The organism is Methylobacterium phyllosphaerae, from assembly GCF_001936175.1.
Lineage (GTDB): Bacteria > Pseudomonadota > Alphaproteobacteria > Rhizobiales > Beijerinckiaceae > Methylobacterium > Methylobacterium fujisawaense.
Window position 1 is genome coordinate 4,322,508 of the sequence record NZ_CP015367.1, and the last position, 56,269, is coordinate 4,378,776.

The following is a 56,269-nucleotide window of genomic DNA, read 5'->3' on the forward strand; positions in this document are numbered from 1 at the left end:
ACATGGTCCCGGCGGAGTAGGGGGAGGGCCATGCGGCAGCCGTCGAACCTGCGGGATCGCCTCCGGACGCTGTCCAAATGCGTCTGCGACGGCGCCCGGCTGATGGTGGGGCAGGGGGACTACGCGGCCTATGCCGAGCATGTCCGCCGCACCCATCCGGACCAGGCGCCGATGACCGAGGTGGAGTTCTTCCGCAACCGGGAGAACGCCCGCTTCGGCGTCGGCAACACCGCGGGCTTCCGCTGCTGCTGAACGCGGACCCGATGCGGCCCGGCCGGCGTTCTTCAGGCCGGAGGGCCGCCCCGCCCTCGCGAGACGCGGAGCACCGATGACCGACGAGAGCGTGCAGGCCCCGATCGAGCCCCGGGCCGTCAACATCGCCCATGCCTGGGAGCGGGCCTACTGGGCGCGCCGGTTCATGGTTCCGGTGGAGCAGGTCGAGGCCGCCGTGGCGGCGGTCGGCGACGATCCGGCCCGCGTGGCGGCCCATCTCGGGCGGGACTGGCCGGGCCACGAGCCCGCCACCTGAGCGCTCGTCCTCCACGATCCCGGGCTTAAGCTCGGCCGCATCTTGACTCGGCGGCCACAATATCCGCCATCTCAGGCCCGACGGGAGGTCGGCATGAGCATTTTCCAGGACGCCATCCTTCGGTTTGGCCGCACGATCATGTCGTATGCGGGCGACGCGGTCTTCCTGCAGGCTGCGGTTTCGTCCGCCGCCAACGTCATCGTGGCGGATGGGGACGTGGGCGAGGAGGAGATCGAGTCGGCCATCACCGGCATTCGCGCCAACCCGATCCTCGAGAAGTCGTACGACACGCTGCGCGTCGAGCAGGAGCTCTATGAGGCGATCGCCCGAGCCAAGACCCGGGCCGGGCGCATTGAGAACCTGCGCCACGTCGGCGCCATCGCGGAGCGGCCGATCGAGCAGCGCCAGGACGTGTTCCTGATCGGCGCCGACGTGGCCGATATCGACGGGATCAGCGCGGTCGAGCACAAGGCGCTCGACGAGATCGCCGCCGCGCTGCAGGTCGACAAGTCCGCGCTGCTGCGGTGATCCAGAGGGCGCAGCGCCCGGCGGACGCGGGGACGCTGCGCCGAGATGTCTCGCCAACCCGCCCCCTTATCCTGAGGGGCCGGAGCGCCGCGGAGGCCTCGAAGCAGACCGCCAGTCGGCGCCGCGATCCCTGGCGCCCGCCTTCGAGTCCCGCGACGCGGGCACCGCAGGATGACGGCGCAGCGGGATGCGGGGCATGAGGGGGGGCGACCGCAACCCTGCGGCGATGCGGTCCGGCCCTTGCTTGACCGGACGTGATCGCGAAACAATCCGGGTCTAGCCGGTGAGCCGGTACACAGCGCGGAATTGCCGGCCCGCCGCCGGCCGGCGGAGACCGCATGGGCCTCGTCCTCTACGCCCTCAAGTTCCGGATCACGACCTACGTGCTCGCCGTGCTGATGATGCTCGGCGGCGTCGGCGCGATCCTCGTCACGCCCAAGGACGTGCTGCCGGTCGTCGACATCCCGGTCGTCGTGGTGGTTTGGACCTATACCGGCCTGTCGGCGCCGGAGATGGAACAGCGCATCACGACCTACGCCGAATACGGGATCTCCAATAACGTCAACAGCATCCGACGGATGGAGTCGACGACGCTCCAGGGCACGGCGGTTCAGCGGATCTACTTCGACCCGTCCGTCAGCCTGGATCTCGCCATCGCCCAGGTGGTCTCCTCCACCAACTCGATCCGCGCCGTGATGCCCACCGGCACGCAGCCGCCGGTGATCGTGCGCTACTCCGCCTCCTCGGTGCCGGTGATCCAGCTCGCCCTGACCTCGGCCAAGCAGAGCCTCAACGAGGTCTACGACTACGCCCAGTACCGGATCCGCCAGACCCTCGCGCAGGTCCCGGGCTCGACCCTGCCGTCGCCGTTCGGCGGTGCGCCCCGGCAGATCATGGTCGATCTCGACCTCAACGCCCTCCAGGCGCTCGGCCTGACGCCGCTCGACGTCACCAACGCCATGACGGCCCAGAACCTGACGGTGCCGTCCGGCCTCGCCAAGATCGGCGAGCAGCAATATCCGGTCCAGCTCAACGGCACCCCGCCCTCGATCGAGACCCTGAACCTCGCGCCGATCAAGGTTGTGGCCGGCCAGCCCGTGCTGATGCGCGACGTCGCCTATGTCCGCGACGGCGGCCCGCCGCAGGTCAACGTGGTCAGCGCCGACGGCCAGCAGGCCGTGCTGATGCAGATCATCAAGAACGGCAACGCCTCGACGCTGAACGTCGTCAACAACGTCAAGGCGGCGATGCCGACGATCCGCGCCGCCGCCCCCGACGGCCTGTCGATCAAGCCGCTGTTCGACCAGTCGGTCTTCGTGTCGAACGCCATCGAGGGCGTGCTGCACGAGGCGCTGACCGCCGCGGCCCTGACGGGGCTGGCGATCCTGCTGTTCCTCGGCTCCTGGCGCTCGACCATCATCGTGCTGATCTCGATCCCGCTCTGCGTGATGACCTCGCTCGCGGTGCTGGCGGCGCTCGGCGAGACCATCAACGTGATGACGCTGGGCGGCCTCGCCCTGGCGGTGGGCATCCTGGTGGACGACGCCACGGTGGCGATCGAGAACACCTACCGGCTGTTCGAGGAGGGCGAGGAGTTCCGCGAGAGCGTGGTCCACGGCGCCGCCGGCATCGCCAAGCCGGCGCTGATCTCGACGCTCGCGATCTGCGCGGCCTTCACGGCGGTGTTCGCGCTGACCGACACGCCGAAATACCTGTTCACCCCGCAGGCGCTCGCGGTCGTGTTCGCGATGCTGACCTCCTACCTGCTCTCGCGCACCCTGGTGCCGCTGCTGATCGACGTGATCGTGGCGCCGGAATACCGGCAGAAGCACGCCAAGGACCGGGCGGAGCACGAGTCCCCCCGCCGGGGCCGGATCGCCCGGGCCGCCGGTCTCGTCGGCGCCCCCGTGATGCGGCTCGCCGGCTGGATCCATGGCCACTTCGAGCGCGGCTTCGCGCGGTTCCACCGGGGCTATGTCGGCCTGCTCCACGCGGTGCTGCGCCACCGGATCGTCACCGTCGGCGTCGTCGGCGGCGTGCTCGGGCTGACCGGCGTGCTGTTCGCCTTCGTGGGCCAGGATTACTTCCCGCAGATCGAGGCGAGCCAGATGACCCTGCATCTGCGCACCCGCACCGGCATGCGCATCGAGACCGCCCGGCAGGTCTTCGCCGAGGTCGAGGGCACCGTCCGCGAGGTGATCCCGGCGGATGAGATCGATCAGATCCTGCAGAATCTCGGCCTGCCGTCGAACAACTACAACTTCGCGTTCTCGGACGGCTCGTTCGTCTCCTACAATGACGGGCAGATGCTCATCAGCCTGAAGGAGGGGCACGGCCCGGTGGCCGGCTACATGAAGCGCCTGCGCGACGTGCTGATGAAGCGCTTCCCCGACGTGACCGTCTATTTCCAGCCCGCCGACATGATCACCCAGATCCTGAATTTCGGCGTCCTCACGCCGATCGACGTGCAGGTCTCAGGCCGGCACAAGGAGAAGGATCTGGAGGTCGCCCAGCGCATCGTCCAGCGGCTGAAGCACACGAAGGGCCTCGTCGACGTCCACCTGCAGCAGATCGTCAACGCGCCGCAATTCTACGTCGACGTCGACCGGCGCCTCGCCTCCGAACTCGGGCTCACCGAGCAGCAGGTGGCGCAGAACATGAACATCTCGCTGTCGGGCAGCTACCAGGTGACGCCGAACTTCTGGCCCGACCCGAAGACCGGCATCCCCTACCAGCTCTGGGTGCAGACGCCCGAATACCGCAACAGCTCACTCACCGATCTGCGCAACACGCCGATATTCGTGCGGGCGGCCGCCACCTCCGGCTCGGGCCCCGGCGTGCTCACCCTGCTCTCGAGCCTCGCCGACATCCGTCGGACGCCGACGCAGACCATGATCAGCCACGTCAACATCCAGCCGACCTTCGACATCTTCGCCTCGGTGCAGGACCGGGATCTCGGCACGGTGGCCCGCGCGATCGACGCCATCGTCCAGGACGAGCAGAAGAACCTGGAGGCGCCCGACAAGATCGTGGTGCGCGGCCAGATCGAGAACATGCGCTCGGCCTTCTTCCGCCTGGAGATCGGCCTCGGCATCGCGCTGATCGCCGTCTACCTCTTGATGGCGGTGAACTATCAGAGCTGGGGCGACCCGTTCGTGGTGATCGCGGCCCTGCCGATGGCGTTCTGCGGCATCACCTTCGCGCTGTTCGTCACCGGCACGACCTTCTCGATCCCGTCGATCTTCGGGGCGATCATGTCGGTGGGCATCGCCTCGGCGAACTCGATCCTGCTCGTCACCTTCGCCAAGGAGCACCGGGAGGCGACGGGCTGCAGCGCCCTGGAGGCGGCGATCACCGCGGGCGAGACCCGGCTCCGGCCGGTGCTGATGACCGCCTCGGCGATGTTTTTGGGATTGATCCCGATGGCGCTGGGCACCGGCGAGGGCGGCGAGCAGAACGCGGCGCTGGCCCGCGCCGTCATGGGCGGCATCGCCTTCGCGACGCCCGCGACCCTGCTGCTGGTGCCGTTCCTCTACGTGCTGATGCGCGGCGGTCCGGCCCGGCCGGTGCAGGATTACCTGGAGCCGGAGGGGCGACCGGCGGCGGCCTGAGCGCCGGACGCGCGGCTCTCGCCTCCCCCGCGTGGGGAGGCCTTGGAGGTGGGGGTGCAGGCGGCGCCGGGACGCTCGATCCTGCACCTTTCCGAGCCCCACCCCGTAAGGAGGAGGGGAAACGGCTCACCTCTCCTTGAACCCGCATTCCGGCGTGTCGTCGGCGTTGCCGTGATACGTCTACGGCAGGAACAGCCTCGGGCCGGCGTGGTGGCGTCGTGCGGTGCCTATCCGATCAGTAGCGCCGCTCCATCCGTCGCTCGTGCCGGTCCATCCTCCGGTCCTGCCGGTTGACCTGCCGGTCCATGCGCCGCTCGTGTCGATCCATCCTGCGATCGTGCCGACGCTCCATGCCGAGGGTCTGCGCCTTGAGGATCAACCCGTCTGCGACGCCGGCCGCCTCGACCGCAGGCCGAGATGTGCCGAAGGGCGCTGCCATCGCGCCGCTTCCCAGGCCGAGCGCGAGGGCTGCGGCGACGGAAAACCCCGCCAACTTCAGATGCGACATCGCCCTCTCCCTCGCTTGGTCGTTGCCGTCAGGACCGACCCTCGCAGTCTTGCGGATTTTTCGTGCGCTGCTTGATCGACGGAGACAATCCGAACGGAATGCGGCGCACGCCATGGCGCGACAGCGCAGCCGGGATCGTCGCGGATCGGAGGCGTCCGGCGGATTGACGGGATCGATCGGGTTCAGGCCCTGACGGACGCCGCGCGCGCCCTGCGGCCTCCGGGGCGACGAGATCCACGCCATCGCTTGCCGGAGCCGCGCTCCTCCCCCTTGCGGGGTGGAGTTGGAGGTGGGGGCGCAGGATGAGGCGGTGCGGTGCCTTCTGCACCGCCCCACCCGTGACCCCTCCCGGCAGGGGGAGGGGATGCGCGCTGCCCTGTCGGAACGGGGTGTCAGACCGAGCGGTGTGGATCCTGAGGCCCGCAGGGGGAGAGGAGCGGCGGGCGTCGGTTCGGAACCGCCACGCCCGGACACCGCTGCGCCGTGCGGACCGCACGAATATCCTCAGCCCTCCTTGAAGCCGTATTCCGGCGTGTCGTCGTCGTTGCCGTAATACTTGTACGGCAGGAACTTGCCCGACATGGTGAGCTTCACCCGGTCGCCCTTGTTGTTGGCCTCGCGGGCCATGTCCATGTTGAAGTCGATCGCCGACATGATGCCGTCGCCGAACTCCTCCTGGATCAGCTCCTTGAAGGTCGTGCCGTAGACCATCACCAGCTCGTAGAACCGGTAGATCAGCGGGTCGGTGGGCGGCAGCGACGGGATCGAGCCGCGGTAGGGCGGCTCGTTGAGCATCCGCTCCTCCGCCTCGGTGAGGCCGAAGAGTTCGGCCGCCCGCTTGGCCTGGGCCTTCGGTAGCTTCATCTGGCCGAGGCACGCGGCGGTGATCAGGAACGGCGACAGGCCGCCGATCGCCTCGTGGATGTGCTTCCAGGTCCAGCCCTTCTCGCGCTTGATGTCGAGAAGCTTCTCGGTGAGGTCCTCGCGCTTCATGGTCGGCTCCTGGGTTTCAATCTGCGATGGGTTCGGTGAGGCCGCGTCGTCCGCGGCCCCACCCACCCCGATGCGGGGTGCGCGTCCGGATCGCGACCGGTGAGGGGATACGGTCGCGACCGGACGCGGACATCCGCCGATCATCGGCCTGGCGTGCTATCGGGAGCGGCGCCGGCCGACGGGCGGACCCCCTCCACGGCGCAAGCGGTATGCCAGCCGCGGAAATTCCGGAATCGCCAGCGCCGGCAGGAGGTTGGCCGGTCTAGGTGAGAATCACGACATCTCGTTGGAAACGAGATATCGTCAGACCATGACGACATATCGTGACACCGGCGAGATGGGCGCGTTCGGAGCAGTCTTCGAGGCGAGCCCGGATCCCATGCTGGTGCTCCTGCCCGAGGAGGACCGGATCGCCGACGCCAACGCGGCGGCGGCGCGTCTCCTCGGTCACGGGCGTCCGGCGCTGCGGCGGGCCCGGGCCAGCGCGCTGTTTCCGGGCCAGCTCGCGGCCCTCACGGCGTTCACCCAGGCCGTCCTGGCAAAAGGGCATTGGTGGACGCGGACCCTGGCGCCCCGCGACGCGGAGGGCCGCGACCTGCGGGTCGAGACCGTGGCCTTCCCGCTTCCGGGCGAACAGATGCGCCTCGTCGTGGCGCTCGCGGATCCGGACGCCCTCCACCGCCGTCAGGTCGACGGCGAGGCCGAGGCCCATATGCGCGCGGGCCTCTCCGAGTGGCAGCGGATGGAGCGGATCTTCCGCGACATCGAGCGGGGCAACCAGCTGATCCTGCGCGCGGCCGGGGAGGGGATCTACGGCGTCAACGCGGAGGGCGTGACCACCTTCGTCAATCCGGCCGCCGCGCGCATGCTCGGCTGCGAGGCCGCCGACCTCGTCGGCCGGGACATGCATGCCGCCGTGCACCACACCCGCGCCGACGGCAGCCACTACCCCCATCGCGACTGCCCGATCTACGCGGCGTTCCGCGACGGGATCGTGCATCAGGTCGATCACGAGGTCTTCTGGCGCGCCGACGGGACGTCCTTCCCGGTCGAGTACACCTCGACGCCGATCCGCGACCGGGGGCGCCTGCTCGGCGCCGTCATCGTGTTCCGCGACATCAGCCAGCGCCGGGAGGCCGAGGCCCGGCTGACGAGCGCGCTCGCCGAGGTCGACTCCCTTCGGGAGCGCCTCGAGCTGGAGAACGCCTACCTCAAGGAGGAAATCCGGGCCGAGCGCCAGCACCAGGGCATCATCGGCCGCTCCCCCGCCATCGCGGCCACGCTGCGCCAAGTCGACCTCGTGGCCGGAACCGACGCCACGGTGCTGATCACCGGCGAATCCGGCACCGGCAAGGAACTCATCGCCCGGGCGATCCACGAGGCGAGCCGCCGCAGCGCCCGCCCGATGATCCGGGTGAACTGCGCGGCGATCCCCCGCGAGCTCTTCGAGAGCGAGTTCTTCGGCCATGTCAGGGGTAGCTTCACCGGGGCGCTGCGCGACCGGATCGGGCGGTTCGAACTCGCCGATGGCGGCACGCTGTTCCTCGACGAGGTCGGCGAGATCCCCCTCGACCTCCAGGGCAAGCTGCTGCGCGTCCTGCAGGAGCGCTCCTTCGAGCGGGTCGGCGAGGCCCGCACCCGCGCGGTGGACGTGCGCGTGGTCGCGGCCACCAATCGGGACCTGCGCGCCGAGGTCCGGGCGGGCCGCTTCCGGGAGGATCTCTACTTCCGCCTCAACGTCTTCCCGATCCAGGCGCGGCCCCTGCGCGAGCGGCCCGAGGACATCCCGCCGATCGCCCTGCACCTGCTCCGGGTCGCCGCGCGCCGCCTCACCGTCCCGGAGCCGCGGCTCTCGGAGGGCGATGTCCGCCGCCTCTGCCGCTATCCCTGGCCCGGCAACGTCCGCGAGCTGGAGAACGTGATCGAGCGGGCGGTGATCCTCTCCGCCGGGGGCCGGCTCCGCCTCGATCTGCCCGACGGCGAGGCGACCGGGCCCACGGACCCGGCCGCACCGGCCGCGGCGCCCGGCGGGCGGCCGGCCACGGAGGCCGAGCGCCGGGCCCGGGATCGCGCCGAGATCGTCGCCGCCCTGTCCCTGGCGGGCGGCCGGGTCTCCGGGCCGGGCGGCGCGGCCGAGCTGCTCGGCCTGCGCCCGACGACGCTCGCCTCGCGGATCAAGGCCCACGGGATCCCGCGCGGCTGATCCGGCAGGTCCTTGATCCGATCTTAAGATCGCTGTGCCAGGGGTCGCTCCGGCCTTCCCCGTCGACGTCGCAGCGCCCCGGCCGATGCAGGATCTCTCCGAGCCCGTCACCCTCCCGGCCGGCGCCGTCCTGTTCGAGGAGGGGGCGATCGGGCACTGTGCCTACCTGATCCTGAGCGGGCGCATCGCGATCTTCCGGCGGCGCGACGGTGGCGAGACGGTGCTCGGCCGGCGGGGCGCCGGCGAGCTCTTCGGCGAGATGGCCATCCTCGACGCCCTCCCGCGCTCCGCCGGCGTCCGCGCCGAGGAGGACTGCGTGCTCGTGCCCGTGGGGGCGGCGCAGATCCGCCAGCGGCTCGCCGGCGCCGATCCGATCCTGCGCCTCTGCCTCGAGGGGCTCATCGCCCGGTTCCGGGAGACCCTGCCGCGCCTCGGACCGGCGGTGGCGGGGAGCCGGCCGGCGGCGCTGTCGCTGGCCGCCCGAGCCGATTTCGACGCGACGGTCGCCGCCCTCGCGCAGGAGCGCGCCTTGCGGCGGGCCCTGGCCCAGGACGAGTTCGCGCTGTTCCTGCAGCCGATCGTGCGGCTCGCCACCGGGCGGCTCGCCGGCTTCGAGGCCCTGATCCGCTGGCACGATCCCGAGCGCGGGCTCGTGCCGCCCGCGGCCTTCATCCCGGCCGCCGAGGCGAGCGGCCTGATCGTCGCCATCACTGCCTGGGTGATCGGCGAGATCGGCCGGATCGTGCCCCCGATCCTGCAGGCCGGTCTGCAGGCCCCCGCCTCCGTCGAAGCCTCCCTGTTCGTCAGCTTCAACGTCACCGCCCAGGACCTCGCCCGGTCGGACATTCCGGGCCTGATCGACGCGATGCTGCGCCGGACCGGTATCGCCCCCGGGGCCCTCAAGCTCGAGATCACCGAGAGCACGCTGATGCAGGATCCGGCCGGCGCCGCCGCCGCCCTCGCGCGCTGCCGCGCGGCCGGCCTCGGCATCGCGGTGGACGATTTCGGCACGGGCTATTCCTCGCTCAGTCATCTCAGCGCCCTGCCGATCACCACGCTGAAGGTCGACCGGGCCTTCGTCCGGGCGATGCTGGCGGAGCCGCGCGATCGCCGGATCGTCCAGACCATCCTGCGGCTCGCCGAGGAGATCGGGGTCGCGGCGGTCGCGGAGGGCATCGAGGGCCGCGCCGAGGCGGAGGCCCTGGCGGCGATGGGCTGCGCCCTGGGCCAGGGCTACCATTTCGGCCGCCCGATGCCGCAGGCCGATGCCCTTGCGGCGGCGGCTGCCTGGGATGCCCTGCGCTGGCGGTGCGGGCCGGCCGAATTGGCCGATTCCGGGCGGCAGGGGTCCCACGGCGCCCAGATCTGAGGGAGTCCGGGCCTCGGCGGCGACGTTTGCCGCCTCCGCGAGCGTGGTTTCGATGCACCGGGCCGGCGGGAAGCGCGCGGCTCCGGGCGGAAACGCTTGCATCCGGTGCGTGTTTTCGGACCATGCGTCTTCGGGTCTCGGAGGCGGGCTTTGGGCGGAGACGAGCGGGACGGGCAGATGGCCGATGGGGCGGCAGGCGCATCCGCGCGGCCGGTGCCCTGGGAATTCGTGCTGCCGGACGAGACGGCCACGGAGGATCTCGGCCTGTTCCTCTCCGAGTTTCTGCTCCCCGGCGACGTCGTCGCCCTGTCGGGTGGCCTCGGCGGCGGCAAGACCACGCTCGCCCGCGCGGTGATCCGCGAACTCGCCGGCGACGCGCAGCTGGAGGTTCCGAGCCCGACCTTCACGCTGATCCAGCCCTATGCGGCCCGGGATGGTCGGCCGATCATCCATGCCGACCTCTACCGGCTGCGTGACCCGGACGAATTGGTAGAACTCGGCTTCGACGAGATGGCCGAGGGCGCGATCACCCTGGTCGAGTGGCCGGACCGGATGCCGCCCCGCGACGGTCCGGTGCTGACCGTCGACCTGTCCCTGCGGGCGGAGTTCGGCCCCGAGGCGCGGCTCGCCCGGATCGACGGCACCGGCGGCATGCGCGCCCGCCTCGATCGGGCCCGGGCGGTGCGCCGCCTCCTCGACCGCAGCGGGTGGGACATCGCCGAGCGGACGCTGATGCAGGGAGACGCCTCCTCCCGCGCCTACGAGCGCCTGACCAAGCCCGACGGCACCAGCGCCGTGCTGATGATCGCGCCGCCTCGGCCGGACGGGCCCCCGGTGCGGGACGGCAAGCCCTACAGCGCGATCGTGCACCTCGCCGAGAGCGTCCACGCCTTCGTGGCCCTGGACCGCGGCCTGCGGGCGCTCGGCCTCTCGGCGCCCAAAATCTACGGCGAGGACCTCGCCGAGGGCCTGCTGATCCTCGAGGATCTCGGCAGCGAGCCGGTGATCGAGGGGGGCGCCCCGCGGCCCGAGCGCTACGCCGAGGCCGTGCGCGTGCTCGCCAAGCTCCACGCCAACCCGCTCCCCTCGGCCCTGCCGGTGGAGGACGGGATCGAGCACGTGCTGCCGCCCTATGACATGGAGGCGCTGCTGTTCGAGGCGGAACTGATGCCCGAATGGTACGCGCCGGCGATCCGGAACGTCAGCCTGACGGCGGAGGCGCGGGCGGCGTTCGTCGACCTGTGGCGGGAGGCGCTTCAGGGCGCGATCCCGGACCGGCCGACCTGGACCCTGCGCGACTACCACTCCCCGAACCTGATCTGGCTGCCCGAGCGCGACGGGCTGGAGCGGGTCGGGCTGATCGACTTCCAGGACGCCGTGATGGGCCACCCGGCCTACGACGTCGCGTCGCTGCTGCAGGATGCCCGGGTCGATTCCAGCGCCGAGTTCGAGCTGCGGCTGCTCGGCCTCTACGCCCGCGAGCGCCGCGGCCGGGACCCGGCCTTCGATGTCGGGGCCTTCGCCACCGCCTACGCGCTGCTTGCGGCCCAGCGGGCCACGAAGATCCTCGGCATCTTCGCGCGCCTGGACCGGCGCGACGGCAAGCCCGGTTATCTCGCCCATCTGCCGCGGATCGAGGGTTATCTCGCCCGCAACCTCGCCCATCCGGCGCTCGCCGGACTGCGGGCGTGGCACGCGGATCATTTGCCGGGCCTCGTCGCTCCGGCTCCCGAACCCTGACCATCGGATTCCCGACCGCATGAGCGAGCCCGCCCCCGCCGTCAGCCGCGCCTTCGTCCTGGCCGCGGGCCTGGGCAAGCGCATGCGGCCGGTGACCGCCACGGTGCCGAAGCCCCTGGTGGAGGTCGCCGGCAAGGCTCTGCTCGATCACGCCCTGGACCGGGTCGCCGAGGCCGGAATCGGGACCGCGGTCGTCAACGTCCACTATCTCGCCGACCTGATCGAGGGGCATCTTGCGGGCCGGACCGAGGGGCCGGCCACGCTCGTGTCCGACGAGCGTGGAGCGTTGCTGGAGACGGGCGGTGGCATCCGCAAGGCCTTGCCGCTGCTGGGCGCGGGGCCGTTCGTGGTGCTGAACTCGGATTCGTTCTGGCTCGAGGGGCCGGCCTCCAACCTGCGCCGGTTGATCGAGAGCTGGGATGGGGACCGCATGGATGGCCTGTTGCTGGTGGCCCCCACCGCCACCAGCCTCGGCTACGAAGGGGCCGGTGACTTCGTGATGGACCCGGACGGGCGCCTGGAGCGGCGCGGCGAGCGTGAGGTGGCGCCCTTCATCTACGCGGGCGTGGCGATCCTCACGCCGAGCCTGTTCGCGGACACGCCGACGGGCGCCTTCTCCCTCAACCTGCTGTTCGACCGGGCGATCGCGGCGGGGCGGCTTTTCGGGATGCGGCTCGACGGCCAGTGGCTGCATGTCGGAACGCCCGAGGCGATCCGGGCCGCCGAGGAGCGCGTGCGGGCGAGCGCGCGGACTCCGTAGGTCCGGGGGAGCGAAGCGCGACGCATGGGCCGAGCAAGTCGTTGTCCAAAGTGTCTTGCCAAGCCGGATCCGAGCCTCTAGAAGCCCCTTCACACCGGCGGGCCAAGACCCCGCCGCCGTGTCAGGCGCCCGTAGCTCAGCTGGATAGAGCACCAGACTACGAATCTGGGGGTCAGAGGTTCGAATCCTTTCGGGCGCGCCATCACCTAGCTAGATTTCAAGACATTCCCGAACGCACCGGGGTAACGCTGTGGGTAACAGTGGAACCACGCGGTAACGGCGGACGCCTGCACCGGATGCGCGATCAGCGTTCGTGACGTCGGGACATGATCCGGCAAAGCTCGCTTGCTACTGCCGAGCTTGTCGGTGGCCTAAGCCCCCACTGACCTTCCACGCTCGCCTCGCCACACCTCCGACCGTAGCGGGCGGGCGTGGATGCCAGGGAGATCGCGCAATGCGACTCCTCCTTTGGCCGCTGGCTTGCCCTCGTTCTGAAGCGAGAGTCCGTCGATCAGGGGACGGACGATGAAGACCAGCCGGTTCAGCGAAGCGCAGAGCATCGGATCCTGAAGGAGCAGCAGGCCGGATTGCCGGTTGTTGAGATCTGCCGCCGTCGCGGCATCGGCGACGCGACGTTCTACACGTGGTGCTCGCGCTGGGGCGGCACGGAGGTCTCGGATGCGCGCCGGCTGAAGGCGCTCGACGAGGAGAGCCGTAAGCGCAAGACGCTCTTGGTCGAGGCGAGGCTCGACGTGGCCACGCTGCGCGAGGCTCTGGAGAAAACCTTCTGACGTCCAGTGCACGCAGCAGAGCGGCTTCGTCGAGGCCCTCAACGGCCGCTTGCGCGACGAGTGGTTGAGCGAGCAGCTGTTCCGGAGCCTGCCGGCGGCTCGGAGCATGGCCGAGGTGTGGCGGGCAGACTGCAACACCTGCCGCCCTCACACGAGCTTCGGCGGGCTCAACCCCGAACGCATCTGCAACCCGGTCCGAGCACGACCAGAACCGGAACGGGCTCCGGTTACGAACGAGGGCAAACAGGGGGCAAGGTCCCCCATCAGGAAGCGATCAAACTCCGCAGCCCTCGAACGTCGGTGAGGTTTTCAAGGTCGTTGAGACGCGCGATCAGCGCGTCGGCGCGCGGCACACCGAGCACCGGCGTGATGAGGTCGCGCACCTTCGCGTTCACCCGCTCCGTATTCAGGGGGTTCTCCTTGGTCCCGGGCGGAAACTTCGTGAAATGTTCCAGCCTCCTCCCGTCGGTGAGGGTCACCTCGACCCGCGCGCTGCGCGGGGCCTCCCGCGTCATCAGGCCGGGATCGCCCACCACCTCAACCTTCTCGCGTGCGGACCGAATCGAAGGATTCTGCATCAGGCTCGCATCATGGCTGTCCGTGAAGGAGACGGCTCCTCTCACAAGCGCCAGGGCGACGAGATGCTGGCAGTTCACATCCGGCATGGCGCTGTGCCCGACGATGCCAACCGCGTCGGTCGGCAGGTGCACGACGATCCGCTGCACATCTGCGGCGCGCAGGCCGTGGCGCTCGCGCAAGGTCAAGATTGCATCGAGGGGCGACTGGATCGGATACCCGACCGAGAAGGTCTTGATCGCGGTTTCCGTGATGAAATACCGGCTTCCGAGCCCATCCAGCATCGCTTCGGGCTTGGGGTCGGTCGAGAGCGCGATGAACAGATTGTGCGTGCCGTCGAGGACGTCGGCGACGCCAGTCAGGCCGGCCTGGACCATCGTGACCGCGGTGACGCCGTTGCGGGCGCCCATCCCGGCGAAGTCGAAGGCCTTCTCGATATGGTCCTCGTCCTTGACCCAGCTCCAGAGCCCAGAGACCTGCTGGGCCGCATAGGAGAGCGCGAAGCGCGTGCGCCGCTCGTCGAGGCGGGCGAGCGCGGCCGCTGCGCCCAGGGCCCCGAAGGTGGAACTCGTTCCCTCGGCGCTCCGGTGGGAGCCCCGGACGAGATCCGGCCCGAGCGCCAGGAGGAGACGGCAGCACAGATCGTAGCCGAGAACGACGGCGCGGATCATGTCCTGACCCGAGCGGCCCTCCTTCTCAGCCATCGCGAGAGCCGCCGGCACGGTGGCCGAGCCGGGATGCGCTTTGGTGACAGGCTCGAAATCGTCCGTCTCGTCGGCATGGGCGCACATGGCGTTGGCGAGGGCCGCGTTGATCGCGGTGGTGCGCAGATCCGAGGCCACGACGGTGGCCTGATCGAAGCTGCCGAGGCTGCGGACATAGGCCGTCGCCATCTCGCCTGGCCGCATGTGAGCGCCGGAGATCATGGCGCCGAACGTGTCGAGGATGCGGTGCTTGCAGGCCAGCACGACATCCGGCGGAAGCGGCCTGTCGCGTGCCTCGACCATGTAGCGGGCGAGCCGTCCGGTGATCTCCGCCCCGGCCGGGGCCGCCCGGGCCGGCACGGCGGCGGTGGCGAGGAGGCCGCCCGCCGCCTGCAGAATCCTTCTCCGGCTCGTTCCGCGTGCCGCGGTGTCCTGGGCCATGCCGTGCTGCTCCCTGAGCCCTGCCGTGGGCAGCGTGGCCCTCATGCGTCGGTTCGAGCGAGATGGTGCGTCACGGCGTGACCGTCTGCCCGGCCGGGCGCAACGGGGCGCGGGTCCCGGGCGCCCGGGTCACCGTGCAGATCCGCGCCGGCGGTCTCCGGGAGAAGAAGGGTCGCGCAGAAGGCGACGCCGTAGGCGCACAGGGCGCAGGCGCCCATCGCGGTGCCGAGCGGCAGGCTGGCCGCCAGGATGCCGACCGTGGCGGGCACCACCGAGCCGAACCCGCGTCCGCCACCGAGGCAAAAGCCCTGGCCGCTCGCCCGGATCGACGTGGGGAACAGCTCCGCGAAGGTCGGCAGCATGCCGGCGGCCAGGGCGCCCTGGAACGCGCCCAGGAAGAAGCTCAGCACGATCGTGGTGCCGAGGCCGATCGGCGCGAGCAGGAGGATCGCGACGTTGCCCGATTGCAGGACGAGGAACGTCATGAAGGCGGGACGGCGGCCGATCCGGTCCGACAGCCAGCCGTAGAGCAGCGGGCCGACGAGGGAGCCCAGGATGTTCATCGCGAGATAGCCGGTGCTCGACTTGATCGAGAGGCCGAGGGCCGTCCGCAGATAGGTCGGCAGCCACGTGATCATCACGTAGGCGCCCCCGAAGATGCCGGTGGACATCACCGCTGCCGCGAAGGTGCGGCGCAGATGCCGGCCCGTGAAGATCGTCCAGACCGGCGGCGACACCGCGCCGTCGGATTGCGCGGCCTTTGCCTGCGTGTAGATGCCGGATTCCGGCACGAGCCGGCGGATGAAGAAGACGAGGCCGGCCGGCACGATGCCGAGGGCGAAGAACACCCTCCAGCCCATCTCCTCCGAGAAGAGCGCGGCGATGACCGGCAGAAGGCTGACCGAGATCGCGTAGCCGACCGCGTAGCTGCTCTGGACAGAGGCCGCGACCCGGCCCCGAAGGCCCGGCCTGATGACCTCACTGATCAGCACCCCGCCAACGGCCGCCTCGCCGCCATAGCCGACGCCCTGCAGGAACCGGACGGCGGCGAGCGACCAGAAATCGCTCATGAACGCGGCGAGGCAGGTGAAGCCGGCCACCATCAGGATGGTGAGCTGGAGAATCCGGACCCGGCCGATTCGGTCGGCCAGGATGCCGGCGGCCCAGCCGCCGACCGCGGCGCCCGCGAGGGAGGCAGTGGCGAGGTAGCCGGCCTCGGCCTGCGTGAGGCCGAGCGTTGCGATGAGGGCCGGAATGACGAGCGCGTAGATCGTCGTGTCCATGGCATCGAGGCCGAAGCCCGCGAAGCAGGCCCAGTAGGTTCGCCGCTCCGTATCGTCGAGGTCGTGGTACCAGCCGAGCTTCATCATGGTGCGTTTCCTCCTGGCACGACGGATCGTGCCCTGCGCCGCCTCTTTCGGGCGGTCTGCCGGGCGCCCGGGTACGGGGGGCGTCAGTCCTGCGGATCGTCGACGTATTCCAGGCCGGCGGCCGCGAGGGTCTCGCGCATCCGGTAGAGGTCGAGGCCGAGTTCGCCCGCGGCGAGGCGGGCGCGCTTCGCCTCCTCGTTGGCGGTCCGGGCGTCGGCCTTCTCCGCCACCGCGGCCGCGTCGGCGCAAGGCACGACCACGACGCCGTCGTCGTCCGCCACGATCGCATCGCCCGGCCGGACCAGGGCGCCGGCGCAGACCACCGGGACGTTCACGCTGCCGAGGGTCGCCTTCACGGTGCCCCTGGCCGAGATCGCGCGCGACCAGACCGGGAAGCCCATCTGCTTGAGGGTCCGCACGTCGCGGCAGCCCGCGTCGATGACGAGGCCGATCCCGCCGCGGGCCTTCAGCGAGGTGGCGAGGAGATCGCCGAACATGCCGTCGGTGTTGTCGGTGGTGCAGGCGACGACGAGGACATCCCCCGGCCGGCACTGCTCGATGGCGACGTGCAGCATCCAGTTGTCGCCGGGCTGGGCGAGCACCGTGACGGCCCTGCCGGCGATGGCAGCACCTTCCCAGATCGGACGCATGTACGGCTTCAGCAGGCCCGTGCGTCCCTGGGCCTCGTGCACGGTGGAGACGCCATGCCCGGCGAGCCGCTGCGCAACCTCGGGCGCGAGGCGCGGAATGTTGCGGACGACGACGTTCCTCATGACAGCACCTCCGCCGCCATCGGGAAGAGCCGCTGGTAGGCCTCGCCGTACGTCATCGCCGTGCCGGAGTTCCGGCCGCCCTGGACGCCGCGGTTGAGGGCGACGCGCTCGTAATAATCCCAGAGGTGGCGCTGGGCGGCGAGCACCCGGAAGGCCCGCTGCTTCGTCGCCCAGACGGAATCGATGTTGAGGATCACCTGGGGCTTGAAGTTGCACTGCTCGGGCTGGTGCGGCTCGAACAGGAAGACCGGCGGCGCGCTGTAGCGGCGCTCGTGGTCCGGCTTATGGCCGGCGGCCTGTGCGATGACCCGCGCTTCCTGGGCGAGATGGGCGGCGACCGGATGGTCGAAGTTGTAGGGATCCTCCAGCGCGTGCGTCAGCACGAAGGCCGGATTCAACTCGCGGTAGACATCAACCAAGCGGTCGAGCTCGGCCTCGCCCACGCGCAGGGGATAATCGCCGACGTCGAAGAACTCGATTTCGGCGCCGAGGATCGCGGCGGCCTCCTCCGCCTCGGCACGCCGCTGCGCCTTCACATCCTCCAGGCGCACGCCGGCCGACTTCCAGGCCCACTGGCTCTCGCCGCGCTCACCGTAAGAGAGGCAAACGATCTTGAGGCGGTAGCCCTTCGCTGCGTGGAGCGCGATGGCCCCGCCTGCCCGCCAGACGAAATCGCCGGGGTGGGCGGTCACCACGAGACCTGACTTGGGAACTGAAGTCATGGCCGTCGGTGTCCTCCCTCATTCCAGCGGCGAGGCAGGACCTGCGCGCTGTCTTCAGGATCGATGACTAGTAAACGCCCATGTATGAGACAAATGAAATGATTGCAGTTTTTATTGCATAAAATCGATAGATGGGTGCGATCCCACGGCCCGCCGTCCCCGCTCAGACCGTCTGAAAATACTCGCGGAAGATCCGCGCCAGACGTTCGGCCGGCGACGACAGCGTGTGGCCGCGGCGAGTGACGATGCCGATCGTGCGCGAGATGCTGGGCCCTCGCAGCGGCACGGCGACGAGGTCGCTGCCGGGTGCCGTCTGGAAGGCAAGGCGCGGGACCACGGTGATGCCGAGGCCGCCGAGCACGAGGCCGATCGCCGTGGCGACGCGGTGAACCTCGTATGTCCAGCCCATCTCGGCATAGCGCCCGCCGAGCCCGGCCGCGATGAGCAGGTTGTTGCCGGTCTGCTCGCCGATCTTGACCAAGCGCTCGTCGCGCAGATCGCTCCATGTAACCGCTTTTTCCCCCGCGAACCGATGACCGGCACGACAGACGAGCACGAAGGGCTCCTGATGGATCGGAGCGATGTCGAGGTCGTAGTGCTGGGCGGACATGATGGTAACGCCGAACTCCGCCTCGCCCGCCCGCACGCGCTCCACGATGGCAGTCGCCGAATGGTCCAGAATGCGTACGAGCACCCCTGGGTCGCGCTGGCCGAAGCGCTGCAGGATGAGGGGCAGGTGAGAACTCGCGATGGTTGGCAGGCACCCGATGCGGACGAGGTCCTGGCTCTCGCGCCCCTGCGCGCGCAGCTTTCCGAAGATCTGGGACAACTCCTCGACGATGCGCTGAGCGCTCGGCAGCAGGTCGACACCGGCGGGGGTCAAGGTGACCTGGCGCGTCGTGCGGGCGACGAGCTTCACCCCGAGTTCGTCCTCCAGCTTCTTGAGGCGATGGCTCAAGGCGGCCTGGGACAGGTTGAGACTGGCCGCCGCTCGGTTGAAGCTTCCCCAGTTGGCGATGCTGAGAAAGGCCTGGAGCCCCAGGAAGTCCACGCGCTCCATCGTGCCCTACGTCCCACGCGCGACCGCGCTGTCCATCGTGCGGAGTGACATGCTTGCGGCTCGGCGAGAAGCTGCCCCTGTCCGCACGCTCGGGACCGGATCATGCGGCCAAGCCCATCGCACGGGTACGATGCCGCGTTTGCGCATCGGCGGAGACACTGGCCCATTCGCTGCACCGGCGATCGGTGGGTAAGGCCCTGCGGATGACAGCTGTGCCGGCGTTCAAGCCGGTCTGATTTCCGCGTCAGACCTTTGCTTCGCATCAGAGCTTTGCGACGCAGGCATTGGCGCTGGAGCGCTTCCGCTCCGGTCGGCCGTGCGCCGCCTCGTCGGGGCTGACATCGCTGCAGGACTGCAGGGGCGGCCGGGCGACCGCGGCCTGCGCCGCCTGTCCGACCTGGCCGTGCCCGCGGGCATCGTACTCGCCCACTACGTGCCGCCGGACAGAGCGGGCGATTGACCGATCTTCCACTGGAACGGGGGCTCGGTGCCGTTCACGGCGAAATCCCCGACGATGCGGTCCTTGTAGATCCGCGGATTGTGGGACGCGATCGTCCGGGCGTTGCGCCAGTGTCGGTCCAGCGCGAGACCGGACCGGGTGGCCGACGCGCCCAGGGCGTCGAACAGGATCGTTCCTGCGTCCAGGACGAGTCCGGTGAGAACGCTCTGGGCCTGCGCCAACTCGATCTCCGCCCTCACGTTGATCGCATGGGCTTCCTCCTCCCGCACAGCACCGATGCGGGCGTCGTAGGCGCGCTGGACGGCCTCCGCAGCCCGCAGGGTGATGGCGCCGGCGGCATAGGCGAGGCCGTGGACCCGCCCGACCACCTGGAGCACCTGCGGATCGGAACTCGGCCGGGCCCCCGCCGCATGGGAATAGGTCCGGTTGCGGTCGCGGACGGCGCTCGTCACCTCCGTGGCCGCGGCCCGGGCGATGCCGGTGAGGGTGGCGAGATGGACGGCCTGAAAGAAGGCCGGCCCGTAGGAGAACCGCGAGGCGGTCGGAAGCGGATCCCCTAGAACGTCGGCATCGTCGAAGACGGTCGAACCGCTGGCCGTGAGCCGCTGGCCGAAGCCGTCCCAATCGTCGACGATCTCGAGGCCCGGTCCTTTCGCCGCGACGATGGCGGAGGTCTCTTCGCCATCAGGACCAGTGCCGACCACGTCGATCCAGTCCGCGAAGAGAGAGCCGGTCGTGTAGAATTTCCGACCCGTCACGCCCCACCCCGCACCGCTGCGATGGATGCGGGTTTCGAACACGCCGACTTTGGCCGGGCCGGTCTCGGACCACGCTCCCCCGAACAGGTCGCCCGCCGTCAGACGCTGGATCCACCGCGCGCGGCGCTCGTCTTTCGGGCTGCCGACGGTGTCCTCCGCGAAGCCGAAATGATTTCGCAACGCCTGAGGCAGGTTGGAATCGGCCTCGGCCAACTCGGCGAGGAGCGCGAACAGGTCCGGCAGGCTCGCCCCGAACCCCCCCTCGGCCTCGGGGACCCGAAGGGCACCGAATTTCGCGTCCCGCAACGCGGCGAAGGCCGGATAGGGAAGGTCTCGGTTCCGTTCCCGTTCGATGGCGCCCTCGCGGATTTGGGCAAAGAGCGGCCGAAATCGCCCCGCGAGGGCCTCGTAGCGCGGGCTCGGCGCGACCCCCCAATGGGCAGATCCCTGTCGTTCCGAAGCAGTCATGGCGGTCTCGTGTCCTCCGGATGCGATGGAAGCCGGGCGCGGGTCAGTGGCGTGTCGGCGTGGCGCCCGGCTCACCGAGGTAGAGAGCGTCGAGCCGGCCGCTGGCCGAGAGGTCGCGGCCATTCCCGGTCGCGACGACGCGCCCGTTCTCGAGCACGACCGCGCGGTGGGCGTGCTCCAGGACGAGGTGAGCGCTCTGCTCGGCGATGAGGAGGCTCAGCCCCTCTTCGCGGTTCAGGCGAGCGAGGCTCTCGAAGATCTCGGCGACGACGCGGGGGGCGAGGCCCATGGAGGGCTCGTCCAGCAGGAGCAGCTTCGGACGCGTCATCAGGGCGCGGCCGATGGCCACCATCTGCTGCTCGCCTCCCGAGGTCAGTCCCGCCCGCGTATGCCGGCGCTCCCTGAGCCGTGGGAACCACGCGTAGATCCGCTCCAGATCGCGGGCGAGTTGCGCTCGGCTCGGTCGGCGGAGATAGCCGCCGATCTCCAGGTTCGTCTCGACCGTGAGCTGGCCGAAGACGTGCCGGCCTTCGAGCACCTGCACCAAGCCCCTTCGGACGAGGCTGGCCGGATCGAGCCGCGCGGTCGCTTCCCCCTGCCAGCGGACGTGGCCGCGGCGAAGTGAGCCGCGCTGCGCATCGAGCAGGTTCGAGATCGCCCTGAGCGTCGTGGTCTTCCCGGCGCCGTTCGCGCCGAGCAACGCCACGATCTCTCCCGCACCGAGGGAAAGGGAGACGTCCCTCAGCGCCAGGATGGCGTTCCCGTAGACGGCCTCGATGCCGTCCACCTCGAGAAACGCAGCCGGCGCCGTCATTTCGCAATCGCCTCGGCGGTTTCCTCGCTGCGGGGCGTGATGCCCTTCTCCCGGGCATAGGCCGCGGCGCGCTCGTAGATGCGCGGAAGGAGCAGGTCCCGGTCGGACTTCACCCAGCCGTGGCTGACCGCCGCCCATTGCGTGCCGTCCCACTGCAGCACCTTGCCGGCGCCGCCTCCCTCATGGTCCTTCACCGAGAGACGGAGGGGCTGCACCAGCCCTTCCGCGCCCAGCGCCTTCAGGCGGGGCTCGTCGAGGACGAGGTGCTCCAGGCCCCATTGCCCTTGTGCGCCGTCGATCGGCTTGCGGCCAAAGCGCCCCTGCGCCGTCCGGATGGCCTCGACGGCGATGATCGCTTCGATCACGCCGGAATTGTAGTAGACCGATCCGAAGCTCTTCGGGTCCTTCAGGTCGCTCAGGCCCTTGTCGACGATGGCGGCCTTGATCTTCTTGAGGATCTCGAAGTCCTGCCCCGCCGGGAACGGTGTGATGGCGCGATATCCCTTCCCGACGCTGCCGGCCGGGCGCACGTCTTCCTCGGAGCCCGACCAGATCCCGCCGATGATGTGATCGACGGGGAAACCCGTCTTGGCGGCGGTCTTGATCGCCACCGGCGTCATCACGCCCCATCCCCGCAGGAACACCCAATCCGGCTTGATCTGCCGGATCCGCGCCCATTGCGCGGACTGGTCGTTGCCGGGATGCGGCACCGCGATCTGGATATTCTCGAAGCCGTAGGTCTTGGCCAGAAGGTCGAGGGGGATCTGCGTCTCCTTCCCATACGGGCTGTCGTGGTAGACGGTGGCGATCTTCAGGCCCTTGAGCTTGTCCTTCCCGCCCACTTGCTCGGCGATATAGTTGATTGCCGAGGAGGCCTCGCTCCAGAAGCTGAACAGAACCGTGAAGCTGTAGGGAAACACGCGGCCGTCGATGGCCTCCGTTCGGCCGTAGCCGGTGGTCACGAGGGGGATCTTGTCGGCCACCGACTTCTCGGTGAGCGCCTTCGAGACCGGATCGCCGTGGGGCAGGAAGAGGGGCACGGGCGAGCCGTCACGGCCGCCTTTCACCCGCTCGTAGCACTCCACGCCCTTCTCGACCGCCCATTCGGTCTCGCACTCGTCCCAGAACAGCTTGACGCCGTTGATGCCGCCTTCGACCTCGTTGATGTAGCGAAGATAATCGATGGTCCCGGCCCAGACGGGAATGCCAGACGAGGCGTAGGCGCCCACGCGGAATGTTGGGAGCGGGAAGTATTGCCGGGCCGCGTCTCCGGCCGGGGCCGTGGTGACCGTGCCGGTTCCGAGAAGGGCGGCCAGCGCAACGATGCGCATGGTCCGTGCGAGGCGGGTCATCTGTCTTCTCCGAGAGGGTCAGGTCGGTGGGCCAGACGGCGCAGGCGGTCTACGAGGCTCCCGAGGAGCGCGGCGAGGCCGTTCGGCTCCTTGATCAGGAAGCCGATGATGAGGGCGCCGAAGACGACGCGCTGGAGATTGGCGATCTGCCCGCCGTCGAGGCCCGTTCCCAGGATCGTGCCGGACAGGTGCGAGAGCAGGATCGGCGTGAGCACGATGAACGCTGCGCCGAGGAAGCTTCCCGACAGGCTGCCCAGACCGCCGACGATGATGATGAACATCGCCTGGAACGAGCGATCGAGATCGAAGCTTCGGGCATCGACCGTGCCGAGATAGGCGAAGGCCCAGAGTGCGCCGGCCACGCCGCTCACGGCAGCCCCGACGAAGAAGGCCGACAGCTTCGCTCGGGATACCGGGACGCCGATGATCGCGGCAGCCGTCTCGCCGTCGCGTACGGCGCGCCAGTCGCGGCCGGTCCGACTCCGCACCAGCCGCCACGCCACGGCCGTGACGACGACGACGCTCGCGAGCGTCAAGGCGTAACGCCCGGCCGGGCTCGACAGATCGCGGCCGAGCAAGGCCAGATGGGGGGCCGAGATCGCGCTCGACGTGGCGTAGTTCGAGAACCAGCCGACCTGATTGAATGTCCACGCGATCAGGAACTGCGCCGCCAAAGTCGGCGCCACGAGGTAGAACCCCCTGATCCGCAGGCTCGGCAGGCCGACGACGAGGCCGACGAGGCCGGCGATCAGCCCTCCACCGAGCAGGCTGAAGGGCAGCGGGAGCACCGGCACCCTGAGCAGGAGGTTGTAGGTTGCGTACGCGCCGACCGCCATGAAGGCGCCCGTGCCGAGGGACGCTTGGCCCGCGAAGCCCATGGTCAGGTTCAGGCCGAGGCCCGCCAGCGCCATGATCAGGAACGGAATCAGGATCGCGTTGTACCAGTAGTCGTCCGCGACGACCGGCACCGCCACGGCGGCGATGGCAAGGGCGGCGAGAATGCCCGCTGCCCGGATCGGTGAACCGGCCGGCGTGGACGTCGCGGCGAGGGCGCGGCCGTCGAGGGCCGCGGCGGCGGGAGGCATCGCGTCAGACCCTTTCGATCGGCCGCTCGCCGAACAATCCGGCCGGCCGTACCAGCAGGAAGGCGACCGCAAGCCCGTAGGCGAACCACGTGGAGACGGATCCGCCGAGGAGCGGCCCGAGATAGATCTCGGCCAGGGCGTCGCCCGCCCCGACGATGAGGCCGCCGACGATGGCGCCGGTGATCGAGGTGAATCCGCCGATGATGAGCACCGGCAGCGCCTTCAGCACCACGAAGGTCAGAGAGAACTGGACGCCCTGCCGTGCGCCCCAGAGCAGTCCCGCCACCAGCGCGACGAACCCGGCCACGGCCCAGACGGCCGCCCAGAGTGCCGGAAGCCGGATTCCCACGGACAGCGCGGCCTGTGGATCGTCCGCGACGGCGCGCAGGGATTTGCCGACCCGGGTGCGTTCGAAGAACAGGGCGAGACCCAGGACCAGCGCGCCGGCACTGGCGGCGGCCACCAGATCGAACGAGCTGACCTGGATCGGTCCGAGCGCGACCGGAAGGTCGGCGATCCCGAGGTCGAGTTCGTGGACGCGCGCGTCCATGAGAAACTGCGAGCCGCCCTCGATGATGTAGGACAGGCCGAGCGTCGCCATGAACAGGGTGACCTGCGAGCGGTTGACCAGCGGGCGCAGCGCCACCCGCTCGACCGCCACGGCGAGCGTCACCATGATCGCCAAGGCGACGAGACCGGCGAGCCAGAACGGAAGTCCCTTCTCCGTCAGGGTCACGAAGGTCAGCGCAGCGCAGAGCACCATCGAGCCCTGCGCGAAGTTGAACACGCCGGACGCCTTGTAGATCAGCACGAAGCCGATCGCGACGAGGGCATACATCACGCCCGCGAGCACTCCGCCCACGAGCGTCTCCAGGAAGAAGCTCATCGCGCGGTCCTCACTGCGGCTTGCCGAGATAGGCGGCGATGACGGCCGGATCGCTGCGGACCTGGGACGGTGGGCCGTCCCCGACCTTGCGCCCGTAATCGAGGACGACGACGTGGTCGGAGAGACCTAGGACCACGCCGATATCGTGCTCGATCAGGACGATCGTCGTCCCGAGGGTGTCGCGCGCGGACCTGATGAAACGCGCCATGGCCCGCTTCTCCTCGCCGTTCATCCCGGCCATGGGCTCGTCGAGAAGCAGGAGCTTGGGTTTCGCGATCAGCGCCCGCCCGAGATCGACGCGCTTCTGAAGGCCGTAGGGAAGGGTCGAGACGAGGCGGTCGCGGTGGGCGGCGAGATCGAGGAAACCGAGGATCTCGTCGGCTGCAGCGAGAAATCCGCGCCTCTCCGCGCGCGCGCGCGGCAGGCCCAGGGCATCGTCGAGGAGCGTCGTCCGGCTCTTGCGCGACAGGCCGGCGAGAACGTTGTCGCGCACGCTCAGGCCGCCGAACAGGGCCGCGTGCTGGAAGGTCCGCCCGATGCCCCGCCGCGCGGCCGTGACCGGACGGATCTGTCCCAGGCGGCCGCCGTCGAACACGATCGCCCCGCCATCGGCGCGATAGACGCCGTTGAGGATGTTGAGGACCGAACTCTTTCCCGCGCCGTTCGGACCGATCAGGGCGCAGATCTCGCCGCGCGTCACCGAGAAGCTCAACGCGTCGAGCGCCTTCAGGCCTCTGAAGGAGAGTGAGACGTCCAAGACGTCGAGAAGAGGTTCGGGCATCGCCGCCCTCACTCGGCCGCCGCAAGGCCCGCGGCCTCGCGCGCCTTCACGGCTTCGATGTCCCGGTAGCCGTGAGCCGGATGGGACTCGGGCAAGTAGGCGCCGCGTCCGAACAGTTTCTCGCGCAGGGTCCCGGGCCTGTACGCCTTCGGATAGACACCGCGACGCTGCAGTTCCGGCACCAGCAGGTTGACCGTATCCTCGAAGGTCTCGGGCGTGACCGCATAGGCGAGGTTGAAGCCGTCGACCCCGGTCTCCTCGACCCATTCCTGCAGGATGTCGGCGACGGTCGTCGGCGAGCCGACGAAGACCGGCCCGATTCCGCCGATGCCGCCCCACCGGGCCAACTCGGCGATCGACCAGGGTTTCTCGTCCGCCGTGAAGGTCTCGACCATCGAGACGATGGCGTTGGTCTCGACCTTCTTCACGAGATCGGTCGGTGCGTATTGCCCGAAGTCGATCCCGCTCCAGCCCGACATGAAGACGAGCGCGCCGTCGTAGGATGCGTAGTTTTGATAGTCCTCGAACGTCCTCTGCGCGGCTTCGTCGGTCTCGGCGACGATCACGGTCGTGAGGTTGTAGATCAGGATGTCCTCGGCCGACCGCCCCGCGGCGACGGCCTTGGCGCGGACATCGGAGACATAGGCCCTGAGCATCGCCTTGAGGGGCGCGGCCACGAAGACGCATTCGGCATGCGTTGCCGCGAAGGCCTTGCCGGGGCCCGACGCGCCGGCTTGGTAGAGCACGGGTGTGCGCTGCGGTGAGGGCTCGCTGAGATGATAGCCGGGGACCGTGAAGTGCCGCCCGCGGTGGCCGATCTCATGGACCTTCGACGGGTCCGTGAAGATCCGCCTATCCCGGTCCCGCAGGACCGCCCCATCCTCCCAACTCCCCTCGAAGAGCTTGTAGAGAACTTCGACGTATTCCGACGCGACCTCGTAGCGGTTGTCATGGCGCTGCAGGCCGCTCTGGCCGACATTCCTGGCTCCGCTCTCCAGGTAGGACGTGACGATGTTCCATCCGATCCTGCCCTTGGTGTGGTGATCCGCCGTCGAGAGGCGCCTTGCAAAGGTGTAGGGGTGCTCGAAGGACGTGGATGCAGTGATGCCGATCCCGAGATGGTCCGTGGCGAGGGCGATCGGCGCGGCCAGCTGCAGCGGATCGTTCACGGGGATCTGGGCCGCCTGCTCGAGGGCGTGCCAGTTGGAGCCCTTGTAGACATCGTAGTATCCGACGACATCCGCGATGAAGACACCGTCGAAGATGCCACGCTCCAAAGTCCGAGCGAGATCCTGCCAGTATTCCAAGTCCTTGTATCGCCACGAACGGTCTCGCGGGTGGGCCCAGAGGCCGGGCGATTGATGGCCGACGCAATTCATGGCGAAGGCGTTGAAGCGAATGGTCTGGCCGGGCATGGCAGCGCGTCGCAGTCGGTGTGGTGAGGGCGGGAAGGTCGGGCGGTTCAGCCCGGAGCGAGGCCGAAGATCGCCGCCAGCGGGACGATCCGCGTGGCGCCAACGTCAACGCCGTCTTTCGAGCGATTGGCCGCGTACGGATTCCAGTACGGATCACCGTTCACGACGTACTGGACCACCGGCTCGAAGAAGATACCGTTCCCGACGGCAAGATGAGCGTGGACCTCGAAGACGAGCTTGTCGCGAGAACAGGCGCTGCCGGTGCCTCCTGAGATCAGGTTGGCCTGACAACCCCGCCGCAGCCAGCGAGGCCGTGTCGGGCGCCCGCGGCCCATGCCATTTGACGCCGCCATGGGGAGCGCCGCCGATCGCGCCGGCATCCGTCTGCGGGCCCGCCTCGCCCGTGACGGTCTCGACGGCGCTCGGCGACAGGGCCTCGGCGGAGAGAGGGGCAAGGAGTGCGAGACAGCCTCGCCGAACCCCGAGCCGGGATGGGACTCTGCGAGAGATGGCGGAAGGTGCAAACTGCATCGGCGAGTCGTCTCGGTATAGCAAGGACATCCGAAGTGATGCCCCAGTAAATAATCATATTGTTTATATTTTTTCGGGGAAAGATCGCTTGTGTCCCCTGAGGCAAAGAACTTATGCGCAAACGATATCGTCGTTCAAGAAAATAGAATGCCATTTTACTTGAGGTGACGAGGCTAAGATTCCGCTTCGTCGAGGGCGGGTGGAAGGACTCTTCGATTGGCCTGCAGCGCCTCGGATCTGCGCACCGGACGCACTGGGGGCGAGGTTCGGCCGGTTGGAATGTTGTTCGTGTGACTTGCTTCGTCGGCGAGCGGCGTTGCGTCGGGGGCGCAGATCCTCGCTTGAGCCGCCACTTTTCGATCGCGGCGCGTTCAGCGCGCTACCGGTCCGGCCGGTGAAGCGCACGACCCTCGACCTGGAACGATGTCCATGTTTCCTGATTTCGAGATCCCTAAATATTCGCCCGTCTCAAGTGCAGTTCTGTTCGGCTGGTTCAGAAGCACCTTGAGGCTGCTGCCGAAGAGCCGGCACTTGGATTTTGGCCCTGGCAGCAAGCGTGACCAGTCTCGACCTTGGCCCCGACGGAACGGACCGTGCATGCCATCGTCGTGTGACCGCGCGGCACAAAGCCATTCTGCTCGATCTTCGACGCTGCCGTCCTGTCCTTGGGCGACAGGCGTCACCATGGGACAGGTTCGCGTTGCGCAGAGGTGCCCGCCCGCAACGATCCGTGGGGCATATTGGCTGGTCTCGGTTGGCTGCCGTTGTCATGCGCGCAAGCCGGCGCACGCCGTCATGTCGCGTGCCGCTTTCGGGCACTGCCTTGGGGGACTTGGACGACCCAAATGGGCGCGCATCCGTCGACCGACACGATCCGGGCGAACGGGCGAACTTACGGATTCGGCCGCCGAAAGCCGATGGGCAGGAAAGCACCCAACCCAGTCATTCTGAAGCGCCCACGATCCGGCGGTCATGGCCGGAAGCAGAATTCCCGCTTTGTGAACCTTATACTTGGGACGCGGACCTTTCATCGTTCCGCGATGGATTGCTTCCATGCCTGACCGGCGCGTGCCCATGGCGGAACCGTCAAGGGGGGGCTCGCAACGGTCGAGATCGCGAGGCCCCGCAGGAGTAGCGCTAGGTCGCGGGCGACATCGCCGCCGCGGGCGCGGACTTGCGGTCCATCGCCGAGACCACGAACGCCGTGAGGAATGCCAATGGCATCGTCACGATCGTGGGCGGATCGATCGGGAAGATCGGTGCGGCGTTTCCGAGCACCTTCACCCAGACCGGCGGGCCGAGAACCGTCAGGACGGTCGCGCCGACGAGCCCGGTCACCCCTCCCGCGATGGCGCCCCGGGTCGTCAGGCCGCTCCAGTACAGCGCCAGGATCAGCAGCGGCAGGGTCGAACTGCAGCTGACCGCGTAGGCGAGGCTGATCATGTAGGCGACGTTCTGGGTCTGGAAGGCGATGCCGAGCAGTACCGAGATGATGCCGAGGCCGACCGTGGCGAGCCGCGAGGCGCGGATTTCGCTGCGCTCCGTTGCCCGGCCCCGGCCGATGATGCGGGCGTAGAGATCGTGCGAAACCGCCGAGGCTCCCGTCAGCGTCAGTCCTGCGACCACCGCCAGGATCGTGGCGAACGCCACGGCGGAGACGAGGCCCATGAGCGTGTCGCCACCCAAGGCGTGCGACAGATGGACGGTGGCCATGTTGCCGCCGCCGCGGATGGCGCCCTTGGCGTCGAGATAGGCCGGGTCCCCGCCTATGATGGCCAGCGCTCCGAAGCCGATGACGAAGATGAGGGCGAAGAAGCCGCTCTGGCACATCACCGCCCAGAACACCGACACGCGGGCGGCACGGGTATCCGGGACGGTGAAGAAGCGCATCAGGACATGCGGCAGGCCTGCCGCCCCGAGCATCAGGGTCATGCCAAGGGAGATCGACTGCCACACGCTGCCCGAATAGACCTGGGGCATCATCATGGCCGCGTGCTTCGGATGCACCGCAATGGCCTGGGCGATGAGGCTATCGTAGTCGAATCCGAAGCGCGCCAGGATGAGCAGCGAGATCGCGACGCCGGCGGCGAGCAGCAGCGTCGCCTTGACGATCTGCACCCAAGTCGTCGCCACCATGCCGCCGAACATCACGTAGCAGATCATCAGCGCGCCCACGAGGATCTGCGCGTAGAGATAGTCCAGCCCGAAAAGCAGCCGGATCAACTGTCCCGCCCCGACCATCTGGGCGATGAGGTAAAACATCACGATGACGAGGGTGGCGATGGCAGTAAAGATGCGGATCGGCGTTTCCGACAGGCGCGTCGCGAGGACGTCGGCCACCGTGTAGCGGCCGAGCTTCCTCAATCTCTCGGCCACCAGGAAGACGACGAAGGGCAGGCCGGTCGCGTAGCCGACGGCGAAGATCAGGCCGTCGAAGCCGGAGGAGCAGATCAACCCGGCGAGGCCGAGGAGCGCGCCGGCCGATATCATGTCACCGGCCAGCGCGATGCCATTCTGGAAGCCGGAGATCTGGCCCCCGGCGGCATAGAACTGATCGGCGGATTGAGCGCGCCGGGCCGCCCAGTAGGTGATGCCCAGCGTCACGATGACGATGCCGACGAACATTCCGATCGCCGCGGCGTTCAGGCCGCCGCCGGGATCGCCCGCGAGCGCCGGGGCGGTCGCGCCCAGGAGCAGCAGGGTGGCCAATAGGGATCTTCGCATGGGGTCGCCTCCTCAGCGCGCGGTGAGACGGTTGGCGAGCAGGACGTAGAGTCCCGTCAGGATCATGGTGGACAGGATGGCGAGGAGGCCGCCGACGGTGGCGACCGTCACGGCCATCCCGGGCGCGATCGGCCGCGTCATGGTGGCGGGCGAAACGATGAAGGTGCCGACGAAGCTGCCGTAGATCACCGTCTGAATGCACGCCATGATCCATCCGAGTCGGGCCTGCGGCAGATCGTTCTTCGGGGCTTCGAGATGTGTTTCCTCTGCTGACACCGTTCGACCTCCGGCTTCGACGCGTTGATGTTGGATCGGGCGTTTATTCGGCAGCCTTCGATGCGGCATCGGCGACCACATGGCCGAATCCGTTGTTGACGCGGCTGCGTTGATACTTGTTGAGCCAAGTTTTGAACTGGACGGGCAGCATGTCGTAGGGGCGCGCCTCGCCCAGAACCATCGCCGCGTAGACCGGCCAGTGGGGGTTCGCGAGCATCGGCCTGCCGAGCATGACGATGTCGACTTGGCCCTCCCTGACGATCGACTCCGCGAAGACGGGATCAGCCAGGTTCCAGTTCGCGGCGGTCAGGACCCCCGCCTCCTTGCGGATTCGCTGCGCCGCCGGGACCATGAAGCCCTCCTCGTCCCACGGCGTTTGGGCGCGGCCCGAGTTGCCGCCGAAGGAGACGTCCACGAGGTCGAGTCCCCGGGGCGCGAGGAGGCGAGCCAGTTCGACCGACTCGTCGATGGTCTGGCCGCCGGGTGCGAATTCCGTCACGCCGAACCGCATGGAGAGCGGCAGCCGCTCGGGCCATTCCGAGCGGACGGCCTCGAAGACCTCGACAAGCAGCCGGCTGCGCCCGGCGAAATCGCCGCCGTATTCATCGGTGCGCCGGTTGGCCAGGGGCGAAAAGAAGCTCGACAGGAGGAAGCCGTGCGCGCAGTGGATCTCCAGCCACTGAAAGCCGGCGTCCCGCGCCCGGCGTGCGGCCTCGGCGTACTGGCGCGTGACGGTCGCGATATCGTCGTGCGTCATGGCCCGCGGGATGCGCGGCATGACCCCGCCGAACGCATCCGCGGAGGGGCCGATCATCTCCCACGCGTCGGGGTGGTCTTCCGGCAGGTGGCCGCCGCCTTTCCACGGAGGTTCGACGCAGCCCCGCCGGCCCGTGTGGCCGAGCTGGATGCCGGGCACGGCCCCGACGGTCGAGACGAAGCGGGCGATCCGGGCCAGGGCTTCACCCTGCTCGTCGTTCCAGATGCCCGCGCATTGCGTGGACATGCGGCCTTCCGGCGACACGGCCGCCTGCTCGACCACCACGAGCGCGGCGCCGCCCGCCGCCTTCGAGCCCAGATGGACCAAGTGCCAATCGTTCACGAGGCCGTCCGGCGACGAGAACTGGGTCATCGGCGAGACCGCGATGCGGTTGCGCAACGTGACATCGCGGACCCGGAGTTCGCTGAACAATGAGGACATCGTGCCCGCTCTCCACGCACGCTCCGTCCAGCCGAACATCCTGCCGGAGAAGCGAGCTATCTGCTCGAAATTGAGCCAATACAGTTGCGGAACGAGCAGTCGAATGCCGAGCTGTCCGCCAGTGATGACTTGTTCAAGCCCTAGACTGCCCTTAGCTTTGGACGGCACTCTTCCAAATTCGGGCCGGGCTCGAACAGATTCCGGACAGCGTGCAGCGCGGAGGCTGGCGGGACGTGCCGACAGGGTCGGGGACATGACGAGCGCGACGATGCAGACGCGTGACATCGGCTCCTGGCCGAAGAATATCGCGCTGGCCCGCAGCACGGGGCGGGGCTGGCGGGACATTCACGCGCAGCACGTCGCCGTCGAGCCGTGGACGGGGACGCTCGATCCGGTCGGCAATCCCTGCCTCGGCTACTGCGTCGCGCGTCCGGCGCAGATCCGTCGACGCATCGGGCGCGGCGGCGCGACCGAGGCGAGCACGTTGCGTCCCCGGCAGTTCCACCTGATCCCCGCCCACGACAAGAGCGAGTGGCAAAGACGCGGACGCTCCGAGATGCTTGCGATGCATCTCCGCCAGGGATTGATCGACGAGACCGCGCGCCAGATGTGGAGTGCGACGGCGCCACGGGTCGAGCTCGACATTCCGCTTGGAACGTCTGATCCGCTCCTCGAGCAGCTGGCCCTGGCCATCCTGGAGATCCTGCGGGAGGAGCCCGATGCCTCATCGGCGCTCTATGTCGACGAGCTGGTCCACGCGATGGTCGTGCGCCTTGTCCGGGCCTATACGGCGAACGGTCGCTCATCACGGACGGCGTTGGAGAACGATGCGCTGGATCGCGGCGAGATGCGGCGCATCCGCGACCTGATCGAAGAGCGGCTCGCCGAGGACCTCTCCCTCGAGGCGCTTGCCGCCGAGATCGGCGTATCCCCCCGCACCCTATCCCGCGTGTGCCTCAAGCAATGGGGAACGACGGTTCACCAGTATGTCCTCTCACGCCGTGTCGAGCGGGCCAAGACCATGCTCCTCTCGACCAACCTTGCCATCACGGCGATTGCCTTCGATACGGGCTTCTCCAGTCAAAGCCATCTGGCAATGGCCTTTCGGCGGTTGACCGGGCTCACGCCGAAACATTACAGGCTCATTGGTCGATCATAAATTGTGAGTTGTTCTGACAGGAATTGTAATGGAAGCATTTACGCCACGTTGCAAGCCGCCGGTCGGACCTGATTTCAGTATTCTTTGAGCCCGTATTCCGGCCTGTCGTCGTTGTTGCCGTAAGATTTGTGCGGCGGGAACTTGCCCGACATGGTGAGCTTCGCCCGGTCGCCCTTGTTGCTGGCCTCGCGGGCCATGTCCATGTTGAAGTCGATCGCCGACACGATGCCGCGCCGAACCCCTCCTGGATCAGCTCCTCGAAGGTCGTGCCGTAGACCATCACCCGTTGGTAGAACCGGTAGATCAGCGGCTCGTTGAGCATCCGCTCCTCCGCCTCGGTGAGGCCGAGGAGTTCGGCAAGTCACCCCTCGCGTTCGCGCACCGGGGGAGGGCGACGGGCGAAGCGGTTTACCGTCGGGACTGCCGATGCCTTCCGCGCGATCCGGCGGCCATCCCGACGCGTGGGCGATGGCCGCGGATCAGGCCCGGCGGGCTGGAGGCTCGGCGGCGCCGGCTGCTGCGTCCGCCTCGCTCAGGGAAGGCCGCACGACCGGCGGATGGCGCGGGTCGTACCCGTCCGGCATCGCGTCCCGCAGCGTCGTGGAGCGGGTCACCAGGAAGTCGATCAGGTGGTTGCGCAGGGCGTAATACCCGGGCGCATGGTGGAGCTGCGTGCGATCACGGTCCTTCGGCAGCGGATTCTCGACGATCTCCGCGACCCTCGCTCGGGGTCCGTTGGTCATCAGCACGATCCGGTCGGCGAGATAGATCGCCTCGTCGACGTCGTGTGTGATCATGAACACCGTCTGGCCGGTCTCGACGCAGATGCGGCGGACCTCGTCCTGCAGGGTTCCCCGGGTCAGCGCGTCCAGCGCCGAGAAGGGCTCATCCATCAGCAAGATCTTCGGCTCGATCGAGAGCGCCCGGGCGATGCCGACGCGCTGCTTCATGCCGCCCGACAGTTCGGACGGGCGCTTGTGCTCGGAGCCCGCCAGTCCCACCGTGGCGATGGCCTTCCTCGCGCGCGCCTCGACCTTGGCCCTGGGCGCCGTCCGCCAGCGCGCGGAGACCGCGTAGGCGACGTTGCCGAGCACGCTGCGCCAGGGCAGCAGGGCGTGGCCCTGGAAGATCACCGCCCGATCGAGGCTGGTTCCTTCGATCGCCTGCCCATCCACGATGACGACGCCCTCGGACGGGGCCTCGAGCCCCGCCAGGATGTTGAGCACCGTGGTCTTGCCGCAGCCCGAGTGCCCGATCATGCACACGAACTCTCCGCGGCGCATGGGCAGCCACAGGTCCTCGAAGATCGTGGTCGTCTTGCCCCCTGGCCCCGGATAGCGCCGCGCGATCCCCTCGATGGAGATGAACTTCTCTGCGTTCGACATGCGGCTGGTCCCGGCCTGAACGGGAGCGGGGGCGGCACGGCTGGAGCGCCGCACGAAGGGAAGCAGCTTGCTCATCGGGTGCCTCATTCGGGGAAGGTGACGAGGCGCTGCGCGCGCGCCAGCAGCTGGTCGAGGGCCATGCCGACGACGCCGATCACCAAGATCGAGGTGATCACGTTGGTGATCGAGAGGTTGTTCCACTCGTTCCAGACGAAGTAGCCGATGCCGGTGCCGCCCACGAGCATCTCGGCCGCGACGATCACGAGCCAGGCGATGCCGATGGAGATGCGCATTCCGGTGAGGATGGTCGGCGCGGCGGCCGGCAGGATCACCGTGAACGCCCGGCGCACCGGCCCGACCTCCAGGGTCCGGGCGACGTTGAGCCACTCCTTCCGCGTGCTCGACACGCCGAACACGGTGTTCATCAGCATCGGCCAGAGCGAGCAGATGAAGATCACGAAGATCGCCGACAGGGCCGAGTCCTTGATGGTGTAGAGGGCGAGCGGCATCCAGGCGAGCGGCGAGACCGGCTTCAGGATCTGGATGAACGGGTCGAGCGCCCGGCTCATCAGCGGCGACATGCCGATGAGGAAGCCGACCGGGATCGCCACCAGCACCGCCAAGCCGTAGCCGAGCGCCACGCGCCCGATCGAGTAGGCGAGCTGGATACCGATGCCCTTGTCGTTCGGGCCGCGGTCGTAGAACGGGTCACTCAGGTGCCCCCAGATGGTCGCCCCGACATCCAGGGGGCCGGGCATGGCCGACTTGCCGGTGGTGGCCGCCTGACCCATCAGGGCCGCGTATTCCGGATCCATCGCCTCGGTCTTGGCGGTGCCGCTCACCGCGACCTGCCAGCCGAGTAGGATCACCGCGAGGAGCGCCAGGGAGAGGATGCCGGCGCGCAAGGTCAGGGTGCGTTGCATGACTCAGCTCGCGCGCTTGATCTTGAAGGAATCCAGGTATTCCTGGGGCTTGGCCGGATCGAAGGGCTTGCCCATCACCACGAACGTCTTCGTGGTGGCTTCCGGCGGGGCGAGGCCGTCCTGCTTCATCAGCTTGGCGGCATCGGTGGCGCGGTAGACCTGCCTCGCTACGGCGGCGTAGTCGACATCGCCCTTGATCTGGCCCCAGCGCTTCATCTGGGTCAGCGTCCAGATCGCGAAGCTCTCGTACGGGAACGGGTCGAAGGCGACCCGCCGCGGATCCTTCCTGACGCTGCCGAGACCGTCCGCGTAGGTGCCGGTCAGAACCTGCTCCACGACGGTGAGCGGCTGGTTCAGGTAGTTCGCGGGCGCGATTGCGGCGGCGATCTCCTTGCGGTTCTCCAGCCGCGAGGCGTAGGCGGTCGCCTGGAGGATGGCGCGCAGGAGCGCGGCCGTGGCGTTCGGCATCTCGCGGATCGTGTCCTGCGCGACCGAGAACGAGCAGCAGGGATGCCCGTCCCAGATCTCCTTCGACAGCACGTGGATGAAGCCGACGCCGTCGTAGACCGCGCGCTGGACGATGTTGTCCGGCGCCAGGAAGCCGTCGATGTTGTCGGCGCGCAGGTTCGCGACCATCTCGGGCGGCGGCACCGAGCGGAGCTGCACGTCGGTGTCGGGATCGATGCCGTGCTCGGCCAAGTAATAGCGCAGCAGGTAGTTGTGGTTCGAGTAGTCGAACGGGATGGCGAGTTTAAAGCCCTTCCAGTTCTTCGGGTCGCGATTGTCCTTGTGCTTGTTGGCGAGGCAGATCGCCTGGCCGTTGACGTTCTCGATCGCCGGCACCGCGAAGGGAACGGGATTCGAGCCGAGGCCGAGCGTGATCGCGATCGGCATCGGCGCGAGCATGTGGGCGGCGTCGTATTCCTTGTTCAGGGTCTTGTCGCGCACCACCGCCCACCCGGCGGTCTTGACGACGTCGACGTTCAGGCCCTGCTTCTCGTAGAAGCCCATGGGCTTGGCCATGATGATCGGCGTGGCGCAGGTGATCGGGATGAAGCCGACCTTGAGATCCGCCCTTTCCGGCCTGCCGGCCTCGGCGAACGCCTCGGCCACGAACTGCGTGGGCAGGAACTGGGCGACCGCCGCTGCGGCGGTCGCGGCGCCGACGCTCTTCAGGAAGGCGCGGCGTCCGGCATCGTGCGGGAACAGCGCCCGCAGCATCGCCGCCTCGACGACGCGCACGACCGCGGCGTCGCCCGACGGGAGAGAGGCCTCATGGGCGGCTTGGTCCGCATGCGCACCGCAGGAGCAGCCGCCGAGCCTGCGCCGGGCATCAAAAGGATTGTCGGAACGGGCCATCGAGAACTCCGGCGTTGAAGTCTTGAAATTCGCAGCAACTGTCGCGCCAAGCGCGCCGCATCATGAAATCTTCGCTCGGATCAGCATCCCCCAGCCTGCCTGGCGAAGGTCGAGACGGTGGGCCGGTGACGGTCTCTCGGCAGCGTCGAGCCGTGCCGGATCACCGGAGCAGCATCGCGAGGCCGGCACCTCCGATGAGCCTTCCCGGCACCGTGTCGAGCGGGCTCTTGCGGGTTGCACGGGCGGAGGGCCGGGGAAGCCCAGAGCGGCCGCTGCCGGCGCCTTCCGCGACAGCCGGGACCAGGGCCCAGTCGACGCGGGAGCCGCCCGCGATCGCGAACGCTCCCGTCCCGACCGTCACGGAAGCCGTCACCCTCGTCGAACAACCGGTCGAACGCGGCGCCTGGGCGGGCGACCTCAGTCCCCGCGTTGAACAGCGTGCCGCACGCGTCCTGCACCTGGAGGATGCCGCGCCCGATCCCGAGCCGGCCGCCGAGACCCTCCCGGAGGTGCGGCGCGGCCGAGAGGGGGTCGGCGTGGCCGGAGGTCTCCAGGATCCACGCGACGGTCAGGCCTTGTTCGCCGACATGGGCGAGCACGCTGTCGATCACTGCCGCGGCGCGGCTCCGGGGATCGTACATGGCGAAGGTTGCGGTGTGGGTCGGCTCGTCGATGAGGCCGTGCACGGCGGGGCGCGGGGTCGTGGCCGAGAGGCTGGCCTCGACCTGCCCGTGCGCCTGCGCCAAGGCGGGATCGGTTGCGTGGAAATCGTTCGTCATCGTCAGCGCCTCAGGCGGCCAGCCAGGCGGTGACCTCGCCGTCGCGCCGCTGTTCCATCGCGAGCCGGCTCTCGGTGTGCTCGACGATGTGCCAGGGCTCCCCGGGGAGCGGCGCGCCGTGCAGCGCGATCGGTGTCGAACGCGTCTTCAGACGGATGACGGGCGCGGCGTGCGCGTAGCCCGGATGCTCCCGGCCCAGGATCGCGTGGGCGATGGCCTCGGCCTGGCGGGCGACCGGCTCGATGAAGCGGCAGGGTCGCCCCGCGATGCTGATGCAGTCGCCGAGCGCGAAGATGTCGGGTCCGCTCGTGCGCAGGGTCGCCGGATCGACGACGATCCCGCGGTCGAAGGCGAGCCCGGCACCGCGCACGAGCCGCGAGGGCGTGGCGAGCCCGGTCGCGGCGATCACCGTCGTGGCGACCAGAATCGTCCCGTCCGCGAACGTGAGCGCGACCTCGCCGCCCGGCCGGCGGCCGAGGCCGCGCACGACGGCGTTGGCCTGGTAGCGCACGCCCAGCCCTTCGAGTCCGGCCAGGAGCCGGCGGCCCGCCACGTCCGGCAGGAGCTCGGGCAGCGGCAGCGCCCCGATCCCGACGAGCGTCACGGCGTGTCCGGCCCGGGCGAGGTCCTCCGCGAGTTCGCAGCCGACCATGCCGGCGCCGATCACCGCGACGGCACGGGGGCCCTGTGCGAGTTCGGCGTGCAGGGAGGCCCAGGCCGCGAGGTCGTTCACGCGCCAGCACAGGGTCGGGTCGAGGCAGGCCGGCAGCGCCGGACGCGCGCCGTGGGCCAGGACGAGGGCGGTGTACCCCAGGGTGCCGCGCGTGGTGCGCAGGCTGTGCCGCTCCGGGGAAAGGCCCACGGCCACCGTGTCGGCCATCAGGCGCAGGCCCAGGCGGGCAGCCGCCGCGGCGCCCGTCTCCCGACGCAGCCTGTCCGGCGACAGGCCGCGTCCCAGCGCAACCGAGAGTTCCGGTTTGTGGTAGACGTCGCCGCCGCAGGCCGTCACCAGTGTGATCGGAACCTGGGTGTCCTCGGCCCGGATCGCCTCCGCGGCCGCCCATCCCCCGGCACCGGCGCCGACGATCACCACGCCCGGCCGGCGCTGCGCGGCCGCGGCCGCCGGCACCGGCGCGACCGGGGCCCGCCGCCGGTACGGTTCGAAGTCGGACTTGGTCACCCCGCAGATCGGGCAGGCCCACTCGTCCGGGATGTCGGCGAACCGGGTTCCGGGCGCCAGGCCGCTGTCGGGATCGCCCTCGCCCTCGTCGTAGATCAGCCCGCAGGCCCGGCAGAGGAACTGCTTCCAGGGGCCGAGGCCGTCGGTGGGTTCCAGGACGGTCATGCCTGACCTCCCACGCCGGTGCCGCTCGGCAGCACCTCCCGGGACAGGCGCGCCATCTCCCAGCGCAGGTGCTTGATCGCCGGCGTGACGATGGCGACGAAGTGCGCCTCGCGGACGCGGCGCTGCGGGGCCGCCGACATCAGGTAGCCGCGCGCGCCCTGATGCAGGAGCGCCGACTGCGACGCGCGCAGGGCCAGCTCGGCGGTCTGGGCCCGGGCGTCGAGAACGTCGATCAGGTAGTCGGTCGAGCCATCGTAGGGCGTCTCGGCGAGCCGCATCACCCGGGCGCGGAGCTCCGCGAGCTCGGCCGCGACCGTGTCGGGGCGGTCATCGAGGAACTGGTTGACGTGCCCAAGGGTCTCCTCAACCGCCAGCATGGCGTCGAGGCTTCCCTCGGCCACGCCGAGCCCCATGCCGCATTGGAGCAGGATGAAGGCGCCCCGGATCCCTCCGATAAAGGGCCGGGCCGGATCGGCGATCAGGTCGTCCTGCCCGACGAAGTACTCGTCGAGCCGCACGCCCCAGGTGCTGGTGCCCTCCATGCCGGAGAAGTGCGGGCAGGGCCGCAGCTCCGCGCGGTCGCAGCGCAGCAGGAACATGATCTCGTGGCTGATGGCGTCGCCGGCGCCGAGGACGCCCGCGATGGCCCCGCAGTACTGGCCGGCGCCGATGTGGCTGACCCAGGGCAGCATGCCGCTGACCCGGTAGCCTCCGGGCACGCGACGGGCGCGCAGGAGGATCGGCTCGATCCCGGCGAACGCCTTCATCGGGTTGGAGAGCGCCGTGCCGCCGAAGGTGCGGCCCGCGACGTGGTCGTCGAGGAATGCGCCGGAGAGCGCCGGGTTGCCCGAGCGCTCCAGGTAGAGGCCGCAGACATCGTGGCACCACATCAGGAAGCCGGTGGCGCCGCAGGCCCGGCTCGCCGCCTGCATGGCGGCGATGGCCAGGCCGACGCGCGCGCCGTGCCGGTCGAGGTGGACGCCGAGCGCGCCTGCGTCTCCGAGCCTGCCCATGATGTCGAGCGGGTACGCGCCGTGGTCGATCTTGCTCGCCGCCGCGCCCAGGGGGCCGTCGGCAATGGCCGTCGTCTCGGCGAGGACGGTCTCGTCCGTCCACGTGCGGCCGGCCGGGCTCGCGAACGGCGCCTCCGTCACGGAGGGCCCGGCCGGTGGAAGGGCGAGGGCGCTCGACATCGTGCAATCTCCTCAGGAAGGGGAAAGGGGGCGGGCCCGCCGGGTCCCGCCGACGCGCTCAATCGGCCAGGCCGAACTTGAAGGGGACCGGGTTGCGCAGGGTGTTGGCCACCGGCGAGAAGTGGTTCGCGTGGCGCACGATCTCGTCGAGCGCCTCGCGGGTCGCGTCGCCCTCGATGGTCACGGCGACCCGGATCTCCTGAAAGCCCATATCCTCCGGCTTCTTCTCCGCCCCGCCGGCGCCCCAGGCGGCCGGGTTGCCGATGTCGCCCTCGAGGTGGAGCTCCAGGCGGGAGAGGCGCACCTGCTTCCAGGTCGCCACCGCGGTGATTCCGACCGCGAGGCAGCCGCCGAGGGCGGAGAGCACGATCTCGCCGGGCGCCGGCGCGGTGTTCTCGCCGAACAGATGCAGCGGCTCGTCGACCACGACGGGCGCATGGTCGCCGACGTAGCTGAGGGTGCGGTACTGGCCGTCGACGACCGTGTGCACCTTGTTGGTGCCGCGCGAGCCGGGATTGCAGCGGCCCTTCTCGGCGAACTGCATCAGGCCGTCGCGGTCGATCGGACGCAGGTAGGTGGTGACGGTCTTCGGGGCGGCGCTCGCGCTCATCTGGTGTTCCTCTTCCGGCTCAGCCCCGCAATTGTCGGGGGGGGCTCGGAAGGACTTGCGCAAGGCAGATGCCAGGATGGCCGAACCGGGAACTATCTTTGAAAATCCAGGTTTTCCAAATTTTTAGGTGAGGGCCGCGGTGATTTGATCGCCCGGTTGCGACAGTGAATGTCGACATTGTGTCGACATTGTCGGACTTGGGCGAGGCTGGTTAGGCCCTCGGCTGGAGCTTCCGCCAGCGGTAGGAGAACTGGCGCTCGGTGAGGCCAAGCCTCTGCGCGGCGCGGGTCTTGTTGCCACCCGCTTGCGTGAGGGCCAGGCGCAACTGCGCGCCATCGTGCGAGTCGGCGGGCAGATAGGGCCGAAGGCCGCCCATCGCATGGACCGGGTCTCCCCCTGTCGGCACGATGAGCCGTGCCGGCCCCGGCGCAACCGCCCCCGAGACAGTCACGCCCCCAAGCATCGGCTGCAGGTCGTGGACGTCGAGAACGCCCTCGCTGGCCAGCAAGACGAGCCGCTCGATGAAGTTGGCGAGTTGGCGGATGTTGCCCGGCCAGGGCTGGCGGGCGAGATGTGCGACGGCCGACCGGGTCAGGTTGACGTTGCGCTGGTTGGCCTGGTTCGCCTGCGTCAGGAAATGCAGCACGAGGTCCGGAATGTCGTCTCGCCGTTCGGCCAGGGGCGGCAGGGTGATCGGGATGACGTTGAGTCTGTAGAAAAGGTCCTCCCTGAAGCGGCCGTGGGCGACCTCGGCCGCGAGGTCCCGGTTGGTCGCGGCGACCAGGCGCATGTCGACGCGGATCTCCCGTTTGCCGCCGAGGCGAACGACCGTCCCCTCCTGCAGGGTCCGCAGCAGCTTGGTTTGGAGGATCGCCGGCATCTCGCCGATCTCGTCGAGGAAGATGGTGCCGCCGCTCGCCTGCTCGAACCAGCCGGCGCGTGCCGCGACCGCCCCGGTGAACGCGCCGCGCTCGTGGCCGAACAGTTCGGATTCGAAGAGGCTCTCTGGAATGGCCGCACAGTTCACCTTGACGAACGGCCGGTCCCGCCGGGGGCTTGCGAGGTGGAGCGCGCGGGCGAACAGTTCCTTGCCGGTGCCGGACTCGCCGAGCAGCAGGACGCTCGCGGTCGCGTCCGCGACCTTCTCGACCTGTACGAGCGCGCGCAGCAGCGCGGGCGAGGTGCCGATGATGCCGTAGCGGGCCCGCTTGATGCGCAACTCGCGAGCCAGCATATCGTTGTGCTCCTCGAGCGCGCGTGTCTTCCGCTCGACCCGCTCGTTCAGGGTCAGCAACTGGCTGACCATCGTGGCGATGATGCGAAGGAGGGTGAGGTCGTCGGAGAGCGGTCGCTCCCGGTGGCGGATCCTGTGGCAGGCGATGGCGCCGACAGTTCTCTGCTCGACCCGGATCGGGAGCGCCAGGAACGACACCGCGCCACGGGGCAGTCGCGCGCGCTCGACCGCACGCCCTAGGAAGACCGGGTCATTGTCGATGTCCTGGACGATGACGAGGTGGCCGTCCTGGATGACACGCCCGGTGATGCCCTCGCCCGGCGCATACCGGCCGCGGGCGACCTCCTCGCGGGTCAGGCCGTAGGAATGGGCGATGCGATAGCCGGCGCCGTCAGGGTCCTTCAGGACGATGCGTCCACGGTTGAGCCCGACGATCTCCGAGAGCAGGTGCAGCATCTCGCGGGCGACCTGGTCGAGGTGCAGGCCCTTACCGACGAGGTTCATGACCTCTTGGATGAGGAACATCTCCTGCGTGCGCCAGTAAGTGCTCGACGTTGCGTTGCCTGCCCGCTCCTCCATGGCTGATCGCACCTCAGTTGCCCGACTGCCGTCGGCAACCTGCAAGCCCTGTGCAAGGAGAGGTGTGAGACACGCCAGCACCGCGTCCCCGAAGACGCGCTGGATGAGCGGCAACCGATGCAAAGGCTGAAAGCGGCCCGCTCCCGTCCTCCCCGGAGGCGGCGGAAGCCGACATTCCCGCGGACCCCGCCATGTCGGCGATGCTGCGGGCAGACCCCTGAGATCGGGTGCTGGATCCCTTGGGATGCGCGCTGGGCCGAAGGCGCCACGGCAGCGCCCGCACGACGGAGGCGCTCCGTCGCGCAAGACAGCGCCGTCAAGACGGTGTGAGGGCCGCCGCCGGACGCTGCGGCGTCAGCCCGACGACGCCAGACGTGGCGAGCTCGGCAGACGGCGGCCGATGCGGCGAAGGGCCGAAAAGGCGATCAGCGCAAGACGACGCGCTTTGCCGATGATGTCATCGGTTATGTCCGCATCGATCTCGCAGAGGTCTGGACGGGAGATGGCACCCTCTACCTGTTCGTTGCCATCGATCGAACGTCAGAGCTGGCTTTCGCCAAGGTGGACGCTGACGCGAACCGCATCCTCACCATGTCGCGCCGGACGATCTCGATCGTCCAAGCCCAGAGCAGGTGCCCGAACACCTCCGAGAACACCTCATGGGCGGAAATGTCCCAGACCTGGGGCGCCCAGCCGCCCAGCGGCAGCAGGATGGCGTGGAACAGGAGGGTTATGATCAGTCCGAAGGCCAGTCCTTGCCCCAGCGTCACGAGCGGGCATGCCGTTGCGAGCAGGCAATAGAGCAGGCCGAAGACGATCGAGAAGCCCTGGTGCACCAGGGCGACGCCGTAATTGATGACGTGACCGGTGAAAACGTAGGTCATGTCCTCGGCGTTCAGGCCAAGCGCCTTGAGGATGGCGAAGGGTGGCGAGATGCGGCCGGCCTCCCGGGGCGGGAAAGGGATCTCGGATCCCCACTTGACGAAGCTCGAAAGATTTCCGCCTAGGAATCCCGCCCACGCCGCGTATCCGTAATCGACAATATCGTCGTTTTTCGAATTTGTCCCCAATTTGTCCTCCATATGTAATTCTATGTCGTCCGTACAATCTCCCTAGGAATTCCAATATTCTTAGGTTTGCGGACATAGATCCAAAAAACGGATCGATCAACTGCCTGTATCACAGTTTTAAACCAAAAATTTGCAAAATCGCAATATGATTTAACCTAGAGATTTTGGTCAATTGCGGAGGTTGTTGTGAAAATATCGACTTTGATCGTCGCTGTGTCGGGATGTGTCGGTGCGCTGTGCGTGACTGTTACTGCAAAGATGGAAATCGACGAGTACAAATCATACAGTGATAGCGTCAATGCGCTGACGGGTGCTTCCGCGTCATTGAAGATCCTGGGCGCTTCGACCCGCATCGCGCAGGAACGGGGGCCCACCAACAGCAGTCTCGGCAGTGAGAGACCGGTGCCACGCGCTGTCGAGCAGGCGCTCAGCGAGGCTCGCACCGACACCGATGCGGCCCTACGAGAGGCCAGCCTCGCCGTGTCCACATTGCCGGAGCGATGGGGAGCCAAGGCCGCCGAGGCCGTCTCCGAGACCGTTCGGCGCCTCGCCACCGTGCGGCAGCAGGCCGATGCCGTGACGGCTCATGTTCAGGCACAGCGATCCCAGGACGCGGTGGCGGGGATCGTGAAGGCCTTGATCGCCGTCCCGCCAGTGCTCGACCAGGCGTTGAATGCTGTGGACGATGCCACGATGTCGGCCGATCCGAGCCTGGGCTCCTGGCTGACGATGGCCCGGACCGCGACGGAGCTGCGTGACTTCGCGGGTCAGATCGGATCCGTGTTCACCCCTGCTCTCGTGACCAGGCGGCGTATGACGGACGAGGAGATCGGGCAATACAATCGATTGAGCGGCTATGTCGACGCACAGATGCGGCAGATCCTGCTCGCCCGTGGGAAAATCGGCGACGATGCGGGTGTCGGTGAGCTCATCAGGACCATGCGGGCGCAATACATCGAAGGCGGCCAGAAATTGGCCGCCGATCTCGTGGCCCAAAGCTTATCCGGTCAGGCCGCGACCCTGACGGTGCAGGACTTTGCCGCCCGTTATGTCCCGGCCATGAGCGCGATCGTCGAACTTCGCGATCGATTGTTCGTCCGGGCTTTCGACCTGATCAAGGCGCGCATCGCCGCGGCCCGGACGCGCTTCGTCCTCTTCCTGCTGGGCGGTGGCGCGGTGCTCGTGATGTGCGGCGGCGTGATCGTGGTCTGCGTCCGGAGGATCTCGATGCCGATCCGCCGCATGGCACAGGTCATGAGCCGGATTTCCGACGGTGACACCAGCCTCGTCGTTCCCGACACGGCCACGAAGAACGAGATCGGCGCGATGGCGGCGGCCGTGCAGGTCTTCAAGGATAATCTGATCCGGAGCCGGCACCTGGAGCTGGAGGCTGCTCAAGCGCGGGCCGCCGGCGAGGCGCAGCGCAAGCGCACCATGCTGGAGCTGGCCGACGAGTTCGAGCGGGCGGTCGGCAGCATCGTCGGCCAAGTCTCATCCTCGGCCACGGACCTGCAGGCCACCGCCCAGGCCATGACAGCCACCGCCACCCAGACGGCCGGCCAGTCCACGACCGTGGCGTCCGCCGCCGAACAGGCCGCGAGCAACGTCAACACCGTGGCGGTCGCCGCCGAGGAGCTGGGCACGTCCGTGCAGGAGATCAGCCGGCAGGTGGACGGCTCTTCCAAGCTCGCGCAAGCGGCGGTGGACGAGTCGGATCAGACGGCGGCTTTGGTGCAGGAGCTGAGCGGGACGGTCGCGCGGATCGGCGACGTGGTCGGGCTGATCTCCTCGATCGCCGGGCAGACCAACCTGCTGGCGCTGAACGCCACGATCGAGGCAGCCCGCGCCGGCGATGCCGGGCGCGGCTTCGCGGTGGTCGCTGCCGAGGTCAAGGAACTCGCCGGGCAGACCGCCCGGGCCACCGAGGAGATCTCAGGCCAGATCACGCGTGTTCAGGGCGTGACGGCCGAGGCGGTCGGTGCCATCGGGGCGATCACGGCGCGGATCCGGGAGATCAACGGCGTGGCGGCCTCGATCGCCGCGGCGGTCGAGGAGCAGGGCGCCGCCACGCAGGAGATCGTGCGCAACGTCGCTCAGGCGGCCACCGGCACGGCCGAGGTGACGAGCAACATCACCGGCGTGGCCGAGGCTTCCGAGGAGACGGGCGCGGCCGCGGCCCAGGTGCTCAGCGCGGCGGACGAGCTGTCGCGCCAGTCCGAGCATCTCGGGGCGGAGGTGGCGCATTTCCTCGCCACCGTCCGAGCCGCCTGAGACTGGCGCGGGCTCCGAGCCCCCTCCCGCTCGCCCGACTGCGTGCAGGCGGCTGGATCGGGTGCGATACGGGGCTCGGCCATCCGAGCGTCATCGCCGACGCCGGTCAGCCTGAGGAATGTGTCACGGCCTAAGCTGCTTCACCTTGAGGCAGAACCAAGCCGCCATGACCGGAACGAACATCCCGCTGGGCTCCAAGGAGGATGAGACCGCCGTCGGATCACGGACGGACGCGCTCGCCGCCGATCTGGTCGTGGCGCGGATCGAGACGCTCCTGCAGGTGTTGCGTCGGAGACGGACCGAGCTGAAGGCCCAGATTGCCAATCTGCAGAGCGTGCAACCGAGTGCCGAGACCCGGCTGACCGAGCTCACCGCAGCGTTGGTCGGCCAGATGAGCGACAGCGTGGCGCATCTGAACCTGCTCGTCGATCAGGCCGAGCTGTTCGTCCAAGAGCTGACACGCGACGCCCCCTCGGCTTGAGCCCGTGTGAGATCAGCCGATCGCGATCGCCCGAGCCGCGTCGAAGGCGGGATTGGCGAAGCGGGGACCGGCCGGGTTGCACAGGATCCGGGTTCCGCCGGGCCGAACCAGGTCGAGGCTGTGGTGGACATGGCCGTGCATCTACAGAGCCGCGCGGCCGGTATCGGTCAGGGCGGACAGGTCCAAGGTTAAGCTCCCTGCGTTCCAGGTGCCGCGCCAAGCGGGAGCGATGCAGTCCGGATGCGGGGCGTGGTGGGTGACCCCGATGAGCGGCAGCGCCCCATCACCCTCGTCCATGAGCGCGGCCAGCTCGGCGCGGGCGTGACGGTGCAGGGCCGCGGCGTCCCCGACCGTGAGCAGGTGATGGCCGCCGTCATGGGCGACATCGATCGGCTCGCCGGTCGGCGTGTCGGGATCGAGCTGTCCGGCCAACCGACAATCGCTCCGCAGGGTGGTGCTGACGAACCGGCATCCGGCCAGGATCTGAGCGCGGGCGAGAGCCTCGGGCACGATGTCGTGCCAGTGCTCGTGGTTGCCCAGCACGAACACGACGGGCTCGTCGTTGGCGAGGCGGTGCAGGACCCTGAACGTCTGCCGGGGGTCGGCCTTCCACATATCGCCGGCCGCGACCAGCATGTCGAAGGCGGGCGGCTCGGACCGGAACTGATCCGGATACAGCACCGCCTTGAGGTGCCGGTCGGACAGGATCCAGAGCTTGGCCAAGGATCGCCCGCGCTCTCAGGGGCGCACGATGCGCACGGCGTCGAAGCCTTCATCGGGACTGGGCGGCTCGAAGCGTTCGGCCACGGCACGCAGCGCAGCCCAGGCTCGGATCGTCAACGGATGAGGGCCCTTACCGGGCCACCTCAAGAGCAGCCTGCCGGAACTCGCTCGGCGTCATGCCGTGATGCGCTTTGAAGCGGCGGGAGAAGTGGGCCTGGCTGGAGAAGCCACAGCTATACGCGACTGCGCCGATCTGCAGATGGCCATGCTCGATCTTGCTCAGCTGATGCCCGGCCCTCAGAAGACGGCGCTCCCAGATGTAGTCGGACACGTGCCTGCCACGCTCATGAAACATCTCCTGTAGCCGGCGCAGCGAGACGCCGACAGCCGCGGCGAGTTCCGGAGGTCCGAAGTCGGGGTCACCCAGATTGGCCTCGACATAGGTCTTGGCGCGCTGAACCGTGACTGTTTCATGCAAGGGGCGAGACACCTCCTGTGCCAAGCGCTCGGCGATGCTGGCCGCGATCAGGTCGATGCCGATGGCCGACATGCGGTCTGCCACGGCCGGCGTGAGGCTATCACTGACACGCATCAGCTCAGTGAGGAAGCCTGTCGCCAAGGCGGTGCTGCCGAGGTCTGCACCGATGGTCAGCCCGCTGTAGAGCCGAGCTGGACCGAGGACAGACTCGAGCCGCTCACGGGGTATGTGGAGGGTGAGCATCTGGCTGCCCGAGCTGTATTCCTGCGCCGCCGGACGACAGTCGAGCACCATGAGATCGCCGGGCCGTTGCACCGAGGTCCTGTCGGATTGACCGGTCTTTGCAATTCCTGCCTGCCGGAAGAATATTCCGACAGCATTCTCCTGGCCATGATTCCTGACCAGGTCGGGCGTCGCCTCAGCGCGTAAAGCGCCATGGGAGGTGCGTATCGCTTCGATCGAGCCGACGGTAGCAACTTCTATCTTGGCATCGAATGGATCGTCGGTCAGGCGCTTCTGCTCGGCCGGCACGCGCATGTCGGACATGGCATCGCGCCAGCTTCTAAATCTGTCGCGGGGATGAAATTTCTCCGTTGAAAATAGTGTCCGCATGTATTTTTGTCTATATTCAAATATACCATCACTAGTAATGCATGAATTCTCGACGAACTCTGATGCAATGTGGCTTATGATATGGAAACGGCGTAATGTCAAAATCTAACAAATCTCAGCCAAAAACAAATCTAAGAGTGAGTTATCGGCAAATATACCTTCTCTATGATCGCTGAGGTTGTGAGGCGGTCAGTCAGTATTTGTAGAAACTAAAAACTGTTATTAAGCGCTAAAATTGATTTCCATTAGGTGTGAAATGTCAGAAAATACAATCTATTGTGCGATAGACGCTGAGCTGACCAGTATTATTGACCGGGCTGATTGAGAGGCTGCTGCAGGGCCGGGGCCATGGGAAGCCGGAAGGCCAGATCCGGGACGGTGACAGGCGCAGGTGGTCGGTAGCCCGAGGACGAATGCGGCCGGACGCGGTTGTCGGTATCCCGCCACCGCCTGCCGGAGTCGTTCGCAATCCGCACTCTTCATAGAATGTACTGTTAGCCGCAATAATTTATGCACAGTCGCAAAATCAAATTCTAACCACCTCAATGCGCAACAAGTTTTGGAAATTTTTTACTTGGTCAATGCGGGTTGTCGGAAGGATTGCCGTGAAACCCGCGCCTGACCCAATTTATGACGGGCGCCAGAAATTCATCGGTTTGCGTTATGGGTATCAAAAACAAAGGGGACAGCAGAACAGCGGTTACCCAGGCCGGGGCGGACTGGTTCACGACATACACCAGCAGTACTGAAGCGGCAGCAGCGGACACGACGAGCCAAATTCTTATAAAACCTTTGATCATACGCATTGAACAGGCTCCTTGGCGCGCGCAGGATTTTCGATTGTCCTGCTGAAGATAGAGGGTCACAAAAATATCTGGTCGAACGGGCGTAGGGCGGAGGGCTCGTATGGATTCCAAAAACTTACATCCCACCGCATTCCCGCCATCCACTAGCGGTTATGGCATCAACTCATAAATTGATTTGGGCCGACTCGAAGTGACAGATCATACGCTCAGGCTATGCTTAATTTTTATCTATTTCATTCGATAAACAATAGCTCTTTTAGAGATTCGACGGCGAGATGGGGTGTCTTGTACTTTCAGTATTGGACGCACATCCATGAAATATATCTGCTCCTAATTGGCGCGCCGAGCATGATATTTATAGATACGTCTGATCACATCCTGCATCGCCAGGATGATAAAATAGATTGAGATCCCCAATGAGCCTTAAATCGTTCGTCCCGTCGCAAGGCCGCATCGAACAATCGCGGTCATTCCGGGATCGACCTGCCTTGAAGGAGCGCTGGCGCTGCGGGGCGCCTGCGCGGGCCGTTTCGCGCTTGAAGGACCCGGACATTCTGTAGACCGACCCACCGCGTCGTCTCATATCGGCGCCGGACCGTGTCCATAAAACGAGGGCTCCTCCGACGCGTGCCAGAGAGGCAGGCTGGATCACCTCAATCCGGCCCCCATGCTGTCGGGGGATCGTGTCGGCTCGTCAGACCTCGGAAGAGCGGTCTCGCTTACGATCGATCGGGCAGGGGCATGTCCAATCCAGCGCGATGCGCTCCTGGTGCCGAGCGCACGACTGTCGACCCCTGCTGCCACAGCTCGAATGTGTGCGTCCTCTACCGTCCGCGCGGTAGCAGACCGCCACGAGACCACTCCTTTTAGACAGTCGCACGGCCAGGCGGATCGCGCTCACACGCACGGGCGCCGACGGCAGCCCTGGTGCCGGACGCCCCCTGCGCGCAGAGCGAAGCAAGCCCACAGCACCACGCCCGAAGCCGCCTGCGACGCCGGCCTGCTTCGTTCCGCGCGCAAGAACCGGAATGCTGCAACGGATCCCGTTCCGCCGGCTTGGTGAGGGGAGGGGCACGCCCGGCCCGACCCGAGAGACGCGCCGCATGGACGACACCGCCTTCAAGCCCTCCCGGCGCCACGCCGAGCTCGGGCCCGCCTTCTTCGATCCGGTCACCCCGGCCCGTTTCCCGCAGACGATCCTGCGCTACCGCAATCAGGCCTGGGCGGAGCGGGTGGGCCTCGGCGGCCTTTCGGAGGCGGCGTGGATCGCCCATTTCGGCCGGTTCGAGCCGCTGCCCGGCAGCTTCGAGACGCCCCTGGCCCTGCGCTACCACGGCCATCAGTTCCGCTCCTACAATCCGGAGCTCGGCGACGGCCGCGGCTTCCTGTTCGCGCAGCTGCACGACCTCGAGGACGGGCGGCTGCTCGACCTCGGCACCAAGGGCAGCGGCACCACGCCCTGGTCCCGCGGCGCCGATGGACGGCTCACCCTCAAGGGCGGCGTGCGCGAGGTGCTGGCCACCGCGCTCCTGGAGGCACAGGGCGTCTACACCTCGAAGAGCTTCAGCCTGATCGAGACCGGCGAGGACCTCATGCGCGGCGACGAGCCCTCGCCGGCCCGCTCCTCCGTGCTGGTGCGCCTCTCGCACGGGCATATCCGGATCGGCAGCTTCCAGCGCGTCCTGGCGCTCGGCGAACCGGACAACGTCGCCCGGCTCCTCGACCACACGATCGAGACCCACAGGCCGGACCTCTGGCGGGCCGGCCTGGAGGATCGCGGCGTCGCCTTCCTGGAGGATGTGGTGGTCAAAGTCGCCCGGATGGGCGTGCAATGGGCGGCGGCCGGCTTCGTCCATGGCGTGCTCAACAGCGACAACATCAACGTCACCGGCGAAAGTTTCGATTACGGGCCCTGGCGCTTCCTGCCGCATTTCGACCGGGACTTCACCGCGGCCTATTTCGACGAGACCGGGCTCTACAGCTTCGGCCGTCAGCCCGAGGCCCTGTTCTGGAATCTCGCCCGGCTCGCCGACTGCCTGCTGACGCTGGCCCCCCAGGCGCGCCTCGAAGCCGCCCTTTCCGGCTTCGGCCCGGCCCTGCAGGCGGCCTTCGCCGAAGCCCTGTTCCGCCGCCTCGGCCTCGCCGCGGCGCCGCAGCCGGAGACCGACCGGCTGGTCTCGGCAGTCTGGCGGTTCCTCGCCGCGACGCGGGCGCCCTTCGAGCGGTTCTTCTTCGACTGGTACGGGGGGCTCGCGAGCGCCGGGCGGGCGGAGGCGGGACCGGCCGCCGCGCAGTACCGGTCCGAGGCCTTCACGGCCGTGCGGGCCGCGCTGGAACCGCTGGCGCCCGCACCGGGCGCGCGGCTCGACCATCCCTATTTCGCGGAGGCGCCCTGCACGCTCCTGATCGACGAGGTGGAGGCGTTGTGGGCGCCGATCGCCGCGGCGGATGACTGGTCCCTGTTCGCGGCGAAGCTCGCCGGGGTGGCCCGGATGGCCGAGGCCTGCGGAACGGCGCCCGCCTCGGCCTGAGCGGCCTCTTCCTCGGCGAGCCGCCGGCGCTCCTCGGCGTAGCCCCCCGCGATGGCGAGATCGACCAGGCGCCGGGTCAGCCGGAAGGCCAGCCAGAACAGAGCGAGGCAGAGAAGCGTCGCGGCGGCGGCCTTGAGCGGATCCACGGGTTTCTCCGGTGATGTCTCCTCGGTCGGAGCGGCCCTCTTAGAGCCGCGCCCGGCCACGGGGCAACTGGACTTCGGGCCAAGATCGACCTCGCGCGGCCCGTCGATGCGCGCGGAACTCCCCGGCAGCGCCGCGATCGAGCGCGGGGCGCGTCTCTGGGTCGCTGCGCGGCGCACGCGGCGACGGTGTTGATGGGCCGATGCGGGCGATCCGAGCCGAAACCGGACCGGAACATGTTATGGCGCCCGCCGGCCGGATTCCAACATCCGGTCTTCATGCCCCTCGATGAAACGGATCCCCGTGCGCGAGACCTTCCACATCGAAGTCCTCGGACCGGAACCGGACGAGATCCAGACGCGGATCTCCGTGCGGGTCGGCAGTCTGGAGAGCGCGCAGGAGCGGGCTCTGCGCCTGTTCGCCCGCGCCCGGGTGCCGCAGCGGTCGGGGGAGCCGGCCGAGGCCGTCCGGGTGATCGACGGTGCCGGCCGCGAGGTGTTCTATCGCACGCGCTTCGACGCGGGGGATTGAGGCGCGAGGAATCCGTCGATGCGCACAGCCCTGATCCTGCCGCTCCTGCTCCTCGCCGCCTGCGCGCTGTTCCTGCGCAGCTACACCCTGCCGCCGGCCCCCGACCGCCGGGGCGGCACCACGCTCCTGCTGACCTGGCCGAACCGCCCGGCCTTCGGCAGCCCCCGGGCCGATTGCCTCGCCGGGCCCGCGGACGGGCCGGTCCTGCCCTGCCTGATCGCCTCCGTCGCCCGGGCGCGCGACGATGGGTACACGCTGCTGCAGCTGCCGTTCTGCGCGGCCTGCTACGACCTGTCCGGGCGGATCGCCGTCATGGGCGGCGACGCGGCGGCGACGCGGGCACGGCTGGTGCAGATCGCCCGCTTCGGATGGTGACACGCGCCCGGGCGACGCGCTCCCGGGCGCGCTCCAGGGTCCGGGCGACCGGGAACAGGGGATCGCGCCCCCCCTCGACCAGGAGATGGGCGATCGGCCGGCGCTCCGTCCAGAAGGTGGTGCCGAGGGCGAAGCCCGGCGGCGCGCAGGAATCGATCCGGTCGATCGGCCAGTCGCCCGCGGCCAGGGCCTCGGTCAGCCGGTGGACGAGCTGGACGCCCGGCGCGGTCTCCGGTCGGGTCTCGTCGTTGGCGATTTTCAGCACCCAGGCCTCCCGGCCGGTGACCGGCAGGATCAGGGAGGCCAGAAGTTGCTCCCCCCGGCGCAGGCGGGCGATGCGCACGCCATCCGCCGCGCCGAGATCGGCCAGGGCGGCGCGCAGGAAGGCGATCTCCGCCGGCCGCTGCGCCAGGCTCGTCCCGGCCTGCCCCTTCCAGCCGGCGGTCTCGAGGGCGACGTGGGCGTCCAGGGCCGGGCCGAGGGCTTCGGGCGCGGCGAGGATCTCGAAGGTCACGGGCCCCGCCGCCTCCAGGCGCGCGCGGGCGCGGCGCAGCTTGCGGCGGCGCTGACCGGAGAGGTGCCCGAGATAGCCGCTCCGCGCCTCCGGCCCGAACCCGCTCAGATCCAGCAGGCCGCGGTCATGCGGCCAGTAGGCGGCCCGGCGTCCGCCCTGCGCGGTGAGGAGGTCCGGCAGGGGGCCGTCGGCGGGGGCGTTCGGCAGGAGGAGCCGCGGCGGCAGGCCGAGCACACCCGGCGCGGCGAGCAGCCCCGCGAGGGCGGCCTGTGGATCGGCACCGTCGAGGAGCGGCGCGCCGAACGGGGCGTAGCCGTGAGTCCAGCCCATGAGCAGCGGCAGCGGCAGACCCCAGCGCCGCCGCGACAGCCGGAACGGCCAGACGGCGACGAGCCGGGCCCCCGGCGCCTCCGGCGGCCGGTCGGCGACGAGGAGGAGCCGGACGCCCGCCCCGAAGGCGTCGCGGGCAGCCAGGGCGTAGCCGGCCTCGTAGAACGGGTTTCGGATGAGCGACGCCGCGCCCAGCGCCCGCCAGGCCGGGATCCAGGGGGCTCGGGGATCGAGGGGCCGGACCGCCGCCACGAACCCCCCCGGTAGCGCGGCGATGTCTGCCATGGCGGGACCGTCAGGCCGCGAGCCGGTGGCGGATCGCGCCGGCGAAGCCGAGCACGTCGTAGCGCCATGCCGTCATGCCGGCGGCGACGGCGAGCAGGACCAGGCGCAGGGCCTGCCCCGGCGGCATCAGCCCGCCCGGGACCAGGGCGATGCCGGCATTCACCGCGCCGCAGGCGAGCGCGATCCCGGCGATCCCCGCCATGTCGGCGAGGGGCAGCGGCATCGTCGTGCCGGCCCGGCGGGCGCCGAGCACCAGCACGAGGCAGGCCGCGCTCTGGCCGCCCGCGAAGGCGAGGGCCGCCCCGGCGGCACCGAACCGCGGGATCAGCAGGAGCGACAGGGCGGCGACCGCGGCGAGGGTCGCGAAGGCGGCGGCGGCCTCCAGGCCGCTGGAGCGGGTGAAGTAGATCACCTGCCCGAAATAATAGGCGCGGAACATCATCAGGATGGAGGCCAGGATCAGGACCGGCGCGAGCTCCCGCGCCTCCGCCCGGTAGGCGGGCCCGAGCAGCACCGCCACGACCAGATCGTCGAAGCACAGGAAGAACACCGCCCCGAAGGCGGCGACCAGCGTCATGGCCCGGGCGGCGTCGCGCAGCACCCCGGAGGCCGCCGCCATCCCGCCCGCCCGCGCCTCGCGCTTGGCGATGGAGATCAGCGACAGGGCGATCGCCTCGCCGAACACGATGAAGCTCTGCTTCAGGAAGTCGGCCAGCGCCCCGTAGGCGCCGAGCCCCGCTGGCCCCACCGTCTTGGCGATGATCAGCCGGTCGAGGCTCTGGGCGAGCGCCGCCGTCCCGAAGGACAGGACCAGCGGCCAGCCATAGGCGAAGAGCCGCAGGGCCTCGGCCCGGCTGCCGCGGCCGGGCATCATCGGCGCGATCGTGGCGGCGGCGGGGAGCGAGGCCAGGACGTTGGCGGCCGCCACCGCGAAGGCGAGATGCAGCGGATCCTGCGAGAGATGCAGCGCGAGGCTGCCGAGGGCGAGGATCAGGACGGCCCGGCTCATCACCGAGGCTGCCACCGCCCCGGCCCGGAGGCGCGTCCGGGCGATCTCGGTGGAGCCCTCGAACAGGGTGCTCCCGAAGGCGAGCGCCAGGATCGCGGCCGCCATCCGCGCCGACATCAGCCCGAGGCCGGCGGCCAGCGCGCTCCCGAGCCCCGCGAGCAGCAGCGTGCCGCCCAGGATCCGCACCACGGTGCCGACCTGCGCGGGCTCGCGCGCCTCGTCGTAGAGGGCGAAGAACGCGAATTTCGGCCACTGGCAGGTCGCCCCGTAGAGCACCAGCGACCAGGACAGGACGTAGAGGTAGGTGCCGTAGCTCTCCACCGGCGCGAGCCGCGTGAACACCGCCACGGAGGCCATGTTCAGGGCTGCCGCGAAGCCCCGGGAGCCGACATAGATCAGGCTGTGTCGGGCGATCATGTCCTAGAACCGGTCACACGCACCACGACCTCGCACCACGCTGGGACAGACCGGCTTCGTGGCGGGACGTAACGCAGGGACGGCGGGCATGACAGCCCGGGCCGTGCAGGCGGCGTGCCGCCGGCCCCGGCCCTCAGCCCGCGCCCCGCTTCCGGATCAGCGACGCGCCGGTCATCTCGGCCGGCTGGTCGAGCCCCATCAGGTCGAGGAGGGTGGGCGCCACATCCGCCAGGCGGCCGTCGGCCAGGGACACGCCGTCGACGCCGATGAGCAGGGCCGGGACCGGGTTGAGGGTGTGGGCGGTGTGGGGCTCCCCGGTCTCGGGATCGCGCATCATCTCGCAATTGCCATGGTCGGCGGTCACCAGCAGCGCCCCGCCCTGCGCCGTCACCGCCTCGACTACGCGGCCGAGGCAGGTGTCGACGGTCTCTACCGCCTTCACGGCGGCCGCGAGACTGCCGGTATGGCCGACCATGTCGGGATTGGCGAAGTTCAGGATGATGAGGTCGTAGCGCCCGGAGCCGATCGCCTCCACGGCGCGATCGGTGAGTTCCGGCGCCGACATCTCCGGCTGCAGGTCGTAGGTTGCGACCTTGGGCGAGGGCACGAGGACCGCGTCCTGCCCCGCGAACGGGTCCTCGCGGCCGCCGTTCATGAAGTAGGTGACGTGCGGGTACTTCTCGGTCTCGGCCATGCGCAACTGCGTGCGGCCGGCCCGGGCTACGGTCTCGCCGAGGCCGTTGGGCAGGTCGAGGGGGCCGAACAGGGTCTCGGCGAAGGCGTCGATCTCGACGCTGTACTGGACGATCCCCAGGGCGGCGGCGAACCGGACCGTCCGCGTGCGGTCGAATCCCGCGAAGGCCGGGTCGAGGAGCGCCTCCAGGATCTGCCGGGTCCGGTCGGCGCGGAAGTTGAAGCACAGCAGGCCGTCGCCGTCCCGCATGCCGGCATAGTCGCCGATGATCGCGGGCCGCATGAACTCATCCGACACGTCCTGCGCGTAGGACGCGGCGACCGCCTGCCCGGCCCGCTCGAACCGGGTCCCGCGCGCCTCCGTGAGGGCGTCGTAGGCCGTCTGGACCCGCTCCCAGCGCCGGTCGCGGTCCATCCCGAAATAGCGGCCGCACAGGGTGGCGATGCGCGCGCCCTTGGGCAGGGTGGCCGCCACATCGGCGATGCAGGTGGCCGCGGAGCGGGGCGGCATGTCGCGCCCGTCGGTGAAGCCATGGAGACGGACCGGGATCCCCGCCGCGACCAGCAACCGCGCCAGCGCCACGGCGTGGTCCTGATGGGCGTGGACGCCGCCGGGCGAGAGCAGGCCGACGAGGTGGCAGGTGCCCCCCGATGCGCGGAGGGTCTCGATGAACCGGATCAGCGCCGGATTCCGGGCGAGCGAACCGTCGGCGACGGCGGAGTCGATCCGCGGCAGGTCCTGCAGGACCACGCGGCCCGCCCCGATATTGAGATGCCCAACCTCGGAATTGCCCATCTGCCCCGCGGGGAGGCCGACATCGGCGCCGAAGGTTTTCAGCTGCGCCCGGGGATGCGCCTGCATCAGCGCGTCGAAGACCGGGGTCTTGGCTTGGTGGACGGCGTTGTCGGCCACCGCGTCCCGCAGACCCCAGCCGTCGAGGATCACGAGCATCACGGGACGCGGCGTACTGTCGGGCACGGTCACAACTCTCCTGCGCTGCCGCACG

General features: G+C 68.8%; 50 protein-coding genes, 1 tRNA gene and 6 pseudogenes (1 of these 57 running past the window's edge). 19 read left to right on the top strand and 38 right to left on the bottom strand.

Annotated elements, in window-relative coordinates:
* From MCBMB27_RS19640 to MCBMB27_RS19660, 5 genes are all read left to right on the top strand, one after another.
* Nucleotides 1–20: the 3' portion of a carbon starvation CstA family protein gene (locus MCBMB27_RS19640; RefSeq protein WP_043379307.1), read on the top strand. It extends 2,041 nt beyond the left edge of the window; only the last 20 of its 2,061 coding nucleotides appear in the window; the start codon falls outside the window, past its left edge; its stop codon occupies nt 18–20.
* A gap of 10 nt (nt 21–30) precedes the next feature.
* Entirely contained in the window at nt 31–252 is a 222-nt protein-coding gene (locus MCBMB27_RS19645; RefSeq protein WP_043354884.1) for a YbdD/YjiX family protein, read from the top strand.
* A 76-nt stretch (nt 253–328) separates the two neighbouring features.
* Entirely contained in the window at nt 329–529 is a 201-nt protein-coding gene (locus MCBMB27_RS19650) for a DUF3606 domain-containing protein (protein WP_043354886.1), read from the top strand.
* A gap of 93 nt (nt 530–622) precedes the next feature.
* Complete coding sequence (locus MCBMB27_RS19655) at nt 623–1,057, top strand: tellurite resistance TerB family protein (RefSeq protein WP_043354888.1); 435 nt, start codon at nt 623–625, stop codon at nt 1,055–1,057.
* Nucleotides 1,058–1,395: 338 nt separating this feature from the next.
* A complete protein-coding gene (locus tag MCBMB27_RS19660) occupies nt 1,396–4,668 on the top strand; it encodes an efflux RND transporter permease subunit (protein WP_075381096.1) in 3,273 nt (1,090 codons plus the stop codon).
* Between the two features lie 235 nt (nt 4,669–4,903).
* On the opposite strand, the gene MCBMB27_RS30410 is transcribed toward MCBMB27_RS19660, so the two are convergent.
* The gene (locus tag MCBMB27_RS30410; protein ID WP_139231560.1) at nt 4,904–5,419 is read right to left on the bottom strand and encodes a hypothetical protein; all 516 of its coding nucleotides are present in this window, start codon (nt 5,417–5,419) and stop codon (nt 4,904–4,906) included.
* 261 nt (nt 5,420–5,680) lie between these two features.
* Nucleotides 5,681–6,169, bottom strand: coding sequence for a cyanase (gene cynS / locus MCBMB27_RS19670; RefSeq protein WP_051044981.1), 489 nt, complete (start codon nt 6,167–6,169; stop codon nt 5,681–5,683).
* Between the two features lie 337 nt (nt 6,170–6,506).
* On the opposite strand from cynS, the gene MCBMB27_RS19675 reads away from it, so the two are divergent.
* From MCBMB27_RS19675 to MCBMB27_RS31095, 7 genes and pseudogenes are all read left to right on the top strand, one after another.
* A complete protein-coding gene (locus tag MCBMB27_RS19675) occupies nt 6,507–8,372 on the top strand; it encodes a sigma-54 interaction domain-containing protein (protein ID WP_075382039.1) in 1,866 nt (621 codons plus the stop codon).
* An 85-nt stretch (nt 8,373–8,457) separates the two neighbouring features.
* A complete protein-coding gene (locus tag MCBMB27_RS19680) occupies nt 8,458–9,741 on the top strand; it encodes an EAL domain-containing protein (protein WP_075382040.1) in 1,284 nt (427 codons plus the stop codon).
* 177 nt (nt 9,742–9,918) lie between these two features.
* Nucleotides 9,919–11,481 carry a tRNA (adenosine(37)-N6)-threonylcarbamoyltransferase complex ATPase subunit type 1 TsaE gene (gene tsaE / locus MCBMB27_RS19685; protein ID WP_075381097.1) on the top strand — a complete coding sequence of 521 codons (1,563 nt, stop codon included), beginning with the start codon at nt 9,919–9,921 and terminating at the stop codon, nt 11,479–11,481.
* Between the two features lie 19 nt (nt 11,482–11,500).
* Entirely contained in the window at nt 11,501–12,241 is a 741-nt protein-coding gene (locus MCBMB27_RS19690; protein WP_043379300.1) for a nucleotidyltransferase family protein, read from the top strand.
* A gap of 125 nt (nt 12,242–12,366) precedes the next feature.
* A tRNA-Arg gene (locus MCBMB27_RS19695) sits at nt 12,367–12,443 on the top strand.
* A gap of 323 nt (nt 12,444–12,766) precedes the next feature.
* Nucleotides 12,767–13,061: pseudogene (locus MCBMB27_RS31090) on the top strand (transposase); the annotation flags it as partial.
* A 35-nt stretch (nt 13,062–13,096) separates the two neighbouring features.
* The gene (locus MCBMB27_RS31095; protein WP_460021879.1) at nt 13,097–13,336 is read left to right on the top strand and encodes an integrase core domain-containing protein; all 240 of its coding nucleotides are present in this window, start codon (nt 13,097–13,099) and stop codon (nt 13,334–13,336) included.
* Here MCBMB27_RS31095 and MCBMB27_RS19710 read toward each other — a convergent pair.
* The 17 genes and pseudogenes from MCBMB27_RS19710 to MCBMB27_RS19785 form a co-directional block, all read right to left on the bottom strand.
* The gene (locus MCBMB27_RS19710; RefSeq protein WP_075381098.1) at nt 13,296–14,753 is read right to left on the bottom strand and encodes an MmgE/PrpD family protein; all 1,458 of its coding nucleotides are present in this window, start codon (nt 14,751–14,753) and stop codon (nt 13,296–13,298) included. The genes MCBMB27_RS31095 and MCBMB27_RS19710 overlap by 41 nt on opposite strands.
* A gap of 41 nt (nt 14,754–14,794) precedes the next feature.
* Nucleotides 14,795–16,123 carry an MFS transporter gene (locus tag MCBMB27_RS19715; RefSeq protein ID WP_236952751.1) on the bottom strand — a complete coding sequence of 443 codons (1,329 nt, stop codon included), beginning with the start codon at nt 16,121–16,123 and terminating at the stop codon, nt 14,795–14,797.
* Nucleotides 16,124–16,206: 83 nt separating this feature from the next.
* Nucleotides 16,207–16,896: a 4-carboxy-4-hydroxy-2-oxoadipate aldolase/oxaloacetate decarboxylase gene (locus MCBMB27_RS19720; RefSeq protein ID WP_043379263.1), complete on the bottom strand. Its 690-nt coding sequence runs from the start codon at nt 16,894–16,896 to the stop codon at nt 16,207–16,209.
* The gene (locus tag MCBMB27_RS19725) at nt 16,893–17,618 is read right to left on the bottom strand and encodes a PIG-L deacetylase family protein (RefSeq protein ID WP_075381099.1); all 726 of its coding nucleotides are present in this window, start codon (nt 17,616–17,618) and stop codon (nt 16,893–16,895) included. Before MCBMB27_RS19725 ends, MCBMB27_RS19720 begins: the two co-directional genes overlap by 4 nt.
* Before the next feature lie 163 nt (nt 17,619–17,781).
* A complete protein-coding gene (locus MCBMB27_RS19730; protein ID WP_043379259.1) occupies nt 17,782–18,678 on the bottom strand; it encodes a LysR family transcriptional regulator in 897 nt (298 codons plus the stop codon).
* A gap of 262 nt (nt 18,679–18,940) precedes the next feature.
* A complete protein-coding gene (locus tag MCBMB27_RS29705; RefSeq protein WP_159020355.1) occupies nt 18,941–19,108 on the bottom strand; it encodes a hypothetical protein in 168 nt (55 codons plus the stop codon).
* Nucleotides 19,108–20,364, bottom strand: a complete 1,257-nt coding sequence (locus tag MCBMB27_RS19735) for an acyl-CoA dehydrogenase family protein (protein WP_075381100.1) — start codon at nt 20,362–20,364, stop codon at nt 19,108–19,110. Before MCBMB27_RS19735 ends, MCBMB27_RS29705 begins: the two co-directional genes overlap by 1 nt.
* Before the next feature lie 43 nt (nt 20,365–20,407).
* The gene (locus MCBMB27_RS19740) at nt 20,408–21,178 is read right to left on the bottom strand and encodes an ABC transporter ATP-binding protein (RefSeq protein WP_075381101.1); all 771 of its coding nucleotides are present in this window, start codon (nt 21,176–21,178) and stop codon (nt 20,408–20,410) included.
* Nucleotides 21,175–22,530 (bottom strand): ABC transporter substrate-binding protein, encoded by a 1,356-nt coding sequence (locus MCBMB27_RS19745; RefSeq protein WP_075381102.1) that lies wholly within the window; start codon nt 22,528–22,530, stop codon nt 21,175–21,177. The genes MCBMB27_RS19740 and MCBMB27_RS19745 overlap by 4 nt, the downstream gene beginning before the upstream one ends.
* Nucleotides 22,527–23,615 (bottom strand): branched-chain amino acid ABC transporter permease, encoded by a 1,089-nt coding sequence (locus tag MCBMB27_RS19750; RefSeq protein ID WP_043379245.1) that lies wholly within the window; start codon nt 23,613–23,615, stop codon nt 22,527–22,529. Before MCBMB27_RS19750 ends, MCBMB27_RS19745 begins: the two co-directional genes overlap by 4 nt.
* A gap of 4 nt (nt 23,616–23,619) precedes the next feature.
* Complete coding sequence (locus MCBMB27_RS19755; RefSeq protein WP_075381103.1) at nt 23,620–24,501, bottom strand: branched-chain amino acid ABC transporter permease; 882 nt, start codon at nt 24,499–24,501, stop codon at nt 23,620–23,622.
* Between the two features lie 10 nt (nt 24,502–24,511).
* Nucleotides 24,512–25,282, bottom strand: a complete 771-nt coding sequence (locus tag MCBMB27_RS19760; protein WP_075381104.1) for an ABC transporter ATP-binding protein — start codon at nt 25,280–25,282, stop codon at nt 24,512–24,514.
* Between the two features lie 8 nt (nt 25,283–25,290).
* Nucleotides 25,291–26,697, bottom strand: coding sequence for an LLM class flavin-dependent oxidoreductase (locus tag MCBMB27_RS19765; RefSeq protein ID WP_075381105.1), 1,407 nt, complete (start codon nt 26,695–26,697; stop codon nt 25,291–25,293).
* Between the two features lie 47 nt (nt 26,698–26,744).
* Nucleotides 26,745–26,981, bottom strand: a pseudogene (locus tag MCBMB27_RS19770) (carbohydrate porin); the annotation flags it as partial.
* Between the two features lie 1,384 nt (nt 26,982–28,365).
* On the bottom strand, nt 28,366–29,952 hold the full coding sequence (locus MCBMB27_RS19775; RefSeq protein ID WP_075381107.1) for a sodium:solute symporter family transporter: 1,587 nt from the start codon (nt 29,950–29,952) through the stop codon (nt 28,366–28,368).
* Nucleotides 29,953–29,964: 12 nt separating this feature from the next.
* Nucleotides 29,965–30,309, bottom strand: coding sequence for a DUF485 domain-containing protein (locus MCBMB27_RS30850; protein ID WP_335632563.1), 345 nt, complete (start codon nt 30,307–30,309; stop codon nt 29,965–29,967).
* Nucleotides 30,272–31,594 carry an NADH:flavin oxidoreductase/NADH oxidase gene (locus MCBMB27_RS19785; protein WP_236952753.1) on the bottom strand — a complete coding sequence of 441 codons (1,323 nt, stop codon included), beginning with the start codon at nt 31,592–31,594 and terminating at the stop codon, nt 30,272–30,274. The genes MCBMB27_RS30850 and MCBMB27_RS19785 overlap by 38 nt, the downstream gene beginning before the upstream one ends.
* An 85-nt stretch (nt 31,595–31,679) precedes the next feature.
* Between MCBMB27_RS19785 and MCBMB27_RS19790 the strand changes: the two genes are divergently transcribed.
* On the top strand, nt 31,680–32,585 hold the full coding sequence (locus tag MCBMB27_RS19790; RefSeq protein WP_075381108.1) for a helix-turn-helix domain-containing protein: 906 nt from the start codon (nt 31,680–31,682) through the stop codon (nt 32,583–32,585).
* A gap of 74 nt (nt 32,586–32,659) precedes the next feature.
* Here MCBMB27_RS19790 and MCBMB27_RS31000 read toward each other — a convergent pair whose 3' ends face one another.
* From MCBMB27_RS31000 to MCBMB27_RS19835, 10 genes and pseudogenes are all read right to left on the bottom strand, one after another.
* A complete protein-coding gene (locus tag MCBMB27_RS31000; RefSeq protein WP_418287738.1) occupies nt 32,660–32,809 on the bottom strand; it encodes a cyanase in 150 nt (49 codons plus the stop codon).
* Between the two features lie 50 nt (nt 32,810–32,859).
* Nucleotides 32,860–32,907, bottom strand: a pseudogene (locus tag MCBMB27_RS31005) (hypothetical protein); the annotation flags it as partial.
* Nucleotides 32,908–33,064: 157 nt separating this feature from the next.
* Entirely contained in the window at nt 33,065–34,045 is a 981-nt protein-coding gene (locus MCBMB27_RS19800; RefSeq protein WP_075381109.1) for an ABC transporter ATP-binding protein, read from the bottom strand.
* Nucleotides 34,046–34,053: 8 nt separating this feature from the next.
* Nucleotides 34,054–34,893 carry a nitrate ABC transporter permease gene (gene ntrB / locus MCBMB27_RS19805; protein WP_043759789.1) on the bottom strand — a complete coding sequence of 280 codons (840 nt, stop codon included), beginning with the start codon at nt 34,891–34,893 and terminating at the stop codon, nt 34,054–34,056.
* A gap of 3 nt (nt 34,894–34,896) precedes the next feature.
* The gene (locus MCBMB27_RS19810; RefSeq protein WP_043379219.1) at nt 34,897–36,252 is read right to left on the bottom strand and encodes a CmpA/NrtA family ABC transporter substrate-binding protein; all 1,356 of its coding nucleotides are present in this window, start codon (nt 36,250–36,252) and stop codon (nt 34,897–34,899) included.
* A gap of 80 nt (nt 36,253–36,332) precedes the next feature.
* Nucleotides 36,333–37,031: an MBL fold metallo-hydrolase gene (locus MCBMB27_RS19815; RefSeq protein ID WP_075381110.1), complete on the bottom strand. Its 699-nt coding sequence runs from the start codon at nt 37,029–37,031 to the stop codon at nt 36,333–36,335.
* Nucleotides 37,032–37,041: 10 nt separating this feature from the next.
* A complete protein-coding gene (locus tag MCBMB27_RS19820; RefSeq protein WP_075381111.1) occupies nt 37,042–38,376 on the bottom strand; it encodes an FAD-dependent oxidoreductase in 1,335 nt (444 codons plus the stop codon).
* Nucleotides 38,373–39,569, bottom strand: coding sequence for an acyl-CoA dehydrogenase family protein (locus MCBMB27_RS19825; RefSeq protein ID WP_075381112.1), 1,197 nt, complete (start codon nt 39,567–39,569; stop codon nt 38,373–38,375). The genes MCBMB27_RS19820 and MCBMB27_RS19825 overlap by 4 nt, the downstream gene beginning before the upstream one ends.
* A gap of 58 nt (nt 39,570–39,627) precedes the next feature.
* A complete protein-coding gene (locus MCBMB27_RS19830; RefSeq protein WP_075381113.1) occupies nt 39,628–40,179 on the bottom strand; it encodes an OsmC family protein in 552 nt (183 codons plus the stop codon).
* A gap of 211 nt (nt 40,180–40,390) precedes the next feature.
* Nucleotides 40,391–41,992 (bottom strand): sigma-54-dependent Fis family transcriptional regulator, encoded by a 1,602-nt coding sequence (locus MCBMB27_RS19835; protein ID WP_075381114.1) that lies wholly within the window; start codon nt 41,990–41,992, stop codon nt 40,391–40,393.
* 459 nt (nt 41,993–42,451) lie between these two features.
* Between MCBMB27_RS19835 and MCBMB27_RS31010 the strand changes: the two are divergent.
* A pseudogene (locus tag MCBMB27_RS31010) lies at nt 42,452–42,556 on the top strand (IS481 family transposase); the annotation flags it as partial.
* A 53-nt stretch (nt 42,557–42,609) separates the two neighbouring features.
* On the opposite strand, the pseudogene MCBMB27_RS19840 reads toward MCBMB27_RS31010, so the two are convergent.
* Nucleotides 42,610–43,074, bottom strand: a pseudogene (locus MCBMB27_RS19840) (DUF1440 domain-containing protein); the annotation flags it as partial.
* A gap of 390 nt (nt 43,075–43,464) precedes the next feature.
* Between MCBMB27_RS19840 and MCBMB27_RS19845 the strand changes: the two are divergent.
* Nucleotides 43,465–45,333: a methyl-accepting chemotaxis protein gene (locus MCBMB27_RS19845; RefSeq protein ID WP_236952754.1), complete on the top strand. Its 1,869-nt coding sequence runs from the start codon at nt 43,465–43,467 to the stop codon at nt 45,331–45,333.
* A gap of 166 nt (nt 45,334–45,499) precedes the next feature.
* The gene (locus MCBMB27_RS19850) at nt 45,500–45,814 is read left to right on the top strand and encodes a hypothetical protein (RefSeq protein ID WP_043379206.1); all 315 of its coding nucleotides are present in this window, start codon (nt 45,500–45,502) and stop codon (nt 45,812–45,814) included.
* 12 nt (nt 45,815–45,826) lie between these two features.
* On the opposite strand, the gene MCBMB27_RS30855 is transcribed toward MCBMB27_RS19850, so the two are convergent.
* The 5 genes and pseudogenes from MCBMB27_RS30855 to MCBMB27_RS29710 form a co-directional block, all read right to left on the bottom strand.
* A complete protein-coding gene (locus MCBMB27_RS30855; protein ID WP_257787388.1) occupies nt 45,827–45,955 on the bottom strand; it encodes a hypothetical protein in 129 nt (42 codons plus the stop codon).
* Nucleotides 45,956–46,537 (bottom strand): metallophosphoesterase family protein, encoded by a 582-nt coding sequence (locus tag MCBMB27_RS19855; protein ID WP_236952755.1) that lies wholly within the window; start codon nt 46,535–46,537, stop codon nt 45,956–45,958.
* 130 nt (nt 46,538–46,667) lie between these two features.
* The gene (locus MCBMB27_RS19860) at nt 46,668–47,561 is read right to left on the bottom strand and encodes a helix-turn-helix domain-containing protein (RefSeq protein ID WP_306307417.1); all 894 of its coding nucleotides are present in this window, start codon (nt 47,559–47,561) and stop codon (nt 46,668–46,670) included.
* 371 nt (nt 47,562–47,932) lie between these two features.
* Nucleotides 47,933–48,073: pseudogene (locus MCBMB27_RS31015) on the bottom strand (IS3 family transposase); the annotation flags it as partial.
* A gap of 132 nt (nt 48,074–48,205) precedes the next feature.
* Nucleotides 48,206–48,493 carry a hypothetical protein gene (locus tag MCBMB27_RS29710; RefSeq protein ID WP_139231562.1) on the bottom strand — a complete coding sequence of 96 codons (288 nt, stop codon included), beginning with the start codon at nt 48,491–48,493 and terminating at the stop codon, nt 48,206–48,208.
* A 1,043-nt stretch (nt 48,494–49,536) separates the two neighbouring features.
* On the opposite strand from MCBMB27_RS29710, the gene MCBMB27_RS19865 reads away from it, so the two are divergent.
* From MCBMB27_RS19865 to MCBMB27_RS19875, 3 genes are all read left to right on the top strand, one after another.
* Entirely contained in the window at nt 49,537–50,964 is a 1,428-nt protein-coding gene (locus MCBMB27_RS19865; protein ID WP_075381117.1) for a protein adenylyltransferase SelO, read from the top strand.
* A gap of 447 nt (nt 50,965–51,411) precedes the next feature.
* Nucleotides 51,412–51,639, top strand: a complete 228-nt coding sequence (locus MCBMB27_RS19870; RefSeq protein ID WP_020091174.1) for a hypothetical protein — start codon at nt 51,412–51,414, stop codon at nt 51,637–51,639.
* 18 nt (nt 51,640–51,657) lie between these two features.
* Nucleotides 51,658–52,014: a hypothetical protein gene (locus MCBMB27_RS19875; protein ID WP_043379198.1), complete on the top strand. Its 357-nt coding sequence runs from the start codon at nt 51,658–51,660 to the stop codon at nt 52,012–52,014.
* Here the strand turns inward: MCBMB27_RS19875 and MCBMB27_RS19880 are convergent.
* The 3 genes from MCBMB27_RS19880 to gpmI form a co-directional block, all read right to left on the bottom strand.
* Complete coding sequence (locus MCBMB27_RS19880) at nt 51,950–53,143, bottom strand: GNAT family N-acetyltransferase (protein ID WP_075381118.1); 1,194 nt, start codon at nt 53,141–53,143, stop codon at nt 51,950–51,952. The genes MCBMB27_RS19875 and MCBMB27_RS19880 overlap by 65 nt on opposite strands.
* Nucleotides 53,144–53,153: 10 nt before the next feature.
* Nucleotides 53,154–54,569, bottom strand: coding sequence for a lipopolysaccharide biosynthesis protein (locus MCBMB27_RS19885; protein ID WP_053609334.1), 1,416 nt, complete (start codon nt 54,567–54,569; stop codon nt 53,154–53,156).
* Between the two features lie 133 nt (nt 54,570–54,702).
* Entirely contained in the window at nt 54,703–56,214 is a 1,512-nt protein-coding gene (gpmI, locus tag MCBMB27_RS19890) for a 2,3-bisphosphoglycerate-independent phosphoglycerate mutase (RefSeq protein WP_043379441.1), read from the bottom strand.
* Between the last annotated feature and the right edge of the window lie 55 nt (nt 56,215–56,269).

Coding starts and splice junctions, on each gene's coding strand:
- MCBMB27_RS19645 (WP_043354884.1), top strand. CDS start 31: ATGCGGCAGCCGTCGAACCTGCGGGATCGCCTCCGGACGCTGTCCAAA.
- MCBMB27_RS19650 (WP_043354886.1), top strand. CDS start 329: ATGACCGACGAGAGCGTGCAGGCCCCGATCGAGCCCCGGGCCGTCAAC.
- MCBMB27_RS19655 (WP_043354888.1), top strand. CDS start 623: ATGAGCATTTTCCAGGACGCCATCCTTCGGTTTGGCCGCACGATCATG.
- MCBMB27_RS19660 (WP_075381096.1), top strand. CDS start 1,396: ATGGGCCTCGTCCTCTACGCCCTCAAGTTCCGGATCACGACCTACGTG.
- MCBMB27_RS30410 (WP_139231560.1), bottom strand. CDS start 5,419: ATGGCGTGGATCTCGTCGCCCCGGAGGCCGCAGGGCGCGCGCGGCGTC.
- cynS (WP_051044981.1), bottom strand. CDS start 6,169: ATGAAGCGCGAGGACCTCACCGAGAAGCTTCTCGACATCAAGCGCGAG.
- MCBMB27_RS19675 (WP_075382039.1), top strand. CDS start 6,507: ATGGGCGCGTTCGGAGCAGTCTTCGAGGCGAGCCCGGATCCCATGCTG.
- MCBMB27_RS19680 (WP_075382040.1), top strand. CDS start 8,458: ATGCAGGATCTCTCCGAGCCCGTCACCCTCCCGGCCGGCGCCGTCCTG.
- tsaE (WP_075381097.1), top strand. CDS start 9,919: ATGGCCGATGGGGCGGCAGGCGCATCCGCGCGGCCGGTGCCCTGGGAA.
- MCBMB27_RS19690 (WP_043379300.1), top strand. CDS start 11,501: ATGAGCGAGCCCGCCCCCGCCGTCAGCCGCGCCTTCGTCCTGGCCGCG.
- MCBMB27_RS19710 (WP_075381098.1), bottom strand. CDS start 14,753: ATGGCCCAGGACACCGCGGCACGCGGAACGAGCCGGAGAAGGATTCTG.
- MCBMB27_RS19715 (WP_236952751.1), bottom strand. CDS start 16,123: ATGATGAAGCTCGGCTGGTACCACGACCTCGACGATACGGAGCGGCGA.
- MCBMB27_RS19720 (WP_043379263.1), bottom strand. CDS start 16,896: ATGAGGAACGTCGTCGTCCGCAACATTCCGCGCCTCGCGCCCGAGGTT.
- MCBMB27_RS19725 (WP_075381099.1), bottom strand. CDS start 17,618: ATGACTTCAGTTCCCAAGTCAGGTCTCGTGGTGACCGCCCACCCCGGC.
- MCBMB27_RS19730 (WP_043379259.1), bottom strand. CDS start 18,678: ATGGAGCGCGTGGACTTCCTGGGGCTCCAGGCCTTTCTCAGCATCGCC.
- MCBMB27_RS19735 (WP_075381100.1), bottom strand. CDS start 20,364: ATGACTGCTTCGGAACGACAGGGATCTGCCCATTGGGGGGTCGCGCCG.
- MCBMB27_RS19740 (WP_075381101.1), bottom strand. CDS start 21,178: ATGACGGCGCCGGCTGCGTTTCTCGAGGTGGACGGCATCGAGGCCGTC.
- MCBMB27_RS19745 (WP_075381102.1), bottom strand. CDS start 22,530: ATGACCCGCCTCGCACGGACCATGCGCATCGTTGCGCTGGCCGCCCTT.
- MCBMB27_RS19750 (WP_043379245.1), bottom strand. CDS start 23,615: ATGCCTCCCGCCGCCGCGGCCCTCGACGGCCGCGCCCTCGCCGCGACG.
- MCBMB27_RS19755 (WP_075381103.1), bottom strand. CDS start 24,501: ATGAGCTTCTTCCTGGAGACGCTCGTGGGCGGAGTGCTCGCGGGCGTG.
- MCBMB27_RS19760 (WP_075381104.1), bottom strand. CDS start 25,282: ATGCCCGAACCTCTTCTCGACGTCTTGGACGTCTCACTCTCCTTCAGA.
- MCBMB27_RS19765 (WP_075381105.1), bottom strand. CDS start 26,697: ATGCCCGGCCAGACCATTCGCTTCAACGCCTTCGCCATGAATTGCGTC.
- MCBMB27_RS19775 (WP_075381107.1), bottom strand. CDS start 29,952: ATGCGAAGATCCCTATTGGCCACCCTGCTGCTCCTGGGCGCGACCGCC.
- MCBMB27_RS30850 (WP_335632563.1), bottom strand. CDS start 30,309: ATGTGGTCGCCGATGCCGCATCGAAGGCTGCCGAATAAACGCCCGATC.
- MCBMB27_RS19790 (WP_075381108.1), top strand. CDS start 31,680: ATGACGAGCGCGACGATGCAGACGCGTGACATCGGCTCCTGGCCGAAG.
- MCBMB27_RS19800 (WP_075381109.1), bottom strand. CDS start 34,045: ATGAGCAAGCTGCTTCCCTTCGTGCGGCGCTCCAGCCGTGCCGCCCCC.
- ntrB (WP_043759789.1), bottom strand. CDS start 34,893: ATGCAACGCACCCTGACCTTGCGCGCCGGCATCCTCTCCCTGGCGCTC.
- MCBMB27_RS19810 (WP_043379219.1), bottom strand. CDS start 36,252: ATGGCCCGTTCCGACAATCCTTTTGATGCCCGGCGCAGGCTCGGCGGC.
- MCBMB27_RS19815 (WP_075381110.1), bottom strand. CDS start 37,031: ATGACGAACGATTTCCACGCAACCGATCCCGCCTTGGCGCAGGCGCAC.
- MCBMB27_RS19820 (WP_075381111.1), bottom strand. CDS start 38,376: ATGACCGTCCTGGAACCCACCGACGGCCTCGGCCCCTGGAAGCAGTTC.
- MCBMB27_RS19825 (WP_075381112.1), bottom strand. CDS start 39,569: ATGTCGAGCGCCCTCGCCCTTCCACCGGCCGGGCCCTCCGTGACGGAG.
- MCBMB27_RS19830 (WP_075381113.1), bottom strand. CDS start 40,179: ATGAGCGCGAGCGCCGCCCCGAAGACCGTCACCACCTACCTGCGTCCG.
- MCBMB27_RS19835 (WP_075381114.1), bottom strand. CDS start 41,992: ATGGAGGAGCGGGCAGGCAACGCAACGTCGAGCACTTACTGGCGCACG.
- MCBMB27_RS19850 (WP_043379206.1), top strand. CDS start 45,500: ATGACCGGAACGAACATCCCGCTGGGCTCCAAGGAGGATGAGACCGCC.
- MCBMB27_RS30855 (WP_257787388.1), bottom strand. CDS start 45,955: ATGCACGGCCATGTCCACCACAGCCTCGACCTGGTTCGGCCCGGCGGA.
- MCBMB27_RS19860 (WP_306307417.1), bottom strand. CDS start 47,561: ATGTCCGACATGCGCGTGCCGGCCGAGCAGAAGCGCCTGACCGACGAT.
- MCBMB27_RS19865 (WP_075381117.1), top strand. CDS start 49,537: ATGGACGACACCGCCTTCAAGCCCTCCCGGCGCCACGCCGAGCTCGGG.
- MCBMB27_RS19875 (WP_043379198.1), top strand. CDS start 51,658: ATGCGCACAGCCCTGATCCTGCCGCTCCTGCTCCTCGCCGCCTGCGCG.
- MCBMB27_RS19880 (WP_075381118.1), bottom strand. CDS start 53,143: ATGGCAGACATCGCCGCGCTACCGGGGGGGTTCGTGGCGGCGGTCCGG.
- MCBMB27_RS19885 (WP_053609334.1), bottom strand. CDS start 54,569: ATGATCGCCCGACACAGCCTGATCTATGTCGGCTCCCGGGGCTTCGCG.
- gpmI (WP_043379441.1), bottom strand. CDS start 56,214: ATGCTCGTGATCCTCGACGGCTGGGGTCTGCGGGACGCGGTGGCCGAC.